This is a genomic window from Vagococcus hydrophili, assembly GCF_011304195.1.
Lineage (GTDB): Bacteria > Bacillota > Bacilli > Lactobacillales > Vagococcaceae > Vagococcus > Vagococcus hydrophili.
The window spans coordinates 230,686-288,356 of sequence record NZ_CP049887.1; the positions used below are offsets into that span (position 1 = coordinate 230,686).

Consider the following 57,671-nt stretch of genomic DNA (forward strand, 5'->3'; position numbering starts at 1 on the left):
ACAGCAGTTAAAACACCTTTACCTAAATAACGAGCGCTATCGCCATCACGTAATTCAACGGCTTCGTATTCACCAGTTGAAGCTCCAGAAGGAACCATACCGCGACCAAAAGCACCACTTTCAGTATAAACTTCTACCTCGATTGTTGGGTTTCCACGTGAGTCTAGGACTTCGCGAGCATAAACATCAGTAATAATTGACATTGTTTTTTTTCTCTCCTTTAGGTTGTATTGTTTTATTAGCTAAGGGACACATAATCCCATACTATCATTCTAACTAGTTTTAACCATTTCTGCAATGGTAAAACAATTATTTAATTAATGACTCTCCTGTCATTTCAGCTGGTTTTTCTACTCCTAATAAATCTAACATAGTAGGAGCGATATCAGCTAGGCGTCCACCGTCTCTTAACTCAGCGCCAGCAACAGTTACAATAACTGGAACTGGAACAGTTGTATGAGCAGTATGTGGGTTACCTTCAGGTGTTGTCATTGTTTCAGAGTTACCGTGATCGGCAAATATGATGGCATGACCACCTTTAGCATGAACAGCATCAACAACTCTACCTAAACACTCATCTACTGCTTCGATTGCTTTAATCGCAGCTTCTAAGATACCTGAGTGTCCAACCATATCTGGATTGGCAAAGTTTAAAAGAATCGCGTCATTGTTTCCAGCTTCGATGTCTGCTACTAAAGCGTCTGTCACTTCGTAAGCACTCATTTCTGGCTGTAAATCATACGTTTCAACTTTTGGAGAATTAATTAAAATTCTGCTTTCACCTGGAAATTCCTCATTACGTCCACCATTCATAAAGAAAGTAACGTGTGGGTATTTTTCAGTTTCAGCAATACGTAATTGTTTCAGTCCTTTATCAGAAAGAACTTCACCAATTACATTTTTCATTTCAATTGGTGGGTAAGCCACTTCAGCGACGATACTTGGATTGTATAAAGTCATCGTTACAAACTTAACGTTATCTGGATGAGTTGTACGATCAAAGTTTTCCCACTCAACATCAGTGAAAGCATTTGATAATTGGATAGCACGGTCAGGACGGAAATTGAAGAAAATAACAGCGTCATTATCTTTAACAGTTCCAACTGGTTTACCATCTTTTTCAATCGCGATTGGTAAAACGAACTCGTCATTTTTACCATCTGCATATGAAGCTTCAATTGCTTCAACTGGATTAGTTGCTGTGTTGCCTTTACCTTCTGTTAATACAGAATAAGCTTTTTCAACACGTTCCCAGCGTTTGTCACGATCCATTGCATAGAAACGACCAGAGACAGTTGCTACTTCACCGTAACCAAGTTTTTCCATGAAAGAAACAAGTTCCTCCATGTACCCTTTACCAGAAGTTGGTGCAACGTCACGACCATCTAAGAATGCGTGAACGTAAGTATTTTTAACGCCTTTAGCTTTAGCCATTTCTAGTAAAGCGTAAAGGTGGTTTTGATGACTGTGAACCCCACCATCAGATAATAAACCAAATAAGTGTAAGTCTGAGTTGTTTTCTAAAGCATGATTAATAGCATTGTTTAAAGCATCATTTGTTTGGAATTCTCCATCTTGAATGGCTTTATCAATACGAGTTAAACTTTGATAAACAATACGGCCAGCACCAATATTAGTGTGTCCAACTTCAGAGTTACCCATTTGACCTTCTGGAAGACCTACGTCTAAACCAGAAGCTTTTAATTGGTTATGTGGAAATTCATTCCAATAACGATCAAAATTAGGTGTATTTGCTTGAAGTACAGCGTTCCCTGTTACTTCATCACGTTTTCCATATCCATCAAGGATAATCATAGCGATAGGCGTTTTACTCATACTATTTTACAGCCTCCAATAATGCTAAGAAAGAGTCAGCTTCAAGAGAAGCGCCACCTACTAAAGCACCATCAACGTTTTCTTTTGCCATATATTCAGCGATGTTTTCAGGTTTAACTGAACCACCGTATTGAATACGAACTTTGCTAGCTACAGTATCGTTGTAAAGTTTTGCAACAGTCCCACGAACTACGCCACAGATTTCATCAGCGATGTTAGCATCAGCAGATTTACCAGTTCCGATTGCCCAGATTGGTTCATAAGCGATAACTAAGTTAGATACTTGATCTTCAGTTAAATCAGCTAAACCGCCTTTGATTTGTCCTTCGATCCATGATGCTGTTTGACCAGCTTCGTAAGTTTCTAAAGATTCACCACAACATAAGATTGGTGTCATGTTGTTAGCAATGATAGCTTTAGCTTTTTTGTTCACATCAGCATCAGTTTCGCCAAAATATTCACGACGTTCTGAATGTCCGATGATCACATAGTCAACACCTAAGTCAGCTAATGCTGCTGGAGAAGTTTCACCAGTGAAAGCACCACTGTTTTCGAAGTAACAGTTTTGAGCTGAAATTTTTAAGTCAGTTCCTTTAGAAGCACTAACTAAGTCTGTTAAGAATAAAGCTGGTGAGCCGATAACAGCATCCACTTTATCATTTGATGGGACATTATTTTTTACTGCTTCAGCAAAAGCGTTCGCTTCAGAAACAGTTTTATTCATTTTCCAGTTACCTGCAATAATTGGTTTACGCATATTTTGGTCTCCTTATTGGTTGGTTTTATTTATCAGAAATTGATTCCACACCTGGTAATTTTTTACCTTCTAAGTATTCTAGAGAAGCGCCACCACCAGTTGAAATGTGAGTGAATTTGTCAGCATAGCCTAATTGGATTGCTGCTGCAGCAGAATCTCCACCACCGATGATTGTTGTTGCATCACTTAAATCAGCGATTGCTTCACAAACACCTACAGTTCCTTTAGCAAATGTTGATAATTCGAATACACCCATTGGTCCGTTCCATACAACTGTTTTAGCACCTTGTAATTCTTTAGTGAATAATTCAATTGATTTAGGTCCAATATCTAATCCTTCAAGATCGTCAGGGATATCTTCGTTTCCAGCAACAATTGTTGTTACAGCGTCATTAGAGAATTCGCCAGCACAAACAGTGTCGATTGGTAAGATGATTTTGTCGCCAGCTTTTTCTAATAAGCTTTTAGCTAAATCAACTTTGTCTAATTCAACAAGTGATTGACCAATTTTACGACCTTTAGCAACGCCGAAAGTATAAGTCATTCCACCACCGATAAGAATTTTATCAGCTTTGTCGATTAGGTTTTCGATAACACCAATCTTATCTGAAACTTTCGCTCCACCTAAGATAGCTACGAATGGACGTTTAGGCTCGTCAACAGCACCACCGATAAATTTAATTTCTTTTTCCATTAAATAACCAGCAGCTGAAGGTAAGTTAGAAGCAATCCCAACGTTTGAAGCGTGAGCACGGTGAGCAGTACCAAAGGCATCATTCACGAATACATCACCTAAAGAAGCCCAATATTTACCTAATTCAGGATCATTTTTGCTTTCTTTTTTACCGTCGATGTCTTCAAAACGAGTGTTTTCAACAACCAAAACATCACCATTGTTCATGTTAGCAATCGCTTGTTCTAATTCTTCACCTCTTGTTTGAGGAACAAAAGTTACTTCTTTTTCTAATAATTCAGATAAACGAGTAGCAACTGGTGCTAATGATTTACCTTCTTTATCTTCTTCAGTTTTAACACGGCCTAAATGTGAGAAAAGGATTGCTTTTCCGCCATTTTCAACAATGTATTTAACTGTTGGTAAAGCAGCAACGATACGGTTATCGTTAGTGATTACACCATCTTTTAATGGAACGTTAAAGTCAACACGGACTAAAACTTTTTTATCTTTTAATTCTAAATCTTCTACTGTTTTCTTCGCCATAATGAGTAATTCCTCCCTGGAATGGTTAATAAAAAAAGCGAGGAAGCGCGTCGGCTCCCCCGCTTCTAATGAAACACTTGAAACTCGCTTAAAAATTAAGCTAAGTTTGCAAAGTATTCTAAAGTACGAACTAATTGTGCAGTGTATGACATTTCGTTATCATACCAAGCAACAGTTTTAACTAATTGTTGGTCTCCAACTGTCATTACTTTAGTTTGAGTTGCATCAAATAATGATCCAAAAGTCATACCAACGATATCTGAAGATACGATTTGGTCAGTTGTGTAACCGTAAGATTCGTTAGCAACTTTTTCCATTGCAGCGTTAACTTCTTCAACAGTAACTTTTTTGTCTAAAACAGTTACTAATTCAGTTAAAGAACCAGTTGCAACAGGAACACGTTGAGCAGCTCCGTCTAATTTACCGTTTAATTCTGGAATTACTAAGCCGATAGCTTTAGCAGCACCAGTAGTGTTAGGAATAATGTTTTCTGCAGCAGCACGTGCACGACGGAAGTCTCCACCAGGATGAGGACCGTCTAATGTCATTTGGTCACCAGTGTATGCATGGATAGTTGTCATTAAACCTTCAACGATTCCAAAGTTAGTGTGTAATGCATCAGCCATAGGTGCAAGACAGTTAGTAGTACATGAAGCACCAGAGATAACTGTTTCTTTACCTGTTAAGATATCGTGGTTAGTGTTATAAACAACTGTTGGTACGTCATTTCCACCAGGAGCAGAGATAACAACACGTTTAGCTCCACCTTTTAAGTGTAATTCAGCTTTTTCTTTAGAAGTAAAGAAGCCAGTACATTCTAAAACGATGTCTACGCCTAATTCTCCCCATGGTAATTCTTCAGGGTTACGGTTAGCTAAAACTTTAACTTCTTTTCCGTTAACTTTAAAGAAACCATCATGAACTTCAACGTCACCATTGAAACGTCCTTGTGTAGTGTCATATTTTAATAAATGAGCTAACATTTTTGCGTCTGTTAAATCATTGATTGCTACTACTTCTAATCCTGCTACTTCTTGGATGCGACGGAATGCTAAACGACCAATACGTCCAAAACCATTAATACCTACTTTTACTGTCATGCGGGATTTCCTCCTTTAGAAAATCAAAAAATTATTTTATTTTAAAGAGTTACCTCTTTTAAAATCTGATTAGCCACACCTTCATCGGTTATCAACCAAGTTTGTTTCGGTGCGTTTTTAATGTATGCCTCAACTGCCTTGGCTTTTGATCTACCACCAGCCACAGCTAGTACATACGGAATATGTTTCAGGTCTTTTAGTTGCAGACCAATGCGTGGAATCTTATAAACGACTTCCCCGTCTTCATCAAAGAAATAGCCAAAACTCTCAGCAACTGCTCCTTCGTTAGTTAGCATTGCTAACTCTTTTGAACCCATGCCTCGTCTTTTTGCCATGTGAAGGGCGCGTCCAATACTATGAATCACACAATTCGAATTGGAAATTAGATTAAGCACGCGTTGTACAGTTGGTTCATGAAGTAGTATCTCATAGGTTTCAGGGCTAACTTGCTCTGGCACATATAAAACTCTAAAATCGCCACCTGATTTTTCTGCCATCATGCCACTAATTGAATTAGCTTGAATATTAATCGTCTCACCCACACCGCCCCTTGCTGGAACGAATAAGTTATGACGTTTATCTGTTTCTAATTCTTGCATATTTAGTGCCACAGTTTCCATCGTGGTTCCACCCATTACTGCAATGGTGTTTTCCCCGTCTGGTAATTGAGTTGCTAAAACGTCTGATACAATCGTACCAAAACTTTCTAAAACTTTTTCTTCAAGATCACTGTCTCCAGGTACTATGATACAACGAGCAATACCTAATTGTTTAGATAATTCTCTTTCCTTAACACGTGTACCTGAATACTCAGCCATGAATTTTTCAAGGCCTTCGTAAACCTGCAATCCGTTTTTTGTTAAAGTCATACCACTCTTAGAAGCATCTATTAAGTTAAGTTGCTTTAGAAGGTCCGTTTCAGTTCGTAGTATACGCTCTGTGACATTTATTTTTTGCGCCAAGGTTCTTCGACCTACCGGCTGCATCCAATAAATATTACGCAAAATACGAAATCTCTTTTCAACTGTTTGCATCATATCCGGAGCAATTCTCTCGATCATCTCTAAATCATGAAGCATCGAGTTGACTCCTTCCGTAGGTCTTTTTTTGTCCAACGTAGACTTATTCCGACCCAACTATGGTAAAAAAATAGGTTGAATCCAAATCAAAAAACTTTTGTTTGTTTCAACCTTACGAACATATTCTAACAGTTATTAAAATAAATTTCAAGTAAAATGACGAACATTTCTCATTCTTAACGATCATAGCGCTTTCTCTTTGTTGAGGACGGGATATCTAATTCCTCACGATACTTAGCCACAGTTCTTCTTGAAATCTGAATCGTTTCTTCTAATAATAGTTCCACAATTTTTTGATCAGAAAGTGGTTTCTGCTTATTCTCTTTTGCCACAATTTGTTCAATTTTTTTCTTGATCATGTTAGTAGACAGTTCTTCCTCAGACAACTCTTGAGCTAAACCGACTGTAAAGAAAGAACGTAGCTCAAACATACCAAAGTCAGTTTCCAAGTACTTACCGTTTATACTACGACTAATAGTAGATTCATGAACCGATAAACTTGCCGCAAGTTCTTTTAACTGCATTGGCACTAAGGGACGGTTTGTGTCCAAGAAGAACCCACTCTGTCTTTTGACGATTTCCTCTGCCACTCTTAAAATAGTATTTCCTCTTTGGACAACACCTTTTTTAATCCAATCAAATTCAGCTTTTCTTTCCTTCAAGTACTGAATCACTTCCGCGTCTTCTGAGCGTTTCATTTTTTCAAAATAAGCTTGTTGGAACACAACACTTGGTGTTCCTTGCTTCGTACTCAAAACTTCCAAATTCCCTTCATGCTCTTTAACAATCACGTCTGGAATAATATAACTTTCAGGTCCTGGGTTAAATCCAGCACCAGGATACGGGCTTAATTTTTTTATGTAATCAAAAATTTCTTGAATTTCAAATAGTTCTATTTTATAAGCTTTTTGAATCAGTTGCCACTTGCGATTAGCTAACTCCTCAAAATATTCTTCTACAATAATGTAAGCCATATTAGGAGCTGTTTGATCTTTTTCAATTTGTAACATTAAGCACTCTCTTAAATCTCTCGCACCAACACCAACTGGTTCTAGCATTTGAAGCAAGGTTAACGCATCAATCATTTGAATGGTCGTTGCTTGAGTTTTTGCCACAGCTTCTTCAATGGAAATCGTCAAATAACCATTCACATCGATGTACTCAACTAAAAATAGGACTAACTGTCTTAGATAGGTATCACGATAATTTAGATGAACTTGTTGAATTAGGTGATCAAATAAAGAAACCGTCGTATCAGGCACTTCATTCAACCATTCTTTATTATCACCATCATAGTTACTTTTAACTCGGTGACTTTTAATCCCTGAATCGTACTCATCTACTTCTACCTTCACTTCCATTAATGGGTTTTCTAAGGTTTTTGTTTCTAAAAAGGCCAACAAATCTTCTGTATTATATTGAAGCATTTGAATCGATTGTCTTAATTCTTGTGTCATCGCTAGTTTTGTTGTTTGTTTCTGGCTTTGACTTTGACCGAAGTGCTGTTCAAATCTCATAAAAATCTCCTTTCCAATAACCATTTATTCTTGCTATTTTTTTATATTTTGATAAAATTGATACTATCTGCGCCCTTAGTGTAGTGGATATCACGTAAGATTCCGGTTCTTGAGACAGGGGTTCGATTCCCTTAGGGCGCGTTTTCATGATTGATTGTATCATACAAACAGTAACTTAAAAAGTACGCTGTTAGTGAGTTAAAAATAAAAAATAAAGGTGATTATGTGACTGACAAACAAAAAGAAATTTTCAAATTCATTGGTAAAACTGTAATGTACACTGGTATTCTTTTAGCGATGATTTATCTTTATGGCTATTTAAAATCAAGTGGCGGCGGCTTTATTTATAACGAATTTTAATCATTTTGACTGCTACTTTTGTGTAGCAGTTTTTTAATTCAATCGAATGGTTAATCAAAGGAAAACAGATTCTTTGACCTTTGTTGACCTAACCATTACACTTTTACTAGGTAGTTAATTTAAATTATGTTAAAATACCATTAATCAGCGTTTTAGTTTAGGAGGAATTTTTTTATGAATTTAATACCAACAGTTATCGAGCAATCTTCTCGTGGAGAGCGCGCTTACGATATTTATTCAAGACTTTTAAAAGACCGCATTATCATGTTAAGCGGACCAATCGATGATAATGTTTCAAACTCAGTGATTGCGCAACTTTTATTTTTAGATGCTCAAGACCCTGAAAAAGATATCTTTATCTACATCAACTCACCAGGTGGTAGTGTGTCAGCAGGACTTGCTATTTACGACACAATGAACTTCATTAAAGCAGATGTTCAAACCATCGTTTTAGGAATGGCAGCTTCTATGGGCTCATTCTTATTAACAGCAGGAACTAAAGGGAAACGATTTGCTTTACCAAATGCTGAAATCATGATTCACCAACCCTTAGGCGGCGCACAAGGTCAAGCAACTGAAATCGAAATTGCTGCTCGCCACATTTTAAACACTCGCGAAAGATTAAACACTATCTTAGCTGAGAACACAGGTCAACCAATTGAGGTCATCGAAAAAGACACAGACCGTGATAACTTTATGTCAGCTGAAGAAGCTAAAGCTTACGGCTTAATCGATGATGTGATGGTAAACAGTTCAAAATTAAAATAGGAGTGATCTTATGGGAATGACAGATGTTGATGTAACAAAAATTAATACAGAAACAGGCATCAAAATTGGTGATGACAACGCACCAAAAAAAATCGTAGAATTCGTTAACTTAAGATGTCCCTACTGTCGTCAGTGGTCTGATGAAAAAGAAGATTTACTACAAGAATTAGTTAATGAAGGTAAAATCCAAAGAATCATTAAATTATTTAATAAAGAAAAACCTTCACTCGCTAAAGGCAACGTGATGCACGATTTTGTTCCAAATGATGCATCAGCGATTAGTGCCATTCGATCAATCTATGAAACGCAAGATACTTGGGGCGATTTAGAAGATCACACTGAGATTGCAAATTTTGCCGAATCAACATTAAGCTTAACTCGTCAAAATAATGATGAAATCAGCCAAGAAATCGTTAAAGAGGCTGAAGAAGCTAACGTCTTCTTTATCCCAACTGTTATTGTAGACGATCAAGTCTTTGATCAAAAAATCAGTAATGAAGAATTACTTGAATTATTAAAATAGCATGATGAAAAAGGTGTTTAGCTCCAAGCAACTGGAGTGAATACTAAACAATTCACGCTTTTCGAATTGATTAGTATTTGCGAAGTTGCCGTAGGAGCTGCCTTTTGAATCTGAACTAAAATAGCATGATGAAAAAGGTGTTTAGCTCCAAGCAACTGAAGGAACTTCCTTTTGAATCTAGTCTAAAACAACATACTAAAAGCTAGAAAATCATATCATCTGATTTTCTAGCTTTTTTCGTATTTTAAATTAAGATAATACTCCTTTCGACTGATTGTCTCTTTAAACTTATCTATGGTAAAATTAACACATTCTATAACTACTAAGGAGCGATATTATGGGTTTAATTAAAGCAGCAGCAAGTTCAATCGGCGGTGGATTTGCCGACCAATGGTTAGAGGTTATCGAACCAGCAGATTTAAGCGATTCAACAGTCATGACGACTGGTGTTCTTGTTCGTAAAAACGAAAAACGTCAAGGCAATAAAAAAGGAACCTCTGATGTGATTACTGATGGTTCTGTTGTTCATGTCTATCCTAATACCATGATGCTTCTTGTTGATGGCGGAAAAATTATTGATTATACAGCTGAAGAAGGATACTACACTGTTAACAACCAATCAGCACCATCAATGTTTAATGGTGATTTGAAAAACGCCATTGCAGAATCTTTTGATCGTTTCAAATTTGGTGGTATGACACCCCAAAAACAAAAAGTTATTTATATTAATTTACAAGAAATCAGAGGCATTAAATTCGGCACTCCTAGCCCAATTAACTACTTTGATAATTTTTATAATGCTGAATTGTTCTTGAGAACTCACGGAACTTACTCAGTTAAAGTCGTTGATCCAATTCTTTTCTACTCTAATGTTTTACCTAAAAACCAAGACCATGTAGAAATTAACGAAATCAACGATCAATTCTTATCTGAATTTTTAACAGCCTTACAAACATCGATCAACCAAATGTCTGTAGCTGGTGAAAGAATTAGTTTTATTCCATCAAAAAGTATGGAATTAAGTAAGTACATGTCTTCTGTTTTAGATGAACAATGGCAAACTTTACGCGGTATGGAAGTTGTTTCTGTGGGGGTTTCTAGTATCTCTTATACAGACGACTCTAAAGAATTAATCAACATGCGTAACAAAGGTGCCATGCTTGGTGATGCTGGTATTCGTGAAGGTTTTGTTCAAGGATCAATCGCTGAAGGAATGAAAGATGCTGGTTCTAATGCTAATGGCAGTATGGCTGGATTCATGGGCATGCAAGCTGGTATGGGAGCAACCGGAAATTACTTCTCTCAAGCATCTCAAACAAACCAACAACAAATGGAGCAACAACAAGCCGCTCAACAAACACAAAACTCTGCTGATACTTGGACTTGTCCAAGTGATCAAACAGAAAATACCGGTAAATTCTGTTCTGAATGTGGTGGTTCTAAACCAGTTGCTTCAAGTGGTGGTATTCAAATGAAGTGTTCAAACTGTCATGAAGTCATTACTGTTTCAGGTCAAATGCCAAAATTCTGTCCTGAGTGTGGGCAACCTTTCCAAGGAATGCCTTTATAAATCAATGAAAGTAGGCTAACAAAATGAGTGATGTTGTTTCACATAAGTGTCCAAATTGTGATGGACCTCTACTCTTTGATCCAGAGTCACAGTCTTTTCATTGCGAGTACTGTCTAAGTGTTTTTAAAGACACAGATATTAAAGAAAATACTGAACCATCTCATATTGAAGAAGTAGCTAAAGAAACCTTTAATTTATATGCATGTCCAAGCTGCGGAGCCGAAGTCGTCACAGATGAAACCACCGCTGCAACGTATTGTTATTACTGCCATAACCCTGTTGTCTTAAAAGACAGGGTTTCTGGTGAATTTTTACCCAACGCTATTTTACCTTTTAAAGTTTCTGAAAAAGAAGCTAAGGAAAAATTCTTGCAATGGGCGAATAAAAAGAAATTCATCCCTCGTGATTTTTTCAGTAAAAAACAAATTGAAAAAATGACAGGTGTTTACTTCCCTTATTGGAATGTGGATGCTGAACTTTTTGGCGATGTCAAAGCCAAAGGAACTAAAATTGACGTTTGGCGAATTGATGAAACAGAATACACTAGAACCAGACGTTATGACATTAGAAGAAAAGGAAATGTTACCTTTAAGTCGTTATTAAAAACGGCTCTTTCTAAAAACGTTAAGCAAAACATGATTGAATCCGTGCAACCATTTAATGTGGATGATTGCCAAGCCTTTGATTCTCGTTTCTTATCTGGTTTCCAAGCAGAAAAACGAGATTTGGAATTCAATGATATTAAAGAATCTGTTAATCAAGAACTAGATCAGTACACAGAGAGTTTACTCGTCAATGATATCTCTGGTTACGGCATGATTGATAGTTCTCGTTGTCAAACACAATTATTAAATCAGTCCAATCAATATTACTTACTACCACTTTGGATTGTGACATACAAAGGTCACGATAGTGAGGAACCTTACTACTTTGCGATGAATGGTGTCTCTGGTAAAACAAGTGGTATCTTACCAGTTAACAAAACAAAATTAATTGGGACGTCTGCTATCATCGGTGCGGTTGTTAGTGGAATCGTCTTATTAGGGGGGTATTTATTATTTTGAACATAAAAAAAAGTAGCTACCTACTCTCATTTATTATGTTAGGTTTATTCTTTATCTTACCCATTTTTGGAATACAGGCTAACGCAGCTGAAAAAAATGTCTACGATGAAGCAAAACTATTCACTAACGAAGATGTTCAACAATTTGAAAAACAAATTAAAGACATCAAAGAAACGTATAAGTCAGAAATCGTCATTGTAACAACTAACTCAACAAATGGTAAAACACCAGAAGCTTTTGCGGATGATTTTTATAGAGAAGGCGGATTTGGTGTGGGTGAGACTCATGACGGGATGCTTTTTCTAATTGATATGGGAAATCGTAAATACCATGTCTCAACGATGGGAAATACGATCGCTGTGGTTAATAATAAACGAATAGAACGACTCAAAATAGCCATTGAGGAAGATTTAAAAGATGGCGATAACGTTGGGGCAGTTAACACCTTCTTTAAGAAAACAACTTCTTATCTAAAAGAAGGTCCTGCCAAAGGCTATGTTTACAATGAAAAAACAGGCAAAGTAGACAAGCAAAAATACATGTCTCCCTTAAAAATTGTGATTGCTTTAGTCAGCGGAATCGCTGCAAGTGTTGCCTTTTACATTAGCGTTTATTCTAAGTACAAATTAAAACGTTCAAGCTATAGTTATCCATACAGTGCTATGAGTACAGTGGATATTACCCATGCTGATGCTGTTAAAACTGCGGATTTTGTCACAACTAGACACATTCCAAAACCATCTAACAATAATGGCGGCGGCGGTGGTTCTGATACTCATTTTGACAGTGGTGGATCAAGTCACGGTGGCGGTGGCGGAAGCTTCTAAAAAGAAATAAAGCAGATGACTCTTCTAACTTAACAGTTAGGATTGTCATCTGTTTTTTTATTTTCTAAAATTAAGATTCTTGGTATCCATCCTCATCTAATAGTTATCTGATAAGTGTATGGTGATAGATAATAACGATTTTGATAGCTAATCACTGCTAATAATAAAAAGTAAATAATTAGTATGATACTATCAAAACTAATCGCAAAATATGCTATCGCAATAAACATAAGATAACTAGCTACCAAACGCCCTATCGCTTGTTTTCTATAGTTACTTGAAAGTTCTGTTAAGCTTAAGTATTGATTTTGATTAGTTAGTTTAAGATGCTGATTTAACTTATTGAATTGTTGAGAGCTTTGAAGTAATCTAAAAAAAATAAAACCGATTGTTCCTATAATTAGAAAAAGAAAAGTTAACTGATTATCTAGAACAGAATTTTTGAACACTTCATAAATGACTTTACCTAAAATCATTCCTAAAAAACCGAGTAAATATGTTGATTTAGTTTGTCTTATATTAACCAGGTGATGATACTCTTTCTCTGAAATTTTGTACACTTTGAGCGGATACATCCAAACTAAATAAGGCAAAAGATAAGACTTAGTACTTGTCTCCATATCAACTAAATAATACTGACTATCGTACTCCATCAATTTATACCGTCTCATTTTTGTTTCTGAAAGATTCATCGACTCTTTTTCCTTTTCAATATCAGTAAAGAAATCAAATCAGTCGTCATAATCGCAACAATTAATAAGATAATCAATAGTTTTAAATTTCCATTAATAAAGTAAATCAAGCCCGAAATAAATAAGTATAAACCAAAAATTTGATTGGTAATTTTCCACGACTCCTGTTTTTTCATATAATATAAAGCCCCACGGTAACCAATCATTGGATAATATCTAGGCGCTAATAATAAACAATATAACCCTAACAACATAATAACGATTGATAAAATCATAGTAAACCTCTTTCTATCCACTTGTGAATATTTTCTTTATTTGATTATACCATACTACACACCTTTGATATCTCACATAAAAAAAGAACTTCTCACTAAGTATAATCTTAGCAAGAAATCCTTTTTCATGGAAATTATAACAGCAACGCCGTTTTCATCACCTTTTTTATGATTTAAAAGTATATTATTTTTATTTTTTAACGATAAACTAATCCACCATCGGTTAAGATAGCTTGACCTGTTATATAATCAGAGTCGCTTGATGCCAAGAATGACACAAGGTTACCCACATCTTCTGGTAATTGGTAGCGACCTAAAGCAATACCTGCTGAATATTGCTCAAAAGCCTCACCTGGTTGTAATTTGCCGTGACTGTGTCGAACCATCTCTGCATCAATATGATCCCACATTTTTGTCTTCGCAATTCCTGGACAATAAGCATTCACCGTAATTTGATGTTGTGCCAATTCTTTTGCTGCTGAGTGAGTAAATGATTTAACAGCATGTTTTGAAGCTGAATATGAGCCAAGCATTTCAAATGATTCATGCCCTGCAATACTACACGCATTAATCACTTTACCTTTTGTCCCTTGTTTAATAAATTGTTTGGCTGCTGCTTGGGTACCAAACACAACGCCATTGACATTAATTTGGAACACTCGGTTTAACTCTTGTTCTGTAATTTCCAGAATAGGTGTCACGGCATCAATGCCTGCATTGTTGATTAAGACATCCAAATGACCATATTTTTCAACAGCCTTTTCAACTAAGCTTTCTTGATCTGCCTGATTTGATACATCTCCCACAACTCCAAAAACATCCATTCCTTGATTTTGTAAAGTTGTAACTGTTTGATTCAAGTTTTCCTCATTAATATCGTGTAAAACAACTTTGAATCCATCTCTTACTAAGCGCTCGGCAATTCCTAAACCTAAACCACCTGCTGATCCTGTAACAATTGCGACTTTTGACATGTTAGCATCTCCAATATATAAAATTTATTTAAACAACAAGCAGATAAGGATTTTCTAGATAATAAACAATTCTTCCTAAAAATTCTGCTGCTGGTGATCCGTCTACAACTTGATGATCGAAAGTTAAACTCAACGGTAACTCTTCGATTTCTTGAATTTCTTTCTCTTCATTGAAAACAAGTTTTGATGTGGTATTTCCAACACCTAAAATCCCAATTTCTGGGGTATTTAAAATCGGTGTGAAATACTCAATTCCTGCACTCCCTAAGTTTGTAATAGTAAATGTTGAACCACTATATAAATCTCCTGGTAACGTGCCATCAATCGCTTGTGACGTAACTTCTACAAATTTTTCGCCAATTTGACTAAGAGATTTTGTATCGACTTGCTTAATAACTGGAACCACTAACCCATCATCCACAGCCACAGCAATTCCCATATGAACCTCATCATGTCTCAAGTATTCAGAACCATCATATGACGCATTCATTTCTGGTAAATCTTTAAGTGCCAAACTAACTGCTTTAATTAATAGAGTATTAATACTTAAGGCACTGCGGCTTAAATTAGGACCTGCTTTAACTTTCAATTCTTTTCTAAAAGCAAGTAAGTTAGTAATATTAGCTTTTCGATGTAGAGTTAGTTGGGCTGTTTGATGTAAGCTATTGTGCATTCTTTGAGCAATGACTTTACGCATACCTTCTAACCCTTCACCAATGTTTTGAGAGACTGGACTACCTTGAGTTTGCGGAATATGTCTTTCTACATCTCTCTTAGTAATTCGGTTATTACCACCAGTTCCGACGATATCTTCTAGTGCGTACCCTTTTTCTTCTGTCATTTTTCTAGCTAAAGGCGTTACAAATATTCTTTCACCAGCATTTCTTTTTGCTACTGGTGCCTCTTGTTTCACTGGTGCTGTTTCGACTGTTTCAGAAACTTCCACTTCTTCAACAACAGACTTCTCACCACTTGGAACTTCTTCACCTTCGTTTCCAACATAGCCAATCACACCTTGGCAAATCATCTCACCACCGTTATCCACAGTAATTGCTAGTAATACACCATCTGTCGGTGCTTCTACATCATGAGTTAATTTTTCTGAACTAATTGATACAACTGGTTCACCTTTTGTGATTGTATCTCCCACTTGTTTGTACCATTGATCCACAGTTCCTTCTGTCATTGTTAAGCCTAATGTAGGCATTAATAATGCTTCTGCCATTTTTCTCACCTACCCTTTTATTTTAAATCCTCAATCAATTCTTTCGCTTGTTCTAAAACTTTGTCTTTATTTGGTAAATAAAGTGCCTCTAAATTACTTGCAAATGGAACTGGCGTATTTGGTGCACAGATACATTTCACAGGACCATCTAAATAATCAAATGCTTTATCCCCAACCACAGATGCGATATCTGTCGCTGTATTATTGTGAGGATTGGCTTCATCGATCACGATTAAGCGACCAGTTTTCTTCACTGAATTAAGAACTGTTTCTTGATCCCAGGGTGCTACTGTAATTAAATCAATCACTTCCACTGAAACCCCTGATTTTTCTAATTCTTCTGCAACTTCTAACGCCACATAAAGCATTTTTCCGATTGTTACAATCGTTAAATCTTTACCCTCACGTTTAACTTTTGCTTTACCTATTTCAACTTTATAATATTCTTCTGGCACTTCGTCTTTCAATCCATAAAGTGTTTTATCTTCTGAAAAAATGACAATATTATCATCTTCAATTGCTGAAAGTAGTAATCCCTTAGCGTCATAAGGATTAGAAGGTACAACTACTTTTAAACCAGGAATAGAGCCAAACATCCCGTAATAAGAACCTGAATGTTGCGCTGCCGCTGAAGCACCTGCACCGTGACATGTTCTTACAGTCATTGGAATGGTCGCTTTTCCACCAAACATGTAACGCATTTTAGATCCTTGCGCTAATAAGGTATCAAAACAGAAACCTAAAAAGTCATTAAACATTAATTCTGGCACTGGACGTAAACCAGTTGCAGCCGCACCAACTGCCGCTCCCATATAACCCATTTCAGAAATTGGTGTATCAATCACGCGCTCATAACCATGTTTTTCCACTAAGCCTTTAGTCACACCAAACACGCCACCAAAAGCGCCTTCTCCGTTCAAATGCTCGATCCCAGTTCCTCCTGCTAAGTCTTCACCTAACAAAATGACACGATCATCTTTATCCATTGCCATATCTAAACCTTCATTAACTGCTTGCATAAATGTTATTCTTCTACTCATTTTTGTCACTCCTCATCTTGATTTTCAATTAAATCGATACATCTTCATATAGACATTCTGGATTTGGTAACTCACTTTCTCTAGCAAAAAGAATAGCGGCTGCCACATCTTTTTCAGATTGTCCTTCAATATCATCTGCCACTTTAGCTGATAACCATTTATTTTTAATCGCTACTTCTCTAAAGACTGGAATATTATCAATATCAGCAAATTCTTTTTCTTTGCCTTCTTTTGATTTATATTTTTGTTCGTCCCCTTCAAAGTGACCGTAATTACGATACGTCACACATTCTAAAATAGTTGGACCTTTTCCGCTTCTAGCACGGTCAATCGCTTCACCTGCTGCATCATAAACGGCAACTAAATCTTTTCCGTCTACACGTACGCCAGGAATACCATAAGCCGCACTTCTTTCAGCAATCGTTTTTGAACCTGATGCATATTCCACAGCTGAAGCTTCACCAAAGGCATTGTTCTCACAAACAAACACCACTGGTAAATCCCAAATAGCAGCCATATTAATACTTTCATGGAATGTTCCTTCATTTGAGGCACCATCACCAAAGAAACAAATCGCTACGTCATCAGTTTTTAAATATTTATTACGTAAAGCAGCTCCAACAGCGATTGGGAAACCACCACCAACCATACCGTTTGCCCCTAGCATTCCTTTATCGATATCAGCAATATGCATTGAGCCGCCTTTACCTTTACAAAGTCCTGTTGCTTTACCAAAAATTTCTGCCATCATTCCGTTTAAATCACAGCCCTTAGCGATACAGTGACCGTGACCACGGTGAGTACTTGTGATGTAATCTTTATCTGTTAAGTGAGCACAAACCCCTGTTGCGACTGCTTCTTCCCCTGCATATAAATGGACGAATCCTGGAATTTCTCCTTTAGTAAAAATCCCGTGAACCTCATCTTCAAAATTTCGGATATCATTCATTGTTTTATAAATCCACTCTGCTTGTTGCTTTGTCATTTTTTCCATTATGTATTCCTCCTTAGAAAATCATTTGGCTACCCAGTTCACCAATCATTTCTGAAAGGGTTGGATGAGCAAATGTCATTTTTTCAATTTCTTCTAAACGTCCCTCTGATTCTTTAACGGCTAGAATGGTGTGAATCATCTCTGTTGCATTACTTCCAACAATGACAGCACCTAATATTTCATGGTATTTTTTGTCAGCTATCACCTTAATAAAGCCTGTGGTTTCATTTCCTGCAATCGCTCGACCATTAGCTGAATAAGGCGTTTTTGAAACTAATACATCAAAACCTTTTTCTTTGGCTTCCACTTCACTTAAACCAAAACTAGCAATTTCTGGATGAGTATAGACACACCTTGGAACTTGCTCATTTTTAAGTGGGGCTTCTTTTTCACCAAACATATGTCGGACAGCTTTTGTCCCTTCTTTACTAGCTGCATGAGCCAACATATACCCATCGATAATATCCCCAACAGCGTAAACATTAGGTACTGATGTTTGATACTGACGATTGGTTTTTATAAATTTTTTATTTTCTGATTTTTCAAGATTCAAGTTTTCTGCCAAGTCTAAGTTTCCCTTACGACCAGTCACAACAAGTAACTCATCAAAAGAAATCTCTTGATCTGCTAAAATAACTTTCTTAGCTTCAACATCTTTTATCGTTGCTCCTTCAATCACTTGAACCTTCATTTTATTTAATTGATTTTTGATGATTTGCGTTGCTTCTAAATCTTCTGTCATTAAAATACTTGGGGCGACTTCGATAATCGTAACTTTTGTCCCAAGAGGTGCCATGGCAAAGGCTAACTCTACCCCAATCACACCACCACCAATAATCACTAATTCTTTTGGTAACTCCTTTAAATCAAAGAAGGTGTCCGTTGTTAGATACTTGCTATTTTCAATCCCATTAATTGGTGGAACAAAAGGATGACTTCCTGTTGCAAGCAGTAGATAATCACTCTCTAATAACTCATTGTTAACACGTATTTCATGTGATGATTGAATACTCGCTTCCCCTTCATAGTAATCAATGTTGTTTTGCTTAAATAAATAGTGGATTCCTTGTTGAAGTTGACTCACAACCCCATTTTTTCGCTCCACTAATTTGGTGTAATCAATGTCCCCTAATTCATTGGAAATTCCAAAACGGTTTGCTTCCTTTAACTCTTCCACCCAACTTGCATGTTTCAAGTAGGCTTTTGAGGGAATACAACCAACATTTAAACAAGTACCTCCGATTTTTTCTTTTTCAATGACTGCCACTTTTTGACCCAACTTCGCCGCTTCAACCGCCGCAACATAGCCACCGGGACCTGCACCAATCACAATCAGATTGTACTTCTTCATAACATCACCTTCCTTATTTTCTACTACACCTTACTAATAGCAAATTCCGTGCCAACTTAGAAAACGCTTTAAATAAAACTTTATTGTTCTCTAAAACGTCCCATGAGACAAAACAACTAGGACGATGTTGCAACAAAAAAGCCATCAAACACTTTTTAGGTGCTTGATGACTTCTCTATTGCTAGTTTCATTTCTTAGTTATATCAATTTGATACTTATCTATTTTTCGGTAAAGGGTGCTACGTGCCATGTTTAGTAATTCAGCAGTTTTCGTTAAATGATAATCAGTCTCCTGTAAGGTATGAATAATCTCTGATCGCTCATCCAACGCATTATCTAATTTAGGGATTATCTTGATTGACCCAATGGAAATAAGATTTACTAATTCCTCATGTGTGGGTTCTTTTTTAGGAAAATAAAGATACAACCTCTCTAGAAAATTTTGAAATTCTCGAATATTTCCTTGCCACTCATATTCTTTTCCTATTTGGCTGATTTTATTTTGCCAAGAAGGTTGCCATTTCTTATTCTGACAAAAGACATCCACAAGGGTTGAGAAATCTTCTTGTCTCTCTCTTAAAGAAGGTAAATTTAGTGGAATCACATACAAACGATAAAATAAATCCTCTCGAAACTCTCCTTGTTTAACAAGTTCTTTCAAGTCCTTGTTACTCGCTGTGACTAGTCTAAAATCAACACTGAGTTCTTTACCGCTGCCAATCGGTGTAATTTTTTTCTCTTCTAACGCACGAAGTAAAGCAACTTGCATTCGTTTTGACATACTATCGATTTCATCTAAAAATAAAGTTCCTTGATTCGCTTGTTCTATTTTCCCTTTATATCCTGACTGATTGGCACCTGTAAAGGAACCCGCCACATAACCAAATAACTCACTCTCAAGTAAACTTTCACTTAGCGCCCCACAGTTAACAGAAACCAGTTTGCCGAATTGGCGACTGCTATTGTAGTGAATCGTCTTAGCGGAAACTTCTTTACCACTTCCCGTTTCTCCGTAAACATGAATCGGCAACTCTGATTTAGCAGCCTGTGACAATTGGTTTAAAAATTTTTGATATTCTTTATTTTTAGAAGTAATACCAAAACTTACAAAAGAAGGCTCGACTTGACCTTTCTCTAATTTGTAACGGAAACCAATTAGCTCCTTATTTTGATACAGCTTTTCCTTTTTAAACGGAGTCGCTTCAACTTTCATCAATTCAGTAATTAACTCGCCTTGATTTTCCTGATATTGCTCTTGATAATCCTCAGATACCGACAATATTTTCCCATCAAGGCCCACAAGTAAAGACTGCTTAAAAGGAGAATCCAATACCTCTAATAGCTGCTCTTTTTTTACTTTAATTTCTTGTTCAATCACTCGTTGTTGAACATTTTTGGCAATCATTTTTAAGGCAAACAACGTATAATTCACTTCACTAGCTGTTTCCATAGTTGAGACATTTAAGCAAGCAATGACTTCATTGTTTCCATTAAATATGGGGGTTGAACTACAGGTAAAAGGGTGTGAGGCTTCTGAAAAATGTTGAAATCTCTCTACAGTCACACTTTGTAGCGTTCTTAAAGCAATCCCAATCGCATTGGTTCCCACTGCTTTTTCTGTCCAAACGCTCCCTTCAGAAAATTGGATGTTATTGGCTAAATCTCTCGTTTCTGAATGACCCTCTCGCCAAAGAATGGTTCCCTTACTATCAGTTAAAATAAATAATGGTTTCTTAATATAAAAAAATTCACTTAGACGTTTAATTTCCTTTTTGACCGTTTGGATTAAAAATGATAACTCTTTCATTTGGATGGCTAGTTCCACATCAGGTATTCTTTCAATCCCTTGTCTAGAAAAAGGATTAACCGAATTATCTGAACAGTATTTCCAGGACTCAATAATATATTCTGGTAACAGCGTTTGATTGACTTCATTTGATTGAACATAGCTTTGCCACAAATCTTTGGTATTCAATAGCGCCACTCACCCTTCCTTAGTTAAAGTAAGTATATCACTATTTCACAAATTTGAATAACAATGGGCACAAAAAAGCGTGAGAAAAGGGATTCTACCAACTCTCTACGCTTTTTTAATAACTATTATAACTTATCTGCAAATTCGTTTATTTTTCTAATTCGATGATTAATTCCTGATTTAGTGATCGGGCCAGAAGGTAACATCTCGCCTAGTTCTTTCAAACTAATTTCCGGATTTTCTAAGCGCATTTCTGCCACTTCTTTTAATTTTTCAGGTAAACTATCTAAACCGACTCTGTCAGCAATCAAACGAATATTTTCAATTTGACGTTTGGCTGCATCGGCTGTTTTATTCATATTGGCATTTTCACAGTTCATCAAACGATTTACTGAGTTTCTTAGATCGCGTACTATTCTGACATCTTCAAATTTCAACATGGCATTCGTTGCCCCTACTAAAATGAGAAAATCAGCAATCTCTTCTGCCCCTTTTAAATAAACGATAAAGCCATTACGACGATCTAAAACACGACCATTAAAATCATAAAATTTCAACATCTCACACAAATCATTGCACTGATCTTCGTACATGGAATAAATCTCTAAATGGTAACGACTAGTTTCAGGATTATTGACCGAGCCACCAGCTAAAAAGGCGCCACGTAAATACGAACGCATTTTTTGCTCATTTCCCATGATAGACTCCGAAACACGAGTTCTAAACATAAACCCGTCCATAATTTCAAGATCATTTAGAACCGTCTGAGTCCCTTGTTTCAATCTCACAATATAAACATTGTTTTTCTTTAGTTTCATTTTACGTCGAACTAACAGCTCACTATTCACTTGATAATGATCTTTTAGTAAGGTATAAATTCTTCTAGCGATCGCTGCATTCTCCGTTTGAACATTTAAAACAAACTGGCGATTCACTAGTGTAACTGCACCGTTCATTCTAATTAAAGCGGCTAACTCCGCCTTTGCGTGTTCCTTATGAACTTCCAATGTGGTCAGTTCTTTTTTTACATCTGCTGCAAAAGACATCCTGACTCACTCCCTTACTTTTTAATATTTTGTCCCAAAGACTAAACGGAATAACTCTTCCACTACTTTGTTGCCATCATGGAAAACTCCGCCATCTTTAAGTTCTAAGAAGTCCGCAGAAATCACGCGACACTCTTCATCTCTTAACCCTTGGAAATTGTGGCGAACTTGTACCAAATACTCATCATAAACATCAAAATCCATATATCCTTCTGGAATAGGTTCGGTATTTACTAACACAGTATCCACAAATTTTGCGCCTAAATGTTTGTGTAACACGCGAATGTGATCGGCATCAGAAAAATGCTCTGTCTCACCTTTTTGCGTCATGATGTTACAAATATAAACCACTTCAGCTTCTGATTCTTTAATCGCTTGACCTAAATCCTCAATCATTAGGTTAGGTAAAATACTAGTATATAAACTACCAGGACCAAGCACAATCATATCCGCTTCTTTAATGGCAGTCACGACTTTACGTGCCGCTTTTGGTTTCTCATCATCTCCAGTATTTTTTACATAAACATACTCGATTTTTTTACGGTCTTCGGCAATTTTAGATTCACCTGCTACATCTGTTCCATCTTCAAATCTTGCATGAAGCGTTAAAGATTTTTCTGATGCTGGATAAATATGACCATCCACATGCATAAATTTCGTTAGCAATTGAATAGCGTCATAGGTACTTTCTTTCATTTCAGAAAGAGCCGCAATAATCAAATTACCAATCGTGTGATTCGCTAAAAAATCATCTTCTTGTTTAAAACGATATTGGAAGATCTTTTCATACATTTGAGGCATATCCGATAAAGAAACTAGCACATTACGTAAATCCCCAGGAGGACTCATGTTGACACTTTCTCTTAAAGCACCACTACTGCCACCATCATCAGCCACTGTTACGACTGCTGTGATATCTGCACTTTGATAACGAAGACCTTTTAAGATAACTGGTAAACCAGTTCCGCCACCGATAACGACGATCTTAGGTCTTCTTATGCGGTAAGTTTTCATGAACGATTAACTGTTTCTTTTCTTTTTGAAATATCTCGGTGGGTGATATTTGTCTTATAATCTTGTTCAATACGGTGACCCAAACGCTCAGTTAAAGCAACCGAACGATGTTGACCACCTGTACAGCCAATCGCAATCGTTAAACTCATTTTACCTTCTTTTTTATAACCTGGTAGAATGCTTAAAATTAATTCTTCGTATTTTTGATAGAAATCTTCTGTCATTTCTGACGCCATCACGTAATCATAAACTGGTTTATCTTTACCACACATTGGACGTAATTCATCCACATAGTGAGGATTCGGTAAAAATCTGACATCCATCACGATATCTGCGTCAATTGGTAGTCCGTATTTAAACCCAAAAGAAACCATCTCAACTCTAAAAGTTGAGGTATCTTGAGACTTGAAGTTAGACATGATGCGTTCTCTTAACTCACGAGGCGCCAATTTTGTCGTATCGATCACTAATTGTGCTTCGGCTTTTAATTCACTTAATAATGAACGTTCTTTAGCAATACCTTCTGTCACTAATCCGTCCATCGCTAAAGGATGGGTTCTTCTTGTTTCTTTATAGCGAGAAACTAATTCTTTGTCTGAAGCATCTAAGAACATAATGCTTGTATCAACTAATTTTGTATTTTCAATTTCAATTAACATACTTTGGATTTCTTGGAAAAAAGCACGTGATCTTAAATCAATCACTAAGGCTATTTTTGTAATTTTGCCAGATTCTTTAATTAATTCCCAAAATTTAGGAATTAAACTTGGAGGTAAGTTATCAATACAGAAAAAGCCCATATCCTCGAAACTTTGGATAGCCACTGTTTTACCAGCACCACTCATTCCTGTAATAACAACTAATTGAAGACTTTCTATTTGTTTTTCTTCCATTTATCTCACTCCCTATTTTCAATTCTTCAATTATAACATACCTGGCGTGTCATAAGATAGCTAAAAAAATTATTTGACAATTTCACTACTCGGATATATAGTTAGTTACATAACCAACTAACCAAATAAGTAGTGAGGTGATTTCATGAAGTTTAATTACACAGGTGACAAACCTTTATTCCAACAAGTAGCTGATCAAATCAATGAAGGTATCTTAAATGGTGCTTACTCAGAAGGGGCTCAAATCCCTTCAACGACAGAGATTTCAAAAGTTTATCAAATCAATCCAGCGACCGTATTAAAAGGGATGAATATTTTAGTCGATTTAGAGTTAATCGAAAAGAAACGTGGTATTGGCATGTTTGTTCTATCAGGAGCGAAGGAGAAAGTGATTAAAATGAAAAAAGAAGAGTTCTTAAATCAAGATGTGCATCAAATTATTGAAGAAGCTAAAAAATTAAATATTAGCTTGGAAGAATTAAAAGCTATTTTAGAAAGAGGGTATCAATCATGAGTTTAGAAATCAAAAATATCGATAAAAATTATAAAGATAAAAAAGCGTTAGATAATATCACCATTACGATTGAACCAAATAAAATTTATGGATTACTCGGTAGAAACGGTGCTGGTAAAAGTACTCTTTTAAATGTTATAAACAATCGCAGCGTACCAAGTAGTGGAGACGTTCTCTTAGATGGAAACACTTTACTTGATAATGAAGTCACTCTTAATCAAGTTTATCTAATGAGTGAAGACAATCTTTTTCCTTCAACGATGAAAGTGAAAGACATGTTTAAAATTTCGGAACAATTCTACGGTTCTTTTGATTGGGATTTAGCTGAAAAGATGTTGGAAGAGTTTGAACTTACTAAAAAAACAACTTTCAAAAAATTATCCACAGGTTATCGTAGTATTGCCAAGTTAATCATTGCCTTATGTGTTCCCTGTGATTACATCTTTCTAGATGAACCTGTTTTAGGATTGGACGCAGCCCACAGAGAATTATTTTATGAGTTTCTAATTGAAACCTATGAAACAAGCCCACGAACTTTTATTATCTCAACTCACTTAATTGAAGAGATTACTAATTTATTAGAAAGTGTCATCATTATCGACAAAGGAAAAGTTAGTGTCGCTGAAGACGTTTCAACTATTTTAGAAACATCTTTCACCTTGTCTGGTCCTAAGACAAGTGTTTTAGCTGCGGTTAAAGACTCAGAGATTCTTGGTCAGGAAGAACTGGGTGATTTCATTAGCGTTCATATCACAGGTCAACTGCCAGATAATTTTTCAAATGATATTTCCGTTTCACCACTTAATCTACAAAATTACTTCGTTCAATTAACTAAAAGAAAGTAGGTTTTATTTATGAAATTATCCACAGCAATCTCTTATCGTTTTAAGTATCAAATGAAGTCAGCCATCATTTTCTTTGCATACTTTATCTTTTTTGCCGTTATATTGCCTTTAGTTGGGATCTTTATGGCAGGTGGCGTTGATCAGGTCGTAAAATCTGACGCCATTATTCCTGGTATTGTCTTCATGATAATACTTGCTTTCATTGGGATTAGCACTGATTTTAAATTATTTATTCAAAATGGCATGTCACGACTTAACATTTACTTAGCTTCTTTAATTTCAAATGCCATTTTATCAGCTGTTTTCGCTTTGGCTTTGATGCTGTTTCCATTTTTATTAAATAAAGTTTTACCGACAAACTTTAAATTCACACTTTTTCTAACTGAATTTTACACCGATAATAACGTGTTCCTTAGTTTCTTACTCTTGTTTGTTTTACTTCTAGCTGCAAGTTCGTTTGGAACAATTGCTGGAACATTTAATGACCGTGTGACGGGTGTAAAAAAACTAATTGTCATTGGTTTACTGATTGTCATTCCTATTTTAGTTAGCATGCTCATTCAAATTATTAGCCCTAGTTTAAGAGCTGATTTATTTCTATTCTTCCAAAAAATATTAGGTCTTGGCAGTGGAAAAGTTGAAGTATTACCGTTTATGATCACTTTAATTACCCTCTTTATCATTCTTTCAATTGTCACTTATTTAATGAATATCAATCGTGAAATTAAACGAGTTAATGGATAAAAATATTCTAAAAAAGCGTTTAGCTCCAGTTGCTCGGGGCTAAACGCTTTTGAATCTACCATTTCTATTCAGAGATTTAAAAGCAACTCCTTCGGCAACTTCACAACTCATAAGCAATCCCAAAACCTCGGATTGTTTATGAGTTCCTCCAGTTGCTCGGAGTTAAACGCTTTTGAATCTACCATTTATTTAAATCTTTCCATTACTTCTTTTAGATAATAACCTGTGAAGCTTTCTTCGACCATCATGACTTCTTCTGGTGTTCCTGTCGTTACAATTGTACCGCCACCATCGCCGCCTTCTGGTCCTAAGTCGATAATGTAATCTGCTGTTTTAATCACATCTAAATTATGTTCAATCACAAGAACTGTATTACCTGCATCCACTAAACGGGTTAACACACCAATCAATCGACTGATATCATCTGCATGAAGTCCCGTTGTTGGTTCATCTAAAATATAGAAGTTCTTGCCAGAGGAACGTTTATGTAGTTCACTAGCAAGTTTCATCCGTTGAGCTTCCCCACCAGATAATGTGGTTGCTGATTGCCCTAATTTAACATAACCTAAACCAACATCAACAATGGTCTGCATTTTACGATGAATTTTAGGTATTGCTTTAAAGAAATCAACCGCATCTTCCACCGTCATCTCTAAAATTTCTGCTATATTTTTACCTTTGTATTTAACCTCTAAAGTTTCCGAATTGTAACGCTGACCATGACAAACTTCACAAGGAACATACACATCTGGTAAAAAGTGCATTTCAATCTTAATAATACCGTCCCCACGACAAGATTCACAACGTCCACCTTTAACATTAAAGCTGAAACGTCCTTTTTTATAACCACGAATCTTCGCTTCATTTGTTTTTGAGAACAAATCTCGAATATCATCAAAGACACTCGTGTAAGTTGCCGGATTACTTCGAGGTGTTCGACCAATCGGACTTTGGTCAATATCAATAATTTTTTCAATGTCTTCGTAACCTGTTATTGATTTATATTTGCCAGGTTTTTCCGAATTACGATTGATTTTTTGAGCCAACGCTTTTTTCAAGATTCCATTAACTAAAGTACTTTTACCTGAACCTGAAACGCCTGTCACCGCCACAAATTTACCTAGTGGGAATGACACATTTAAGTTCTTCAAATTATTTTCAGCTGCACCTTTAACAACGATTGATTTTCCGTTGCCAGTTCTTCTTTCTGTTGGTACTGGAATTTGTTTCTTACCAGATAAATATTGTCCTGTTAACGAATTTTCATCTTGCTCAACTTCACTCGGTGTTCCTGCTGCAATAATTTGACCACCTAATTCACCAGCACCAGGACCAATATCAATCAAATAATCTGCTGAACGCATGGTATCTTCATCATGTTCCACAACGATTAAGGTATTTCCTAAATCACGCATCTTCTTCAAGGAATCAATTAAGCGATTGTTATCACGTTGATGTAACCCAATCGACGGCTCATCTAAAATATAAAGAACCCCTGAAAGATTAGAACCAATTTGTGTCGCTAATCGAATCCGTTGCGCTTCTCCTCCTGATAACGTACCAGCTGCACGACTTAAAGTTAAATAAGTCAGTCCTACATTTTTTAAGAAACTTAAACGATCTTTGATTTCTTTTAAAATCGGATTGGCTATCATTTGTTCCTGTTCACCAAATGATAACTCATCAAAGTAAGCTAAACTATCTCCGACAGCTAAGTTACTAATTTGACCAATATGTTTCCCATCAACTTTTACAGAAAGAGCTTCTTCATTTAAACGATACCCATGACAAGTTTCACACGTTAATTCGGTCATATATAACTTCATTTGTTCTCTCGTGTAATCACTATTTGTTTCATGATAGCGACGTTTGATGTTTATCAAGATACCTTCAAACGGAATATCCACATCTCTGACGCCACCAAATTCATTTTCATAATGAAAGTGAAACTCTTCTCCTTTTGAGCCTTTTAGTAAAATGTCTTGTTGCTCACTTTCTAATTGCTCAAAAGGTGTGTCAAAATCAATTCCAAATTGTTCACAAGCTTGTTCCAACATTTGTGGATAATAGTTTGAACTAATTGGGTTCCACGGTGCAATGGCTCCTTCTCTTAATGTTTTACTGCCATCAGGAACCACTAAATCCTTATCCACTTCTAACTTAACGCTTAATCCGTCACACTCAGGACAAGCCCCAAAAGGTGTATTGAATGAGAATAATCTTGGTTCAATTTCACCTACTGTAAAGCCGCAATAAGGACAAGCGTAGTGTTCACTAAACAGCATTTCTTCCTGTCCCATGACATCGACTAAGGCGTAACCTTCTGATAAGCGTAAAGCCATCTCAAAAGAATCAAACAGTCGTGAGCGGACACCTTCCTTAACCACAATTCGGTCCACAATAATCTCAATTGAGTGTTTCTTGTTTTTTTCAAGTTCTGGAACTTCTTCAATATCATAGCTCTCTCCGTCAATTCGAACGCGGACAAAACCTTCTTTTTTGATTTTCTCAAAAACTTTTTTGTGTTGTCCTTTTTTACTACGAACAATCGGTGCTAAAATTTGAACTTTGGTTCTCTCTTCTAATTCCAAAATTCGGTCCGTCATCTGTTCAGGAGATTGACTGCTGATTTCTGTGCCGTCATTCGGACAAATCGGATGACCTACACGAGCATACAATAATCTCAAATAGTCATTAATTTCTGTCACCGTTCCAACAGTTGAACGAGGGTTTTTACTTGTTGTTTTTTGGTCAATCGAGATAGCAGGACTAAGCCCATCAATACTATCCACATCTGGTTTATCCATTTGACCTAAAAATTGTCTTGCATAAGCCGATAGACTTTCCACATATCTTCTTTGCCCTTCAGCATATAATGTATCAAAAGCTAAAGAACTTTTCCCAGAACCTGAAAGTCCAGTAATAACTACTAACTCATCTCGTGGAATGGTCACATCAATATTTTTTAAGTTATGCGCACGTGCTCCGCGGATAACTATTTTATCGTTAGCCATGAGTATCCTCCTTATTTAAGTGCCTTTAATTCTAAAATCGTATCTCTTAAGGTTGCTGCTTTTTCAAAGTCTAATGATTTCGCTGCATCTTTCATTTGTGCTTCTAACTCTACTAATAATTCAGATTTTTCAGCTTTATTTAAGTGTTCAAATTGCTCTGTTAAGCTGATATCTTCTTCATCTTCACTTGTCTTAGAAATACGAATTAAGTCACGAATTTCTTTAATGATTGTTTTCGGCGTAATACCATGTTCTATGTTGTATGCTTCTTGAATGGCACGTCTTCTTGCTGTTTCCTCAATTGCATAGGTCATAGAATCTGTCATTTTATCGGCATACATAATAACTTTTCCGTTTTCATTACGAGCCGCACGACCAATTGTTTGAACAAGAGAACGCTGACTTCTTAAGAACCCTTCTTTATCGGCATCAAGTATCGCCACAAGTGATACTTCTGGAACGTCAATTCCTTCTCTTAAAAGGTTAATTCCAATTAGAACATCAAATTCACCTAAACGTAAATCACGGATAATCTCTGTTCTCTCTAATGTTTTGATATCACTATGAAGGTATTTTACTTTAATCCCTAACTCTTTAAAGTAGTCTGTTAAATCTTCAGACATTTTCTTCGTTAACGTCGTGATAAAGACCCGTTCATTTTTCTCAACTCGATCATTAATCTCTCCAACCAAGTCATCGATTTGTCCCATGATTGGTCGAACCTCAATTTCAGGATCCAGTAAACCAGTTGGACGAATAATTTGCTCTGCCACAATATCTGTTTGCTCTGCTTCGTAAGGACCAGGTGTTGCTGAAACATAAACAATTTGATCCACATGATCTTCAAATTCACCTAACTGCAGAGGACGATTATCTAAGGCGCTAGGTAATCTGAAACCATAATCCACTAACATTTGCTTTCTCGCTCTATCCCCATTATACATTCCGCGTACTTGAGGCATGGTCACGTGAGACTCATCTACCATAATCAAGGAATCTTCTGGGAAGAAGTCGATTAATGTATAAGGAGGTTCTCCCTCTTTTCTACCTTCCATTTGACGGGAATAGTTTTCAATTCCTGAACAATAGCCCATTTCACGCATCATTTCGATATCATAATTCGTTCGTTGTTCTAGTCGCTGAGCTTCTATCAGTTTTTCATCTTCGCGGAGTTCTTTTAATCTGACATCCAGTTCTTCTTGAATTCTTCCAATGGCTTCTTCCATTTGTTCTTCATTGGTTACAAAGTGAGTTGCAGGGAAAATCGCTACATGCTCTGTGTCTTTCATGATTTCTCCTGTTAAGGCATTCACTTCACGAATCCGGTCAATTTCGTCTCCAAAAAATTCAACTCGTAAAGCATGCTCATCTCTTGAAGCTAAGAAAATCTCTACAACGTCACCACGAACTCTAAACCGCCCACGCTGAAAATCGATATCGTTACGATCAAATTGAATATCTACTAAAGCTCGCAACAACTCGTCTCGCTCCATCTCCATACCCACACGAAGGGAAAGAACTTGATCTTGATATTCTTTTGGATCTCCTAACCCGTAAATACAAGAAACAGAAGCAACGACAATCACATCATTACGCTCTAACAAAGAACTTGTGGCTGAATGTCGCAGTTTATCAATCTCATCATTGACACTTGAATCTTTTTCAATGTAAGTATCACTTGAGGGAACGTACGCTTCTGGTTGATAGTAATCATAGTAACTCACAAAATATTCCACTGCATTATTTGGGAAAAATTCTTTAAACTCACTATATAATTGCCCAGCTAAGGTTTTATTATGAGCAATGATTAGGGTTGGCTTATTGACTTCTTTAATCACATTAGACATGGTAAATGTCTTACCAGAACCTGTGACCCCTAATAAAATTTGCGCTTTTTCTTTTTTATTTATATTATCTACTAACATTTTTATTGCCTCTGGTTGGTCACCAGAAGGTTCATATTTAGACACCAAATCGAAAGTGTAATCCGTTCGTCTTTCTATCATTTTAAAGGACTCCTTTGGCTGTTTATTGACTTTTTCATTTTACCATACCGAACACACTTTCGCCAATTGGAACTTTTAAAAACAAAAAAATACTCATATCATTTTCCTTTTTTGAACTAAAGTAGTATAATATATGAGTAGATATACATATGTATTTTAAAAGAGAGGATGTTCAATTTATGTCTAAAGAAATTTCACTGAATCAAATTAAAGCGTTTAATGAAGAATACTACGCTAAACCAACTCACTTAATCAGCCAAAGAGCGGTTAAAAAGAATGGGATTTTAGCATCATCAGAGAATCAATCATCAATTGTCAAAAATAATCCTGTCTTTTCAATCGATATCGACACAGGAAAAGTTGCCAATCAAAAACAAAGTGGTCGCTGTTGGATGTTTGCAGCCCTTAACACTTTCCGTCACCAAATTACAGATACTTTTAATATTAAAGATTTTGAGTTATCTCAAAACTATACTTTCTTCTGGGATAAATTTGAAAAAGCTAACTATTTCTATGAAAATATTTTAGCCACATCAAATGAAGAGTTAAGCAGTCGAAAAGTTGCATTCTTACTTCAAACTCCTCAACAAGATGGCGGTCAATGGGATATGCTTGTGGCGATTATTCAAAAATACGGCATCGTACCAAAAGCAATCATGCCTGAAACATTTAGCAGCTCTCAAAGTCGTGATCTAAATGGCTTTTTAGATAAAAAATTACGTAAAGATGCATTAACTTTAAGAACTTTAGTCGCTGAAAATAAATCAGCTGAAGAAATTACTATTGAAAAAAATAAAATGCTCCAAGAAATTTACAACTTATTAGCAACAACTCTTGGAACACCACCAGAAACATTTGACTATTCTTATGTCGACACATATGGAAACTATCATTTAAAACAAGATTTAACGCCACAATCATTTTACGATGAATTTATCGGACGCGATTTAAATGACTATGTAAGTATTATCAATGCCCCAACAACAGATAAACCTTACAATCAAGTTTACACCGTTGAAATGTTAGGGAACGTGGTTGGTGGAAAAGAAGTTCGCCACTTAAACGTAGACATGCCAACCTTTAAAGGTTTAGCCATTGGTCAATTAAAAGCAGGCGAAGCTGTCTGGTATGGTTGTGATGTGGGTCAATCATCAACACGTGACTCAGGTCTTATGGCAACTGACGTTTACAGTGTAGAAGAAACGTTAGACATTGATTATACAATGACAAAAGCAGACCGCCTTGATTACGGGGAAAGTTTAATGACTCACGCTATGGTTATAACCGGCGTGGATTTAGTCGATGAAAAACCAACTAAATGGAAAGTAGAAAACAGCTGGGGAGATAAAGTCGGCACCAAAGGATATTTCGTAATGAGTGACGAATGGTTAGAAGAATACACATACCAAATCGTCATTAACAAAAAATACTTACCAAAAGAATTACTAGAAGTCATCGAAAAAGATGATGTAACTACACTACTACCATGGGATCCAATGGGCGCATTAGCGTGATAAAAAAGGCGGTTAACTCCAAGCAACTGGAAGAAATGAAAAATAATTCGTGCTTTTTGAATTAATTTTCATTTCTGAAGTTGCCGCAGGAGTTGCCTTTTGAATCCAGACTACATAGCGTGATAAAAAAGGCGGTTAACTCCAAGCAACTGGAAGAAATGAAAAATAATTCGTGCTTTTTGAATTAATTTTCATTTCTGAAGTTGCAGCAGGAGTTGCCTTTTGAATCCGGACTACATAGCGTGATGAAAAAGGCGGTTAACTTCAAGCAACTGGAAGAAATGAAAAATAATTCGTGCTTTTTGAATTAATTTTCATTTCTGAAGTTGCCGCAGGAGTTGCCTTTTGAATCCAGACTACATAGCGTGATAAAAAAGGCGGTTAACTCCAAGCAACTGGAAGAAATGAAAAATAATTCGTGCTTTTTGAATTAATTTTCATTTCTGAAGTTGCAGCAGGAGTTGCCTTTTGAATCCGGACTACATAGCGTGATGAAAAAGGCGGTTAACTTCAAGCAACTGGAAGAAATGAAAAATAATTCGTGCTTTTTGAATTAATTTTCATTTCTGAAGTTGCCGCAGGAGTTGCCTTTTGAATCCGGACTACATAGCGTGATGAAAAAGGCGCTTAACTCCAAGCAACTGGAGGAACTACTAAACAATCCACGTTTTTCGGATTATTTTTTATTCCTGAAGTTACCGAAGGAGCAGATTTTTTATTCCCGACTATAAACCTGATAAAAAAGGCGTCTAGCTTCAATTAACTAAAAAAATACCGCGTTGTAAGGTCATACTTACATCACGGTATTTTTACTTTTTATTTAGGTAATTGTTGTTTCAATAATGTTTGAATACGTACTAATTCTTCATCTGGAATGACTTGATATGATAAACCATCAATCATTTCACCATTTCCGTGAAGAGTTTCATTATCAATTGTTGTGAAACAGTTACGGTAATCTTTGGCGATTTTAAACATTTCATCTGGTTCTAAATCAGTCTTCATGTTCTCTTCAATCGCTTTTAAGATTTGTTTATAGCGAGTCACACCGTTAAATGTTAACGCACGATCAGCAATGGCACCAATAACTTCTTGTTGTCTTGCTTGGCGACCGTAATCTCCATTTGGATCTTCATATCTCATACGAGTATAGGCTAATGCTTGTTCCCCGTTTAATTTATTTTTACCTTTAGGGAATTTATGACCATCTTGTTCAAATTCAAATTTATTATTCACTTCGACGCCATCAACGGCATCTACTAAAGCTTCAAAACCTTCCATGTTAATCCATACATAATGATCAAGTGGAATATCTAAGAATTTCTCCATTGAATCTAGAGCCATTTTTTCTTGTCCATAAGCATAGGCATGGGCAGCTTTTTCAACTGTTCCTTGTCCAACCATTTCCATACGTGTATCACGAGGAACGCTGACTAAGGTTGTTTTATTTTCTTTTGGATTGACTGTCGCAACTAAAATAGTATCTGAACGGCCAACATCTGTTCTTCCAAATTCTCCTGTATCAAGACCTAATAGTAAAACCGAAAAAGGCTCGCCATCTTTAATATTTGTTGTATCCACTCTTCCCTTTACAGGTTGACTTACCTTATTAGCAGTATTTTTTACATCGAAATAAGTTTTACCTAAAAATGCTGTTGCTCCTACTAAAAGGACGACTAAAATTCCTAATAAAACGAAAAGGGTTTTCTTTAATGGTCCACTTTTTTTCTTGTTCTGTCTCTTACGAGTTTCCATAATTCATCTCCTATAAATAACAATTTAAAATAATTCTATCATAAAATTTTAATAAAAACTATTTTTAATAAAAGAGGTTTAAATAAATTTAAACAATTAAGATAACATCTTCTATTTTTAATTCACTAATGCTTCGATAATTTTACGTGTTGCCGTGACAACATTTTCTGTTTTTGTCGCTAAATTCATTCGAATAAATGACTGATGATCTTTATCAAACCATTCTCCGTAATCAATCGCAATACCAGCTTTCTTTTCCATAACCTCTACGATATTTTGATCTTTTAAATAATACGATAGATCTATCCAGGCTAAATATGTGGCTTCTTTAGGCGAAACTAAAACATGAGGTAATTCTTTTTCGAACATTGCCTTCATCACTGAATAGTTATATTCAATGACTTGAATCAACTCATCTAGCCACGTTTCTCCGTGAGTATAAGCTGCCTCTGTTGCAATCGTCCCCATCAAACTAATGGTATTATTAACCGCTTTTTCAGCAAAAATATCATATTGATTTCTTAATCCTTCGTTTGGAATCAAGACGTGTGAATGTAATAAACTAGCAATATTAAATGTTTTAGATGGAGCGCTTAAAACAAATACGCTATCTAAATAGCTTTCTTTTAATGACAAGGCACTTACAAATTCTTTTCCTGGTTGAATAAAATCTTGATGAATTTCATCTGAAATCACTTTTACTTGATGCTTTTCACAAATGGAAAATAATTGTTCTAATTCCTCTTTTGACCACACTCGTCCTACGGGATTTTGAGGTGAACAATGAAGAAATAATTTAACGTCCATTTTTATAATGTCAGCTTCAAACTGGTTAAAATCAATTGAGTAACTTCCTTTATCATTAACTAGTTGTGAGACAACTAAATGACGATTGTTATTATTAACCGCATCGTAAAACGGATAATAAACCGGCGCTAAAATAAGAACACTCTCTTCTTCTTCCGTAAACGCTTGAATCAAGTAGTTAAATGAATTCACAACACCTGTTGTAAATCTGATCCACTCTTCCTTTATCTCAATATTATGACGCTTTTTTTGCCACTGGATAAAAGACTCATAGTAAGTATCACTAACGAGTGAATAACCAAATACACCATGTTCAATTCGTTCTAGCATTTTTTCTTGAATTTCTTTAGGAACTTTGAAATCCATATCTGCTACCCACAGTGGTAGTAAATTAGTTGTTGAAAAACGATCTTTTAACCCATCCCATTTAACTGAATTAGTTCCAGATCTCTCTACATAATACTGTTCAATAAACTCTTCCCTAGACATTTTCCCCACTCCTTTTTTCCTAGTTATCTAATTATAACCAATTTCGACTCATTTAACATCATAAATAAATTTTGTCTTATTACGTGTATTGCTAAAAGGTTCACTTAGGGTTATAATAAAAAAAGATTAGGTTAACCTAAAAATAGAAAGAGGCATATTTATGAATTTACTAAAAATTCACTCTCAAGAAGAGGCAATTATTGAAGATATCCTTCATCCTGATGAAGAGATGAAACGACGTTTATTTGATTTAGGCTTCTACAAAGGTACTATTGTGAAAAAAGTTCTTGTAAGTCCTAAGGGAGACCCCATTGCTTACCGAGTTCGCGGGACAACAATTGCCCTTAGAAATAGTGACGCCCAATACATTGAGGTGAAAAAAAATAATGGAAACTAATACTGAAACATTTACAATCAAAAAAAAATCGCCAACTGATCATGTCATCTCTTTAGCTGGAAATCCAAATGTTGGTAAAAGTTCAATTTTTAACGAACTCACAGGGATGAGACAGCATACAGGGAATTGGCCTGGAAAAACCGTCGATTTAGCGCAAGGTTACGCTAGTCATAATGATAAAGGGTATGTTCTTGTGGATTTACCTGGAACCTATTCACTCATGGCCCACTCTCAAGAAGAAGAAGTTGCTAGAGATTTTATTCAGTCAACAGATTCAGAAGCAACAATCGTTGTTTGTGATGCGACTAGTTTGGAAAGAAATTTAAATTTGGTTTTACAGATTATGCAAATCACACCTAAAGTTGTCGTCTGTGTGAATCTTTTGGATGAAGCAAAAAAGAAAAAAATTGATGTTAACTTATTAAAACTACAAGAATTACTAGGTGTTCCTGTTGTTGGAACATCTGCTGTAAAAAAACAAGGCTTAGATGAGTTGATGACTCAAGTTGAAAAAGTTACCCTAGGTGAAATCAAAGCTAATCCTTATATGTTAGATGCCTTAGAACAAATTCATCAAGATTCCGAAACAGAAATTTTAGCGATTCTTGACCGAGCATCTGTTATCGCTAGTGAGGTGCTTACTTTTGGTGATAAGGATTTTGATAAAAAAGATCGTGTGCTTGATAAAATTTTAACTCAAAAAAGCACGGGTATTCCGATTATGATTTTGCTGTTACTCTTAATTTTCTGGTTTACCATTGTCGGAGCTGACGGACCCTCTGACTTTTTAGCGGATCAATTCAACCAATTTGGAAACTGGCTCACTCACTTAGCTAATCAAGCCAAGATTCCGACTATCATTCAAAGTGTTTTAATTGACGGGATTTATAAAGTTCTGTCCACCGTTGTTGCGGTGATGTTACCACCTATGGCAATCTTCTTTCCAATCTTTACTTTGCTAGAAGATTTCGGTTACTTGCCTCGTGTCGCTTTCAACTTGGATAAATATTTCCAAAAAGCAGGCGCCTGTGGTAAACAAGCCTTAACTATGTGTATGGGATTTGGTTGTAACGCGGCTGGCGTGGTCGGGACACGAATCATTGATTCACCAAGAGAGCGACTCATTGCTATTATTACTAACAATTTTGTACCTTGTAATGGACGCTTTCCAATTCTAATTGCTGTAATTACCATGTTTTTTGCAGGAACAAGTACAGGTTTACTTGGTTCCTTAAAATCAGCTAGCTTTTTAACAGCTATCATTTTGCTAGGTGTTGCCACAACGATTTGGGTTTCCAATCTTTTATCTAAAACCATATTAAAAGGAATGCCTTCATCATTTACGTTAGAATTACCACCTTACAGAAAACCACAAATTGGACAAGTGATTGTGCGCTCAATTTTCGATAGAACCTTATTTGTTTTATGGCGTGCGATTATTGTTGCGGCTCCTGCTGGTTTAGTGATATGGTTACTAGCTAATATCCACATGGGGGATCAATCTGTTTTACAAGCTATCACAGGTTTTATCGATCCATTTGCTCAACTTATGGGACTTGATGGGACTATTCTAATGGCCTTTATTTTAGGTTTACCAGCCAATGAGATTGTTATTCCTATTATGGTAATGGGCTACATGGCTACAAGTACAATTACCGATTACAGTTCACTCACTGAGTTTCACCAATTACTCGTTAATAATGGGTGGACATGGCTAACAGCTGCTAACGTGCTATTATTTACACTCTACCACTGGCCATGCTCCACAACGCTAATGACAATTTACAAAGAAACTAAAAGCAAAAAATGGACATTCATTTCCTTTATCACACCAACTATTATCGGTGTAGGAATCACCATGCTAACAACACTAATTGCCCATTTATTTGGCTTGGTATAAGGTGAATAAAAAATTGGTTTGCTCTGAGTAACTGGAAGGAATCTAAAACAATCCACGCTTTTCGGATTGATTTAAATTCCTGAAGTTACCGAAGGAGCAGATTTTTTATTCCCGATTAACAGCGTGATGAAAAAGGCGTTTAACTCCAAGCAACTGGAGGAAATAAAAAATAATCGGTGCACTTTCGATTAATTTTTATTTTTGAAGTTGCCGCAGGAGTTGCCTTTTGAATCCAGACTAAAATAAGGTGAATAAAAAATCGATTTGCTCTGAGTAACTGGAAGGAGCAGATTTTTTATTCCTGACTATAAGTGTGATCGTAATTTGAGTATTAAATAGTAAGCGTAAATCAAATAAAGAGGCAGACATTTAAAGTCCGCCTCTTATTTCTTTCTTTGTTTCAAATTAAATACTACTTGCTTCATACCCTAACTCAGTAATAACTTCCATCACCTTATCAAGAGGGATTTTAGTTTCATCAAACTTAATTTTAGCTTCTGCCTCTTTTAATTTTACTTTGATTTTTTCAACGCCCTCAAGCTCGTTCACAGCTTTTTCAATTTTACCAACACAATGCCCACAACTCATACCGTCTATTTTAATTTTTTGTTTTGTCATAATATATCACCTTTCTTTTTAAAAAGATTTACATCTGTAGTTCATACTTTTATAATACTCCCATCAAACATCTTTGTCAAAGATTTAAACATACAAAAAAAGGACTGTGACATAAGACGTCACAGTCTCTAAAACTTCTCTCTATGGGTAAATACGGTGTAACAAACGAGGGAATGGACTTGCTTCACGAACATGCTCAACGCCGCAGACCCAAGTAACAGTACGCTCTAAACCTAAACCGAAGCCAGAGTGAGGAACCGCACCATATTTTTGTAAATCTAAATACCATTCATAATCTTTACGATCTAAACCATCTTTTTCGATTTGCTCTAATAAGTAGTCAAATCCGATAGCACGTTCACTACCACCAATGATTTCTCCGTAACCTTCTGGAGCAATCATGTCGGCACGAATAACAACATCATCTCTTGTTGGATGTGGTTTCATGTAGAATGGACTCATTGATTTTGGATAATTTAAAATGAAGACTGGTTTTTCATAGTGGTTCGCGATAAACGTTTCATGTGGAGAACCAAAGTCATCTCCCCATTTAATATCTTCAAAACCATTTTGTTGTAATAATTCAACAGCTTCATCGTAAGAAATACGTGGGAAAGGTAATACTGTATATTTCTTAAGTAATTCTCTATCACGACCTAAAACGTCTAATGCATAATCACAATTTTCTAACACTTTTTCAATCATGAATGATACATATTGTTCTTGGATTTCTAAACTTTCTTCTTGATTAACAAAAGCCATTTCAGGTTCCATCATCCAGAATTCAGTTAAGTGACGACGTGTTTTAGATTTTTCAGCTCTAAAGGTTGGTCCAAATGAGAATACTTTACCAAATGCCATTGCAGCAGCTTCTAAGTATAATTGACCTGTTTGAGAAAGATAAGCAGGATCTCCAAAGTAATCTGTTTCAAATAATTCTGTTGTGCCTTCTGGTGCACTTGCTGTTAAAATCGGTGGATCAATTTTAATAAAGTTACGTTCGTTAAAGAATTCGTAAGTCGCACGGATTAATTCGTTACGAACTTGCATAATCGCATGTTGTTTTGAAGAACGTAACCATAAGTGACGATGATCCATTAAGAAGTCTGTTCCGTGCTCTTTAGGTGTAATTGGATAATCTTTACTTTCTCCAATAATTTCAATTCCTGTAATACCAATTTCATAACCAAATTTTGAACGTGTATCTTCACGAATCTCACCTGTAATCATCACAGATGTTTCTTGGTTTAAGTTTTTAGCAACATCAAATAGTTCTTCTCCAACTTCACTCTTCACAAGAATTCCTTGGAAGTATGCTGAACCATCTCTTAATTGCAAGAAAGCTATCTTACCACTTGAACGTTTATTAGCGATCCAAGCCCCAATCTTGACTGTTTCTCCTACATGATTTTTTGAATCAATAATCTGTATAGTTTTCATTTCAACGCTCCATCCCTAATCTATTATTTGATTTGCTTTTGATCAACAAAAGCAATTATCTGATCAATTGCTTGATTTAAAGTCTCTAAATCTGTTGCATAACTTAAACGAATGTGGTGCTTAGTACCAAACCCGGCACCAGTAACGACTGCCACATGAGCTTCTTCAAGTAAATCACTTACCCACTCATCCACATCAGTATACCCACAATTAGCCATACATTCTGAGATATCAGGATATAAATAAAACGCTCCATGAGGTTTATCTATTTTGAATCCTGATATTTGTGATAAACGATGATGAACGTGATTTAAACGCTCCTCAAACACTTGTCTCATCACTTCAACTTGAGATTGATCCCCCGTTAAAGCTTCAACTGCCGCATATTGGCTAACAGTTGATGGATTACTTGTTGCTTGTGAAGCAATCTTAATCATCTGTGAAATAATCTGACTATTTCCCAAAGCATAACCAATTCGCCAACCTGTCATTGCATAGCTTTTAGATACTCCATTGATCACGATTGTCTGTTCTTTAATTTTTTCAGACAACGTCGCAATTGGCGTAAAGACATTCCCATTATAAACTAATTTACCATAAATATCATCGGCAACTATTAAAATATTGTGTTTAATCGCCCATTTACCGATTTTTTTTAATTCTTCCTTAGAATAAATGGCTCCAGTTGGGTTACATGGTGAATTTAAAATGAAGGCTTTTGTTTTACTCGTCACACTTTTTTCTAAATCTTCCACTGTTACTTTGAAGTCATTACTTTGATGCCCTTCTACAAAAACAGGGACACCCTCTGCTAGTTCCACTTGGGCGGCGTAACTTACCCAATATGGCACTGGAATGATGACTTCATCCCCTTGATCAAGAATCGTTTGAAATAAGGTATAGAGAATAAACTTAGCACCTGTTCCAACCATCACTTCATTTGTTTGATATTCAATTTCGTAATCACTTTTAGTTCGTGTAATCACTGCGTCAATTAATTCACTAATTCCTTGGACAGGTGTGTAAAAACTCGCTTTTCCGGTCTTAATTGAATCTATTGCGGCTTCTTGAATATTTTCAGGTGTTGAAAAATCTGGTTCACCTAAAGTTAAACTCAGAACATCCACACCTTGTTCTTTTAAATTTTTAGCTTTTGCTGCGGCTGCTAAAGTTGCTGAAGGTTTTAACTTGGTCATTCTTTTGGCTAATTCCATAACTAGTTCCTCCTTTTATAAATCGGTCATTTTATTGGTAATTTTACCTTCTTTAAAGTCCACTAAATAATAAGTTAAACTATTATCTTTAGCTGTTGCAACAACTTCCCAAACCGGCTTTTTGTCGTACATCCCTAAAGATACTTTTTTAATTTTTTTAGTTTCTTTTGTATCTAACACTACTTGAATAGCATCATCCGCATTAATCCCGTCTTTTTCATTCATGACTAATGCTTCTGAACCATCTTGTGGTAATAGGACGATTTTTGCTTCGTTCTTGTCATTAAGTCCAACAACCGTGAAATACGTTTTATCTCGTGTAAACCAATAAAAATCTTTCACTTCAGTAATGTTCGCCACTTCTTCCGAAATTTTGATAGCTTGTCCTTTAGCCTTTCTCATCGGGCTACTTGATTGAAAGAGGATAATCCCAATCAATACTAAAAATAGAATCAAAGATACAGTTATAATCTTTAACTGACGATTGCGTTTTCTGCTCACTCACTATCCCTCTTTTCGTTTGAATTATTATACCAATTTTTTGATTTATTTTCAGTCATTTACTTCAAAAAATTCTGAGACTTCTTTTATTAAATTTGATTTTGTCACTTCAAGAACTGGCAATTCTTTAGGCAAGTAGGCTAGTAAATTGGCACTGTATGTGGCTTGAAGCAAACGATCATCTAGTAAAATGATAATGCCTTTATCCTTTTCAGACCTTAATAGACGACCTAATCCTTGTCGTAATCTCATACCTGCTTGAGGAATAGCTTCCCCGTAAAAGGCATTGCCACCTTGTCTTTCAATATATTGATATTTAGCTTCAATGAGAGCTCTTTTAGGTGGATCAAAAGGTAACTTAGTCATGATGATGACATCTAGTTCAGGAAAAGCTAAATCCACACCTTCCCAAAAACTATTAGCTCCCAGAATAATTCCCCCATTATTTTTAGAAAATCGTTTAATGATCTTTTCTTTTGTTCCAGAAATGCCTTGAGCCAAAAGTTCAACTTCTTGATGATTAAAGAAACCTGATAAGCGTTGATAAACTTTTTTTAATAATTGATGAGAGGTAAATAACACCAACATTGATTTTTTACCGATTTTATAATTCTCCATAATGACTTGAGCAATATGTTCAGCGTATTTATCGGCTTTCGTTATATCTACATCAGCTTTTCCAACAACTAATAATTTAGCTTGTTTCTGATAATCAAAGGTATCCACCGTTTTTAATTTTTTTGAATCCTTTAATCCTAATTGATTTTCAAAATAATTAGAATCCAAATCAAGTTGTAACGTACTACTTGTATAAATAATTTTGTTGAATTTTTGATACCAATTAGTGGTTTCAATGGATAGCTTTGAAAAATCGATTTTTTTCAAAATCAAATGATTTCTAGAAAAAGTTAGCCATCTGGTTGTATCGTCTTCAAAGAATTTAAAATACTCGATAAATCCGTTGCACCATTCCTCAAATTTATCTAATAAAATAAGGTAGTCTAAGATATAGAAATAGTTATCACTAGAAATGTCATTTAAATGATTAGATATTTTTTCTTTGAAATGACTCTTTATTTGCGTTATTTCTGTCAGAATAGTTAATAATTCTTTTAGGTTCTTACGCATAGCAAGAGGCCAGTCAGCTACCTCATCTAGTTCACTCCATAAAATCTCAACCTTATTTTCTGATAATCGCCCCTGATTAATGACGAACTCTTCAAACCACTGTAAATCTTCTCTCGCATCCAAAGAAAAAGATCCAATTAAATCAACTGATTGCTTAAGCTCTTTTTCATTAAGAGGCGCGAGACCCTTATAAATATCTTCATGTTCACGTAATCTTTTTAATAAAGAGAAACCAAAATTAAGCGATAATTCATTTGTCTCTTGATGTTCTAAATTGTAAATTAATTTGTGAGCTTCATCTATAATTAAAATAGCTGCTTCTGGAATTAAAGCTATCTCTCGTTGATTTTCTTCACATAAAAAGGCATGATTTACTGCAATAATATCTGCATGATTTTTCTTATCCTCAAGATATAGCATAAAATCTTCTTTATAAAAAATAGATTGATGATTTAATGACTGTAGACCGCGATGCTTGATGTGATCAAAGAAAACATGTTTTTTATTTAAATTCATTTCATCCAAGTCACCTGTCTGAGTTTCCCTTAACCAAGTTAATGTTGCCATTTGATTAAGTGCATACTGTTTCTGCGGTTCACTCTGATGATAAAGTGTTTTATAAAATTTATCTAAATCGATGTAATGCTGACTACTTTTCAAAATCATTCCGAATAAATTGATACCCGTCACTTCTTTTAAATGACTTAGAGATTTTTCTATCAATTGTTCTTGAAGTAAGATAGTACTGGTTGAAATAACAAAAGGGCGTTTCTTTTGATTGACATAACTTAATGGAAGTAGATAACCTAAAGATTTACCGCTCCCCGTACTTGCTTCGATCATAAGGTTCTTACCTGACTCATTATTTACAAATTGATACACTTCATCCATCATTTGCTCTTGGGATTCACGGTAAACATAGTTGTCACTAAAATCAGCTATCTTTTCTTCCTTACCAAAAGGATATTCCCTCTTATCAACTACTTCTTTTTCTCGAAAATGATATTTCTTTTCCTTCAAAGCAATACATTCAATTGTTTTTAAATCATCGAAATTCTGATTTAGAGCGTCTTCTTCTTTGTTCGATAAAGCTTGTATAAAAACACTAGAATTATCCACACCTAACGCGTACGATAAATCAACCATTTTGCTAAGAGTAATATATGGCAATGTTGCTAATTTTTTTATTGTTTGAATAAAAATTTCCGCTGTCACATAGGCATCACTTAACGCTTGATGTGGATTATCATGAGTTAAATCTAAATAATCCGCTAAATCCTTCACTCTAAACCCAGAAGCGCTTGGAAACATAATTTGTGACAACTCAACTGTATCGAGACACATTAAATCAAGCTCTCTCTCTCCAGCACGACGTAATTCACTATTTAAAAAGGAATAATCAAAATAAACATTATGAGCCACAAAATAACAATCTGAAAGACTTTGAATGATTGTCGGTGCTATATCCTCAAAATAAGGTGCTGAAGCTACCTGTTCGTTATTGATTCCTGTTAGAAGTTCTATATTCTTTGGAATTGTTTTTAGGGGATTTACGTCTGTCGAAAAATAATTAATGATTTTCCAGTCTTGAATAAAGACACAAGCAAATTGTATGATTTTGTCAGTTTCTGGATTGGTTCCAGTCGTTTCAAGATCTACCACTGCATACATGCGTTTATCTTTCAATTTGTCTCCCCCTCTTTTTTCATATCACTTCCCTCTATTATACAGATTTTTAGATGAGTTTTCACTAAATAACTTATTAATTTTGCTGATCATATTCTTTACGTTACATTGTTTTAATGAACAAGATATGGTTAAATAGATATATATAAAAAGTTTGATTAGGTGGGCTATTGAAATTATGAAGAATTTAAAAATTATTGGAGGGATTGTATTCGTTTTTTGGTTAGTTGCCCTATATTTAACCTATACGGATTCTATTTTTTGGTATTTATATTTACTTATTTCCAGTATTGCACTATTTTTAGCAGCAATTTTATTATATCGAGCAGAGTTTAAAAAAATGTACCGTCAGGCTGATCAAAAAATTAATCGTTTAAAATCGCGAACCACACAAACGATTAGTTATGATGAGGATGAAGAGTATTACGAAGTCTTAGATAATAAAAGAAAACGAAAGAAAAAGCGTAAGAAAAAAGATCATTATCATTTAGAAACAACCATGAGAGAAAGAAAGAAAACTAGCGAATTTCATGGTTCTTCTGATGAAATTCACAGAGTGTCTTCAATTAGAAATAAAGAATATCTCCATACAAAGATTAACATGCTCTACAGTGGTGAAAAACAGCAACTTCTATTTGAAACTATTCAGCAGCTTAAAGATAATAACTTATTTACTACTTATTATGCAGGCGTTTCAAATGATGATTTAGTCAATCACTTTGAAGAGTACGAAGAAAGAAACATCTTCGAGTTGTATGATAATCTTATTCCAAATACCTATGCTAAACTTCTATATGATCCTAACTCTGATCATAATAGAATTGGTATTTTTCTAGGTAGTACAAGGGATGCTCAAGAAGAAATGATGCTTGGTTTTATCGCCTTAGAAGATAGCTATAAAGCCGATTTGTTACTAAAAAAATACGATAATATTCAAGTCTTCCCTACCATTTTAGGCGGGACTTACAAACGTGTTTATCGCAATAAAGAAGGCAGTATCAAAATCATCAAAGATTTTATCAATTATGATTTAACAATCTCTCTAGCGTTTTATAACAATTAAAAAGGTTCATCAAGAAACGAATTAAACTGTTTCTTGATGAACCTTTTAGCTACTATTTCTTGAAAACGGCTTTTTTTGAAATAATATAGTTAATAACAATTGCTAACACTTGAACGATTAATGCAAATATAAATTCATTTAATAATTCAGGACTTCCAATTAATTTATTGAATAGAGGGTTACTAAATAATACAAAATCATAGTTAATTTTATCTAAAAATAAAATACTAATAAAAAAATCCGAAAATTTTTCAACAGCAATAAATGTAATTCCAATATCTAAAGCAAAAACAAACAGACGTCCCACAACAAATCCCATCAGTTGCTTCAAAACAGCCATAGGAGCCCACTCTTTATCTTTAAAAACAAAGACCTTATTAGTTATATAGGCAAATAAAATAGCTGTTACTTGACCAAATATAACGCCAAGCATCGAATTATTCGTTATATTTAGAACTGTAAATCGCGTAATAAAATAAACTGCTGTGGTTAATACACCAAAAATTAAATATAATAATGTTTCTTGAGTTAAAAATTTTTTCATTTACTAATCCTCACTATTCCTTTATCCATAATCCTGATAACACTCCTGCAATCGGAAAAACAATCCATGATATCGACCAAATATTAAAAATAAAACTAACTAAAAGATACATTGCTACAACAATCAGCCAGAATTTCTCATTGAAATTTCTCCAGAATAACCTAGAGTTTAACTCTTCATTAGACATGGAATTTTCTAATCCATTCTCTTTTAAGAAGCTGTAAGCCCCTTTTAAATTACCAGCAAAAATTAAGAAAAAACAACCAATTGTAGCAATAACAACCGTGGTGCTCGTATATAGAAAAAAATACTCAGTATACTGAAACCCAATAATAACTGGTACACTTGATAAAATACATAACACAATCCCTATCACTAAAGAAGCATTAAATGACCTTGTAACTTCTATCTTTTCAGCTTCAATATTTTTTTTATCTTCTATCGTTAACATAAAACCTTTTTCCAAGTGATTAAATCGATTAAATTTTAATCCGTTAACAACAAACATTCCAACACTACAAGAAACAATCAAAAGACATGCTGCAAGACCTATGAACATCAGATTAAAATGTATACCTATTAGTAGTGATGCTATCGCTAAACCACACCCTAGCACCCCTAAACCAATTCCTACACCAACTTCCCGTCTCATCTTTAAGTAGTCTTGAATCTCACTCGTTGAAATAGTTGGGCGCTTGTTTGAAAAGAACTTTGGCTGCTCGTCTTTTTTATTTTCTTCGATATTCAATTCACTCAATAATTCATCAATACTTCCAAACTCAGAAATAACCAAACCAATTGCTTCATTTTCAGAAGCACCATTTCCAATAAGCTCTTCGTATTTTTCTTCCATATTCGATAAAATATCATTCTTTAGATTCATTAGCTCTTGAGTTTCTGCTAAATTCATAAACATTGTATCCACATAATTTTTAATCGTTATCATTTTTATCTCCTCCTAAAAAATTATCCACAACTTCCTTAGTTATTTTCCATTCTCTTTCTTTTTCTAAATAAAAAGCTAATCCCTCAGATGTAATTTTATAGTAAGTCCTTTTTTTTCCAAAGGTTTCCTCACCAGGATAGGATACAATAAAGCCTTTCTTAGCTAACCTTGTAAATGCAGAATAAAGAGTAGTTTCTTTGATAACATATTTCTCTTCAGTTATACTTCTTATTTTTTTAGAAATCTCATAACCATATGAATCCCCATCAATTAATATCGATAAAATAATTGAATCATTATATCCTCGAATAATATCACTACTTATCATACCCTTCACCTCTTTTACTCTATCAATCGTAGTAATATAATAGCATTATTACTACGTCTAATCAAGTAATTTTAATGCCAATTGTTGGAAGGATAAGATGTTTAATGTTATTATGTATAAATAAGTAGAAAGGATGATTAACCTTATGAAAATGGCACACACTTGTGTCCGCGTAAAGGACTTAGAAGCTTCATTGAAGTTTTATAAAGAAGCATTTGATTTTGTAGAAAGTAGACGTCGAGATTTTCCAGAAAATAAATTTACATTAGTTTATTTAACATTACCTGGAGATGATTACGAATTCGAATTAACATATAATTACGATTCTGAAGGATATGATTTAGGAAATGGTTATGGTCACATTGCTATAGCTACTGACGATTTAGAAGGTTTACATAAAAAACATAAAGAGGCTGGGTTCAACATTACAGATTTAAAAAATCTTCCTGGAGTTCCTCCTTCTTACTACTTTATTATCGATCCAGATGGTTATAAAGTCGAAATTATTCGTCAAAAATAATAAAAAGATTCCAAATCAATTAACTCTTGATTTGGAATCTTTTTTTGTATTTAAACGAAAAAAAATAAACCAATAATGGTTTATTTTCAACTCCGGCAGTAGGACTCGAACCTACGACATCATGATTAACAGTCATGCGCTACTACCAACTGAGCTATGCCGGATAATTTATAATAAGCATGGCAACGTCCTACTCTCACAAGGGGAAACCCCTCACTACCCTCGGCGCTAAGAAACTTAACTTCTGTGTTCGGCATGGGAACAGGTGTATCCTTCTTGCCATCATCGCCACACTTATTATTAGAGTGATTGTTCACTCAAAACTGAATGTTTTAGTTAGACATCTTTTTTACTTCACCGTTTTTCTTTGGTTAAGTCCTCGATCGATTAGTACTAGTCCGCTCCGTACATCACTGCACTTCCACTCCTAGCCTATCTACCTGATCATCTTTCAGGGATCTTACTTTCTTAAAGAAATGGGAAATCTCATCTTGAGGGGGGCTTCACGCTTAGATGCTTTCAGCGTTTATCCCTTCCACACATAGCTACCCAGCAATGCCCTTGGCAGAACAACTGGTACACCAGAGGTGTGTCCATCCCGGTCCTCTCGTACTAAGGACAGCTCCTCTCAAATTTCCAACGCCCGCGACGGATAGGGACCGAACTGTCTCACGACGTTCTGAACCCAGCTCGCGTGCCGCTTTAATGGGCGAACAGCCCAACCCTTGGGACCGACTACAGCCCCAGGATGCGACGAGCCGACATCGAGGTGCCAAACCTCCCCGTCGATGTGAACTCTTGGGGGAGATAAGCCTGTTATCCCCAGGGTAGCTTTTATCCGTTGAGCGATGGCCCTTCCATGCGGAACCACCGGATCACTAAGCCCGACTTTCGTCCCTGCTCGAGTTGTAGCTCTCGCAGTCAAGCTCCCTTATGCCTTTGCACTCTACGAATGATTTCCAACCATTCTGAGGGAACCTTTGGGCGCCTCCGTTACTTTTTAGGAGGCGACCGCCCCAGTCAAACTGTCCATCTGACACTGTCTCCCGCCACGATAAGTGGCGCGGGTTAGAATGGTCATAACACAAGGGTAGTATCCCACCAATGCCTCCCTCGAGACTAGCGTCCCGAGCTCTACGGCTCCTACCTATCCTGTACATGTGTTACAAACATTCAATATCAAACTACAGTAAAGCTCCATGGGGTCTTTCCGTCCTGTCGCGGGTAACCTGCATCTTCACAGGTACTAAAATTTCACCGAGTCTCTCGTTGAGACAGTGCCCAAATCGTTACGCCTTTCGTGCGGGTCGGAACTTACCCGACAAGGAATTTCGCTACCTTAGGACCGTTATAGTTACGGCCGCCGTTTACTGGGGCTTCAATTCTGAGCTTCGCTATTAGCTAACCCATCCTCTTAACCTTCCAGCACCGGGCAGGCGTCAGCCCCTATACGTCATCTTTCGATTTTGCAGAGACCTGTGTTTTTGATAAACAGTCGCTTGGGCCTATTCACTGCGGCTGAACTTGCGTTCAGCACCCCTTCTCCCTAAGTTACGGGGTCATTTTGCCGAGTTCCTTAACGAGAGTTCTCTCGCTCACCTTAGGATTCTCTCCTCGACTACCTGTGTCGGTTTGCGGTACGGGCCGTTTGTTTCTAACTAGAAGCTTTTCTTGGCAGTGTGATATTAAGACTTCGGTACTTAATTTCCCTCCTCATCACAACTTGTCCTTAAAGGTAAAAGCATTTGACTCTTACCAAGATTTGTTGCTTGAACGCACATATCCAACAGTGCGATCTTGTAACCTACTGCGTCCCTCCATTGTTCAAACAAAACAAACGGGTACAGGAATCTCAACCTGTTATCCATCGCCTACGCCTATCGGCCTCAGCTTAGGTCCCGACTAACCCTGGGAGGACGAGCCTTCCCCAGGAAACCTTAGTCATTCGGTGGACAGGATTCTCACCTGTCTTTCGCTACTCATACCGGCATTCTCACTTCTAAGCGCTCCACCAGTCCTTACGATCTAGCTTCAACGCCCTTAGAACGCTCTCCTACCATAGAACCTAAGTTCTATCCACAGCTTCGGTAATATGTTTAGCCCCGGTACATTTTCGGCGCAAGGGCACTCGACTAGTGAGCTATTACGCACTCTTTAAATGGTGGCTGCTTCTGAGCCAACATCCTAGTTGTTTGTGCACCCTCACATCCTTTTCCACTTAACATATATTTGGGGACCTTAGCTGGTGGTCTGGGCTGTTTCCCTTTCGACAATGGATCTTATCACTCACTGTCTGACTCCCGGACATAAATGAATGGCATTCGGAGTTTATCTGAATTCGGTAACCCGAGACGGGCCCCTAGTCCAAACAGTGCTCTACCTCCATCATTCTAATTCCGAGGCTAGCCCTAAAGCTATTTCGGAGAGAACCAGCTATCTCCAAGTTCGTTTGGAATTTCTCCGCTACCCACACCTCATCCCCGCACTTTTCAACGTACGTGGGTTCGGTCCTCCAGTGCGTTTTACCGCACCTTCAACCTGGACATGGGTAGGTCACTTGGTTTCGGGTCTACGACTACATACTCACTCGCCCTATTCAGACTCGCTTTCGCTACGGCTCCGCTTCTTCAGCTTAACCTCGCATGCAATCGTAACTCGCCGGTTCATTCTGCAAAAGGCACGCCATCACCCATTAACGGGCTCTGACTTTTTGTAGGCACACGGTTTCAGGTTCTATTTCACTCCCCTTCCGGGGTGCTTTTCACCTTTCCCTCACGGTACTGGTACACTATCGGTCACTAGAGAGTATTTAGCCTTGGGAGATGGTCCTCCCGGATTCCGACGGAATTTCTCGTGTTCCGCCGTACTCAGGATACTCATAGGTGTGTTGTCAATTTCGTCTACGGGGCTTTTACCCGCTCCGGCTGACCTTTCCAGGTCGATTCGACTATCCACAACAGCTACCACAGCTGAGTCCTACAACCCCAACAAGCAAGCTTGTTGGTTTGGGCTGTTTCCGTTTCGCTCGCCGCTACTAAGGAAATCGATTTTTCTTTCTCTTCCTGCAGGTACTTAGATGTTTCAGTTCTCTGCGTCTACCTCTAACAAGCTATGTATTCACTTGAAAGTAACATCCTATAAAAGATGCTGGGTTCCCCCATTCGGAAATCTCTGGATCATAGCTTACTTACAGCTCCCCAAAGCATATCGGAGTTAGTCCCGTCCTTCATCGGCTTCTAGTGCCAAGGCATCCACCGTGCGCCCTTATTCACTTAACCTTTTTCTAACCTAATGGTTAGACTTTGTTTATTTAAATCAACTAGCGATAGCTAATTTAAATAGTATTTTATGTATCACAATTTTAATAATAAAACTGATCAACTCGGTGTGTTAAAAAAAATGTTGATGTCTAACTTCAACTATCCAGTTTTCAATGAACAATATGTTTTAGTATTATAACAATACTAATGGAGCCTAGCGGGATCGAACCGCTGACCTCCTGCGTGCAAGGCAGGCGCTCTCCCAGCTGAGCTAAGGCCCCTTGTTTAAGGATTTATTTCAAAAAATAGATCTCTCAAAACTAAACAAAGTAAGTACAACCATGTGATTTCCGTAATATTCCTTAGAAAGGAGGTGATCCAGCCGCACCTTCCGATACGGCTACCTTGTTACGACTTCACCCCAATCATCTATCCCACCTTAGGCGGCTGGCTCCTAAAAGGTTACCTCACCGACTTTGGGTGTTACAAACTCTCGTGGTGTGACGGGCGGTGTGTACAAGGCCCGGGAACGTATTCACCGTGGCATGCTGATCCACGATTACTAGCGATTCCGGCTTCATGTAGGCGAGTTGCAGCCTACAATCCGAACTGAGAACGGCTTTAAGAGATTAGCTAAACCTCGCGGTCTCGCAACTCATTGTACCGTCCATTGTAGCACGTGTGTAGCCCAGGTCATAAGGGGCATGATGATTTGACGTCATCCCCACCTTCCTCCGGTTTGTCACCGGCAGTCTTGCTAGAGTGCCCAACTAAATGATGGCAACTAACAATAAGGGTTGCGCTCGTTGCGGGACTTAACCCAACATCTCACGACACGAGCTGACGACAACCATGCACCACCTGTCACTTTGTCCCCGAAGGGAAAGCTCTATCTCTAGAGTGGTCAAAGGATGTCAAGACCTGGTAAGGTTCTTCGCGTTGCTTCGAATTAAACCACATGCTCCACCGCTTGTGCGGGCCCCCGTCAATTCCTTTGAGTTTCAACCTTGCGGTCGTACTCCCCAGGCGGAGTGCTTAATGCGTTAACTGCAGCACTGAAGGGCGGAAACCCTCCAACACTTAGCACTCATCGTTTACGGCGTGGACTACCAGGGTATCTAATCCTGTTTGCTCCCCACGCTTTCGAGCCTCAGCGTCAGTTACAGACCAGAGAGTCGCCTTCGCCACTGGTGTTCCTCCATATATCTACGCATTTCACCGCTACACATGGAATTCCACTCTCCTCTTCTGCACTCAAGTCCTCCAGTTTCCAATGACCTTCCTCGGTTGAGCCGAGGGCTTTCACATCAGACTTAAAAGACCGCCTGCGCTCGCTTTACGCCCAATAAATCCGGACAACGCTTGCCACCTACGTATTACCGCGGCTGCTGGCACGTAGTTAGCCGTGGCTTTCTGGTTAGATACCGTCAAGGTGGGAGCAGTTACTCTCCCACTTGTTCTTCTCTAACAACAGAGTTTTACGATCCGAAAACCTTCTTCACTCACGCGGCGTTGCTCGGTCAGACTTCCGTCCATTGCCGAAGATTCCCTACTGCTGCCTCCCGTAGGAGTCTGGGCCGTGTCTCAGTCCCAGTGTGGCCGATCACCCTCTCAGGTCGGCTATGCATCACGGTCTTGGTAGGCCATTACCCCACCAACTAACTAATGCAGCGCGGGCCCATCCAACAGTGACACCCGAAAGCGTCTTTTATTATTCTCCCATGCGGGAAAACAAATTATGCGGTATTAGCACCTGTTTCCAAGTGTTATCCCCCTCTGTTGGGCAGGTTGCCCACGTGTTACTCACCCGTCCGCCACTCTCTGATTTCCGGTGGAGCAAGCTCCGGTGAAAATCAAAGCGTTCGACTTGCATGTATTAGGCACGCCGCCAGCGTTCGTCCTGAGCCAGGATCAAACTCTCAATAAAAGTTGATTAACATCTTGCGATGTTTAGCTCATTAATTTTAAAACTTGCTAGCGAATGTTATTTCACTAAATATGGTTTGTTTCTATAAATAGAAACGCCCTATCACATTTGGTTTGTCTTACTTTGTTTAGTTTTCAAAGATCTATTTCGTTGCCGTAACAACTTTTATATAATATCATGTATTTTTGATTATGTCAACAACATTTTAAAAAATTATTTTTTATAACTTTTATTACATTGCTGTTTCAATCAACTTTTATATAATATCAGATAAAAAATACTAAGTCAATAAAAACTTAGTATTTTTTTAGGTTAAATATGGAACACCGCTTATTTGAAAATTTTGGAGTACTTCTCTCAAAATAGCTGGCTCTTCCCAAAAGAAAATATCTGTATCTAAATTCAGGTTATCCTTCTCTTCCTCTAAACTAAAAACGAAAAGAGGCATTTTATCCTTACCAATATTAACATTAGTAAGTTCCACTAAATCCATATCCTTAGTATTTAAATGGACTTCATCTCTAAACTCATTTAAGATACACGCTAAACTTGTATACTCTGAGTCGATATCAGCCATGACTAATTCAACTTGATTACTAATTTTCTTAACAAGAAATTTTTTATGACCATCCTCTTGATTCAGAATAACTGTTCCAGCTACTTTTGCTTGTTCCAACATATTCCACCTCTTAAGTCTTTATTATTTAACTTTTTTAACGACAAAAAGAAGTATAGCATATTTTCAGAAATAAATCAGTTATTTTCCAATGTTTCTTCAAGTGCTTCTTCTATCCACCCATCAAGTTTTTCTTCTATAGAAATAAAACCAATTTTTTTGTTTTTATTAGTAAAATATTTCTTCTTACGATAAACAACGGGAGGATTTTCTTGTAATACTCTTAGTGACAAACTTATTTTTTTAGTATATTCGTCAATATCAATAATTTTCACTTTCACTTTTTGACCGATTTCTAATTCTTCGGTAATATTTTTAATAAAGCCATGTTTTACTTCTGATACATGGATCAACCCTTGATGGTTATCTTTTAACGAGACAAAAGCGCCATATGGTTGAATCCCAGTAATTTCACCTGTAATAGTCATTCCTATTTTATATTTCATCACGTTTCTCCTATTTGTTTTCTCTTCTAAGCTATTTTAACATAAAAAAAGACTAAGAGTACAATCCTCTTAGTCATTCGCTTTATTCTGTTATTTCAATTCCATCAATTGTAATATCGTATTGTGGACGGTCTTGTGAGTCTCTTTTTACTGAGCTCATTTCATCAACAACATCCATTCCCTCTATTACATGTCCGAAAACTGTATGTCTAAAATCTAACCATGGTGTTCCACCATTTTTATAAGCTTCGATAACTTCTTCTGGGAATCCTGCGCCTTCTAATTGGCCCAACATATTAGCAGGAACATTTTGATTTTGAACGATGAAGAATTGACTGCCATTAGTATTTGGTCCAGCATTGGCCATAGATAACGCGCCTCTTAAATTAAATAAATCTTTTGAGAACTCATCTTCAAATTTAGCGCCGTAAATACTTTCTCCGCCCATACCTGTTCCTGTAGGGTCGCCACCTTGTACCATGAAATCTGGAATAACACGGTGGAAGATTACACCATCGTAATAACCTTTTTTGCTTAATTCGATAAAGTTTTTAACTGTTTTAGGTGCTTTTTCTGGGAATAAAGCAACTGTGATATTTCCTCTATTTGTTTTAATTAGTGCTGTTACTTTGCTTTCTTCTAAATTCAATTGTGGATACTGGCTCATTTGAATTCCTCCTATTTATTAATTTCTTTTATTTTTCTAAAATACTTCTTACCTTAGTCGTCAAAAGATCAATAGCAACTTGATTTTCGCCACCTTCTGGCACGATAATGTTGGCATACTTTTTAGTTGGCTCGATAAATTGATGATGCATTGGCTTAACAACGCCTAGATATTGATCAATCACTGAATCTAAAGATCTGCCGCGATCTTCCATATCTCGTTTGATACGACGGATAATTCTGATATCATCTTCTGTATCTACGTAGACTTTGATATCCATCAAATCACGTAATCTTTCATCTTCTAAAATAAGTATTCCTTCAACTATAATCACTTCTTTTGGTTCTTGATGAACTACTTTTTCACTTCTTGTGTGTGCCTCGTAATCATAGACCGGTTTATCTATTGATTGATAAGCCATTAAATCTTTCAAATGCTCAATCAACAAATCCGTATCAAATGCTAACGGATGGTCATAATTGGTATTCAACCTTTCTTCAAATGATAAATGACTTTGATCCTTGTAATACGAATCTTGTTCAAATAACAAAATCGAATGATTAGGCAACGCTTCGAGTATCGCTCGACTTACACTTGTCTTTCCACTTCCAGAACCACCAGTCACACCAATTACAATGGGGCGCTCATTTCTTGTTTGCATGCGTATCCCTCACTTAATTCTTTTTAATCCTTCTTTGATATCCTACTCTATCACAGCATGACTTTCAAGATTTTAACGGTTAATTTATAAATTTTATTCATTTTTTAGTCTTTTTTACATTTTTATCAATCTATTTATTTGAAAATCACTATCATTTAAGCTCTTTTCTTCCTCAAAATAACAAGGAGCATGATAAAATACAAGTTATACATAAATTGGAGGTTTTTACTATCATCCCCTTATTAGAATTAAAAAATCTTTATTTCAAAGCTAATGATAAATCTATTTTAACTGATATTTCTCTGACTATTGATTCGGGAGATTTCATAACAATCAGTGGTCCTTCTGGCAGCGGAAAAAGCACTTTATTAAAACTCATTGCTAACATGATTCCAATATCATCTGGAGACATCCTCTTTAATCATCAACCTATTAATCAGTATCTTCCTACTGATTATAGAAAAGAGGTTTCTTATTTCTTTCAATCACCTGTCTTATTTGGAAAAACTGTTCGAGATAACCTAGTATTTCCCTATGACATTAGACAACTGCCTTTTAATGAAGAAAGAGCTCTTTTTTTATTAAAATCTGTCAATTTAAAGAGCGCAGATCTCACCAGAGCGATTGATTCCTTATCCGGTGGGGAAAAACAACGAGTGGCCTTTGTCAGAAACCTTTTGTTTTTACCTAAAATTCTCTTATTAGATGAAGTAACTAGCGCACTAGATCAAGAAAATAAAGATATTCTTCATAAAATTATTAAAGATCTAAACGAAGAACAGAATATAACTATTTTATGGGTGACCCACAATCAAGATGAATTCAATTTATCTTCAAAACACATCACCTTAGTAAACGGAGAATTGGCAGGTGACTCTCATGAATAGTCTTAACATTTCAAATACCTCTTTACTTTTAGCCAGTACCTTGGTCATCATCGCCTTATCTGTTGACTACAAAGAAAAATTAGGTCTAGGTAAAGATATTTTCATTGCTGCAATTAGAGCTGTTGTTCAACTATTTTTAATTGGTTATATTCTTAGCTCAATTTTCAAATTAGATAATCTAATTGTCACAAGTGCCATGGTTCTATTTATTATTTTCAATGCTTCTTATCATGCTGGAAAAAGAGCCTCTCATTTAAAAAATGGCTTCTTGATTTCCTTAGCGGCTATTGGTATAGGAACGAGCGTTTCATTGCTAGTTTTATTTTTATCAGGCACCTTAAAATGGACCCCATCACAACTTGTACCAATCACAGGGATGATTGCCAGTAATGCCATGACCGCGGTGGGTGTTGGTTATCGAAGCATGAACTCGAAATTCACAGATCAGAAACAACAAGTTCAAGAAAAACTTGCGCTTGGAGCAACTAAAAAGCAAGCCTCACTCCCTATCATTAGAGACAGTATAAAAACTGCCATGTCACCTAGTATTGATAGTACTAAAACGGTTGGCTTAGTTAGTTTACCTGGGATGATGAGCGGTTTAATGTTTGCCGGAATTGATCCAAGTACCGCTATTAGATACCAAATTGTGGTTATGTTTATGCTTATATCCACAACTGGATTTGCGACAATGATTGCGATGTATCTAAGCTATTTAGAATACTTTAATGAATCTGAACAATTAAAATAAACCTATGTGGGTTAGAATTTCTAATCCACATAGGTTTCTATTTTTATCTTTCTTGAACGTATTTATACGCTGTTCCAAGTGAGATATTACATTCTTCAGCAATTTGACGCAAAGTGTAGCGATTGTTGTTGTATAAGAATCTAATTTGTTCAATGGTTTCTTCAGAGATTTTTGGACGTCCACCTACACGACCTTTACGACGCGCTTCTTGTAATCCTTTAGTTGTTCTTTCTCTGATAATTAATTTTTCCATTTCTGCAATTTTTAAAATCATTTCAACATAAGGTCCATCATTAATATCACTATAAGCTGCACCTTTTTTCA

General features: G+C 36.3%; 51 protein-coding genes, 3 tRNA genes and 3 rRNA genes (2 of these 57 only partly in view). 17 read left to right on the forward strand and 40 right to left on the reverse strand.

Translation table 11 applies throughout. From position 1 onward, the window contains the following. The 7 genes from eno to rpoN form a co-directional block, all read right to left on the reverse strand. A protein-coding gene (gene eno / locus G7082_RS01210) for a phosphopyruvate hydratase (RefSeq protein WP_166033357.1) crosses the window boundary here: on the reverse strand, positions 1–203 show its 5' portion. 1,093 nt of this gene lie to the left of the window's left edge; 203 of the gene's 1,296 nt are visible here — the first part of the coding sequence; the start codon lies at positions 201–203; the stop codon falls past the left edge of the window. Between the two features lie 106 nt (positions 204–309). After that, complete coding sequence (gene gpmI, locus G7082_RS01215; RefSeq protein WP_166033358.1) at positions 310–1,836, reverse strand: 2,3-bisphosphoglycerate-independent phosphoglycerate mutase; 1,527 nt, start codon at positions 1,834–1,836, stop codon at positions 310–312. Between the two features lies 1 nt (position 1,837). Continuing rightward, the gene (gene tpiA / locus G7082_RS01220; protein ID WP_166033359.1) at positions 1,838–2,593 is read right to left on the reverse strand and encodes a triose-phosphate isomerase; all 756 of its coding nucleotides are present in this window, start codon (positions 2,591–2,593) and stop codon (positions 1,838–1,840) included. 25 nt (positions 2,594–2,618) lie between these two features. Next, positions 2,619–3,812 (reverse strand): phosphoglycerate kinase, encoded by a 1,194-nt coding sequence (locus G7082_RS01225; protein ID WP_166033360.1) that lies wholly within the window; start codon positions 3,810–3,812, stop codon positions 2,619–2,621. A 95-nt stretch (positions 3,813–3,907) separates the two neighbouring features. Next, on the reverse strand, positions 3,908–4,912 hold the full coding sequence (gene gap / locus G7082_RS01230; RefSeq protein ID WP_166033361.1) for a type I glyceraldehyde-3-phosphate dehydrogenase: 1,005 nt from the start codon (positions 4,910–4,912) through the stop codon (positions 3,908–3,910). Between the two features lie 41 nt (positions 4,913–4,953). Further along, complete coding sequence (locus G7082_RS01235; RefSeq protein ID WP_166033362.1) at positions 4,954–5,991, reverse strand: sugar-binding transcriptional regulator; 1,038 nt, start codon at positions 5,989–5,991, stop codon at positions 4,954–4,956. 176 nt (positions 5,992–6,167) lie between these two features. After that, complete coding sequence (rpoN, locus tag G7082_RS01240) at positions 6,168–7,508, reverse strand: RNA polymerase factor sigma-54 (protein ID WP_166033363.1); 1,341 nt, start codon at positions 7,506–7,508, stop codon at positions 6,168–6,170. 69 nt (positions 7,509–7,577) lie between these two features. On the opposite strand from rpoN, the gene G7082_RS01245 reads away from it, so the two are divergent. From G7082_RS01245 to G7082_RS01275, 7 genes are all read left to right on the forward strand, one after another. Beyond that, positions 7,578–7,649 (forward strand) — tRNA-Arg (locus G7082_RS01245). A gap of 84 nt (positions 7,650–7,733) precedes the next feature. Next, complete coding sequence (locus tag G7082_RS01250; RefSeq protein WP_166033364.1) at positions 7,734–7,868, forward strand: teichoic acid D-Ala incorporation-associated protein DltX; 135 nt, start codon at positions 7,734–7,736, stop codon at positions 7,866–7,868. A 174-nt stretch (positions 7,869–8,042) separates the two neighbouring features. Next, positions 8,043–8,636 carry an ATP-dependent Clp endopeptidase proteolytic subunit ClpP gene (gene clpP / locus G7082_RS01255; RefSeq protein WP_086951975.1) on the forward strand — a complete coding sequence of 198 codons (594 nt, stop codon included), beginning with the start codon at positions 8,043–8,045 and terminating at the stop codon, positions 8,634–8,636. A 10-nt stretch (positions 8,637–8,646) separates the two neighbouring features. Beyond that, entirely contained in the window at positions 8,647–9,159 is a 513-nt protein-coding gene (locus tag G7082_RS01260) for a thioredoxin domain-containing protein (protein WP_166033365.1), read from the forward strand. A gap of 337 nt (positions 9,160–9,496) precedes the next feature. Then, positions 9,497–10,729, forward strand: a complete 1,233-nt coding sequence (locus G7082_RS01265) for an SPFH domain-containing protein (RefSeq protein ID WP_166033366.1) — start codon at positions 9,497–9,499, stop codon at positions 10,727–10,729. Between the two features lie 23 nt (positions 10,730–10,752). After that, positions 10,753–11,793, forward strand: a complete 1,041-nt coding sequence (locus G7082_RS01270; protein WP_166033367.1) for a TFIIB-type zinc ribbon-containing protein — start codon at positions 10,753–10,755, stop codon at positions 11,791–11,793. After that, on the forward strand, positions 11,790–12,620 hold the full coding sequence (locus G7082_RS01275; RefSeq protein WP_166033368.1) for a TPM domain-containing protein: 831 nt from the start codon (positions 11,790–11,792) through the stop codon (positions 12,618–12,620). The genes G7082_RS01270 and G7082_RS01275 overlap by 4 nt, the downstream gene beginning before the upstream one ends. Positions 12,621–12,712: 92 nt before the next feature. Here the strand turns inward: G7082_RS01275 and G7082_RS01280 are convergent, their stop codons facing one another. The 11 genes from G7082_RS01280 to rapZ form a co-directional block, all read right to left on the reverse strand. Further along, positions 12,713–13,312 carry a DUF443 family protein gene (locus G7082_RS01280; RefSeq protein ID WP_166033369.1) on the reverse strand — a complete coding sequence of 200 codons (600 nt, stop codon included), beginning with the start codon at positions 13,310–13,312 and terminating at the stop codon, positions 12,713–12,715. Then, the gene (locus G7082_RS01285; protein ID WP_166033370.1) at positions 13,309–13,587 is read right to left on the reverse strand and encodes an SdpI family protein; all 279 of its coding nucleotides are present in this window, start codon (positions 13,585–13,587) and stop codon (positions 13,309–13,311) included. Before G7082_RS01285 ends, G7082_RS01280 begins: the two co-directional genes overlap by 4 nt. A gap of 197 nt (positions 13,588–13,784) precedes the next feature. Then, positions 13,785–14,561: an acetoin reductase gene (locus G7082_RS01290; RefSeq protein WP_166033371.1), complete on the reverse strand. Its 777-nt coding sequence runs from the start codon at positions 14,559–14,561 to the stop codon at positions 13,785–13,787. A 28-nt stretch (positions 14,562–14,589) separates the two neighbouring features. Continuing rightward, positions 14,590–15,786 (reverse strand): dihydrolipoamide acetyltransferase family protein, encoded by a 1,197-nt coding sequence (locus G7082_RS01295; RefSeq protein WP_166033372.1) that lies wholly within the window; start codon positions 15,784–15,786, stop codon positions 14,590–14,592. A 17-nt stretch (positions 15,787–15,803) separates the two neighbouring features. Continuing rightward, a complete protein-coding gene (locus G7082_RS01300; protein WP_166033373.1) occupies positions 15,804–16,826 on the reverse strand; it encodes an alpha-ketoacid dehydrogenase subunit beta in 1,023 nt (340 codons plus the stop codon). 28 nt (positions 16,827–16,854) lie between these two features. Beyond that, entirely contained in the window at positions 16,855–17,820 is a 966-nt protein-coding gene (locus tag G7082_RS01305) for a thiamine pyrophosphate-dependent dehydrogenase E1 component subunit alpha (RefSeq protein WP_166033374.1), read from the reverse strand. Positions 17,821–17,833: 13 nt separating this feature from the next. Further along, positions 17,834–19,171 carry a dihydrolipoyl dehydrogenase gene (lpdA, locus tag G7082_RS01310; RefSeq protein ID WP_166033375.1) on the reverse strand — a complete coding sequence of 446 codons (1,338 nt, stop codon included), beginning with the start codon at positions 19,169–19,171 and terminating at the stop codon, positions 17,834–17,836. Between the two features lie 187 nt (positions 19,172–19,358). Beyond that, positions 19,359–21,146, reverse strand: coding sequence for a sigma-54-dependent Fis family transcriptional regulator (locus G7082_RS01315; protein ID WP_166033376.1), 1,788 nt, complete (start codon positions 21,144–21,146; stop codon positions 19,359–19,361). Positions 21,147–21,271: 125 nt separating this feature from the next. Continuing rightward, entirely contained in the window at positions 21,272–22,192 is a 921-nt protein-coding gene (whiA, locus tag G7082_RS01320; protein WP_166033377.1) for a DNA-binding protein WhiA, read from the reverse strand. A gap of 21 nt (positions 22,193–22,213) precedes the next feature. Beyond that, positions 22,214–23,206: a gluconeogenesis factor YvcK family protein gene (locus G7082_RS01325; RefSeq protein ID WP_166033378.1), complete on the reverse strand. Its 993-nt coding sequence runs from the start codon at positions 23,204–23,206 to the stop codon at positions 22,214–22,216. Further along, positions 23,203–24,099 (reverse strand): RNase adapter RapZ, encoded by an 897-nt coding sequence (gene rapZ / locus G7082_RS01330; RefSeq protein ID WP_166033379.1) that lies wholly within the window; start codon positions 24,097–24,099, stop codon positions 23,203–23,205. The genes G7082_RS01325 and rapZ overlap by 4 nt, the downstream gene beginning before the upstream one ends. A 145-nt stretch (positions 24,100–24,244) precedes the next feature. On the opposite strand from rapZ, the gene G7082_RS01335 reads away from it, so the two are divergent. From G7082_RS01335 to G7082_RS01345, 3 genes are read left to right on the forward strand one after another with little or no spacing between them, the layout of a single operon-like run. Then, on the forward strand, positions 24,245–24,613 hold the full coding sequence (locus G7082_RS01335; protein WP_166033380.1) for a GntR family transcriptional regulator: 369 nt from the start codon (positions 24,245–24,247) through the stop codon (positions 24,611–24,613). Next, positions 24,610–25,458 carry an ATP-binding cassette domain-containing protein gene (locus G7082_RS01340; protein WP_166033381.1) on the forward strand — a complete coding sequence of 283 codons (849 nt, stop codon included), beginning with the start codon at positions 24,610–24,612 and terminating at the stop codon, positions 25,456–25,458. The genes G7082_RS01335 and G7082_RS01340 overlap by 4 nt, the downstream gene beginning before the upstream one ends. 9 nt (positions 25,459–25,467) lie before the next feature. After that, positions 25,468–26,202, forward strand: coding sequence for a hypothetical protein (locus G7082_RS01345; RefSeq protein ID WP_166033382.1), 735 nt, complete (start codon positions 25,468–25,470; stop codon positions 26,200–26,202). A gap of 185 nt (positions 26,203–26,387) precedes the next feature. On the opposite strand, the gene uvrA is transcribed toward G7082_RS01345, so the two are convergent. Further along, positions 26,388–29,216: an excinuclease ABC subunit UvrA gene (gene uvrA / locus G7082_RS01350; protein WP_166033383.1), complete on the reverse strand. Its 2,829-nt coding sequence runs from the start codon at positions 29,214–29,216 to the stop codon at positions 26,388–26,390. 11 nt (positions 29,217–29,227) lie between these two features. Beyond that, positions 29,228–31,222, reverse strand: a complete 1,995-nt coding sequence (uvrB, locus tag G7082_RS01355; RefSeq protein WP_166033384.1) for an excinuclease ABC subunit UvrB — start codon at positions 31,220–31,222, stop codon at positions 29,228–29,230. 179 nt (positions 31,223–31,401) lie between these two features. Between uvrB and G7082_RS01360 the strand changes: the two genes are divergently transcribed. Continuing rightward, positions 31,402–32,736, forward strand: a complete 1,335-nt coding sequence (locus G7082_RS01360) for a C1 family peptidase (RefSeq protein ID WP_166033385.1) — start codon at positions 31,402–31,404, stop codon at positions 32,734–32,736. An 816-nt stretch (positions 32,737–33,552) separates the two neighbouring features. Here the strand turns inward: G7082_RS01360 and G7082_RS01365 are convergent. Then, entirely contained in the window at positions 33,553–34,491 is a 939-nt protein-coding gene (locus G7082_RS01365; RefSeq protein ID WP_166033386.1) for an LCP family glycopolymer transferase, read from the reverse strand. A gap of 117 nt (positions 34,492–34,608) precedes the next feature. Further along, the gene (locus G7082_RS01370; protein ID WP_166033387.1) at positions 34,609–35,787 is read right to left on the reverse strand and encodes a MalY/PatB family protein; all 1,179 of its coding nucleotides are present in this window, start codon (positions 35,785–35,787) and stop codon (positions 34,609–34,611) included. 160 nt (positions 35,788–35,947) lie between these two features. Here G7082_RS01370 and G7082_RS01375 point away from each other — a divergent pair, with 160 nt between their 5' ends. Continuing rightward, a complete protein-coding gene (locus tag G7082_RS01375) occupies positions 35,948–36,184 on the forward strand; it encodes a FeoA family protein (RefSeq protein ID WP_166033388.1) in 237 nt (78 codons plus the stop codon). After that, the gene (feoB, locus tag G7082_RS01380; RefSeq protein WP_166033389.1) at positions 36,174–38,084 is read left to right on the forward strand and encodes a ferrous iron transporter B; all 1,911 of its coding nucleotides are present in this window, start codon (positions 36,174–36,176) and stop codon (positions 38,082–38,084) included. Before G7082_RS01375 ends, feoB begins: the two co-directional genes overlap by 11 nt. A gap of 405 nt (positions 38,085–38,489) precedes the next feature. Here feoB and copZ read toward each other — a convergent pair whose 3' ends face one another. The 5 genes from copZ to G7082_RS01405 form a co-directional block, all read right to left on the reverse strand. After that, positions 38,490–38,702 (reverse strand): copper chaperone CopZ, encoded by a 213-nt coding sequence (gene copZ, locus G7082_RS01385; RefSeq protein WP_166033390.1) that lies wholly within the window; start codon positions 38,700–38,702, stop codon positions 38,490–38,492. A 141-nt stretch (positions 38,703–38,843) separates the two neighbouring features. Then, on the reverse strand, positions 38,844–40,142 hold the full coding sequence (asnS, locus tag G7082_RS01390) for an asparagine--tRNA ligase (protein ID WP_166033391.1): 1,299 nt from the start codon (positions 40,140–40,142) through the stop codon (positions 38,844–38,846). A 23-nt stretch (positions 40,143–40,165) separates the two neighbouring features. Then, complete coding sequence (locus G7082_RS01395; RefSeq protein ID WP_166033392.1) at positions 40,166–41,356, reverse strand: pyridoxal phosphate-dependent aminotransferase; 1,191 nt, start codon at positions 41,354–41,356, stop codon at positions 40,166–40,168. A gap of 15 nt (positions 41,357–41,371) precedes the next feature. Then, entirely contained in the window at positions 41,372–41,857 is a 486-nt protein-coding gene (locus G7082_RS01400) for a cell wall elongation regulator TseB-like domain-containing protein (RefSeq protein ID WP_166033393.1), read from the reverse strand. Between the two features lie 51 nt (positions 41,858–41,908). Continuing rightward, positions 41,909–44,656 (reverse strand): helicase C-terminal domain-containing protein, encoded by a 2,748-nt coding sequence (locus tag G7082_RS01405; RefSeq protein ID WP_420825022.1) that lies wholly within the window; start codon positions 44,654–44,656, stop codon positions 41,909–41,911. Positions 44,657–44,849: 193 nt separating this feature from the next. Here G7082_RS01405 and G7082_RS01410 point away from each other — a divergent pair, with 193 nt between their 5' ends. Beyond that, positions 44,850–45,734 carry a DUF4282 domain-containing protein gene (locus G7082_RS01410; protein WP_166033395.1) on the forward strand — a complete coding sequence of 295 codons (885 nt, stop codon included), beginning with the start codon at positions 44,850–44,852 and terminating at the stop codon, positions 45,732–45,734. Between the two features lie 52 nt (positions 45,735–45,786). On the opposite strand, the gene G7082_RS01415 is transcribed toward G7082_RS01410, so the two are convergent. Genes G7082_RS01415 through G7082_RS01425 form a run of 3 tightly spaced genes read right to left on the reverse strand, consistent with a single transcriptional unit; the run spans position 45,787 to position 47,552 of the window. After that, the gene (locus tag G7082_RS01415) at positions 45,787–46,278 is read right to left on the reverse strand and encodes a GtrA family protein (RefSeq protein ID WP_166033396.1); all 492 of its coding nucleotides are present in this window, start codon (positions 46,276–46,278) and stop codon (positions 45,787–45,789) included. A gap of 13 nt (positions 46,279–46,291) precedes the next feature. Beyond that, positions 46,292–47,224 carry a permease prefix domain 1-containing protein gene (locus G7082_RS01420; RefSeq protein ID WP_166033397.1) on the reverse strand — a complete coding sequence of 311 codons (933 nt, stop codon included), beginning with the start codon at positions 47,222–47,224 and terminating at the stop codon, positions 46,292–46,294. Then, a complete protein-coding gene (locus tag G7082_RS01425) occupies positions 47,211–47,552 on the reverse strand; it encodes a PadR family transcriptional regulator (RefSeq protein WP_166033398.1) in 342 nt (113 codons plus the stop codon). The genes G7082_RS01420 and G7082_RS01425 overlap by 14 nt, the downstream gene beginning before the upstream one ends. A gap of 145 nt (positions 47,553–47,697) precedes the next feature. Here G7082_RS01425 and gloA point away from each other — a divergent pair, with 145 nt between their 5' ends. Then, a complete protein-coding gene (gloA, locus tag G7082_RS01430) occupies positions 47,698–48,072 on the forward strand; it encodes a lactoylglutathione lyase (RefSeq protein WP_166033399.1) in 375 nt (124 codons plus the stop codon). 90 nt (positions 48,073–48,162) lie between these two features. Here gloA and G7082_RS01435 read toward each other — a convergent pair. The 9 genes from G7082_RS01435 to udk form a co-directional block, all read right to left on the reverse strand. Beyond that, positions 48,163–48,236, reverse strand: a tRNA-Asn gene (locus tag G7082_RS01435). 13 nt (positions 48,237–48,249) lie between these two features. Continuing rightward, positions 48,250–48,365: ribosomal RNA gene (gene rrf / locus G7082_RS01440) — 5S ribosomal RNA — on the reverse strand. Positions 48,366–48,439: 74 nt separating this feature from the next. After that, positions 48,440–51,350 (reverse strand): 23S ribosomal RNA (locus G7082_RS01445). A 190-nt stretch (positions 51,351–51,540) separates the two neighbouring features. Continuing rightward, positions 51,541–51,613: transfer RNA gene (locus G7082_RS01450), tRNA-Ala, on the reverse strand. Between the two features lie 85 nt (positions 51,614–51,698). Next, a 16S ribosomal RNA gene (locus tag G7082_RS01455) occupies positions 51,699–53,259 on the reverse strand. The 16S, 23S and 5S rRNA genes sit together here with 2 tRNA genes alongside, the layout of an rRNA operon. A gap of 307 nt (positions 53,260–53,566) precedes the next feature. Then, entirely contained in the window at positions 53,567–53,938 is a 372-nt protein-coding gene (locus G7082_RS01460; protein ID WP_166033400.1) for a hypothetical protein, read from the reverse strand. Positions 53,939–54,012: 74 nt separating this feature from the next. Further along, positions 54,013–54,381 (reverse strand): CvfD/Ygs/GSP13 family RNA-binding post-transcriptional regulator, encoded by a 369-nt coding sequence (locus G7082_RS01465; protein ID WP_166033401.1) that lies wholly within the window; start codon positions 54,379–54,381, stop codon positions 54,013–54,015. 82 nt (positions 54,382–54,463) lie between these two features. Then, the gene (locus tag G7082_RS01470; protein ID WP_166033402.1) at positions 54,464–55,048 is read right to left on the reverse strand and encodes a peptidylprolyl isomerase; all 585 of its coding nucleotides are present in this window, start codon (positions 55,046–55,048) and stop codon (positions 54,464–54,466) included. A gap of 28 nt (positions 55,049–55,076) precedes the next feature. Further along, positions 55,077–55,709 (reverse strand): uridine kinase, encoded by a 633-nt coding sequence (gene udk, locus G7082_RS01475; RefSeq protein WP_166033403.1) that lies wholly within the window; start codon positions 55,707–55,709, stop codon positions 55,077–55,079. 215 nt (positions 55,710–55,924) lie between these two features. Between udk and G7082_RS01480 the strand changes: the two genes are divergently transcribed. Together G7082_RS01480 and G7082_RS01485 are read left to right on the forward strand one after the other, a co-directional pair. Beyond that, positions 55,925–56,596 carry an ABC transporter ATP-binding protein gene (locus G7082_RS01480; RefSeq protein ID WP_420825018.1) on the forward strand — a complete coding sequence of 224 codons (672 nt, stop codon included), beginning with the start codon at positions 55,925–55,927 and terminating at the stop codon, positions 56,594–56,596. Continuing rightward, the gene (locus G7082_RS01485) at positions 56,589–57,347 is read left to right on the forward strand and encodes an ABC transporter permease (RefSeq protein ID WP_166033404.1); all 759 of its coding nucleotides are present in this window, start codon (positions 56,589–56,591) and stop codon (positions 57,345–57,347) included. The genes G7082_RS01480 and G7082_RS01485 overlap by 8 nt, the downstream gene beginning before the upstream one ends. A 43-nt stretch (positions 57,348–57,390) precedes the next feature. On the opposite strand, the gene G7082_RS01490 is transcribed toward G7082_RS01485, so the two are convergent. Beyond that, positions 57,391–57,671, reverse strand: the 3' portion of a protein-coding gene (locus G7082_RS01490) for a recombinase family protein (RefSeq protein WP_166033405.1). Its footprint extends 277 nt past the window's final position; the window shows 281 of its 558 coding nt (coding positions 278–558); its start codon lies off the right edge, out of view; its stop codon occupies positions 57,391–57,393.

Coding starts and splice junctions, on each gene's coding strand:
- G7082_RS01225 (WP_166033360.1), bottom strand. CDS start 3,812: ATGGCGAAGAAAACAGTAGAAGATTTAGAATTAAAAGATAAAAAAGTT.
- G7082_RS01295 (WP_166033372.1), bottom strand. CDS start 15,786: ATGGCAGAAGCATTATTAATGCCTACATTAGGCTTAACAATGACAGAA.
- udk (WP_166033403.1), bottom strand. CDS start 55,709: ATGCAAACAAGAAATGAGCGCCCCATTGTAATTGGTGTGACTGGTGGT.
- G7082_RS01285 (WP_166033370.1), bottom strand. CDS start 13,587: ATGATTTTATCAATCGTTATTATGTTGTTAGGGTTATATTGTTTATTA.
- G7082_RS01305 (WP_166033374.1), bottom strand. CDS start 17,820: ATGGAAAAAATGACAAAGCAACAAGCAGAGTGGATTTATAAAACAATG.
- gpmI (WP_166033358.1), bottom strand. CDS start 1,836: ATGAGTAAAACGCCTATCGCTATGATTATCCTTGATGGATATGGAAAA.
- G7082_RS01415 (WP_166033396.1), bottom strand. CDS start 46,278: ATGAAAAAATTTTTAACTCAAGAAACATTATTATATTTAATTTTTGGT.
- whiA (WP_166033377.1), bottom strand. CDS start 22,192: ATGTCTTTTGCAGCAGATGTAAAAAAAGAACTGACCACATTGGAAGTT.
- G7082_RS01345 (WP_166033382.1), top strand. CDS start 25,468: ATGAAATTATCCACAGCAATCTCTTATCGTTTTAAGTATCAAATGAAG.
- copZ (WP_166033390.1), bottom strand. CDS start 38,702: ATGACAAAACAAAAAATTAAAATAGACGGTATGAGTTGTGGGCATTGT.
- lpdA (WP_166033375.1), bottom strand. CDS start 19,171: ATGAAGAAGTACAATCTGATTGTGATTGGTGCAGGTCCCGGTGGCTAT.
- G7082_RS01340 (WP_166033381.1), top strand. CDS start 24,610: ATGAGTTTAGAAATCAAAAATATCGATAAAAATTATAAAGATAAAAAA.
- G7082_RS01395 (WP_166033392.1), bottom strand. CDS start 41,356: ATGGAATTAGCCAAAAGAATGACCAAGTTAAAACCTTCAGCAACTTTA.
- gap (WP_166033361.1), bottom strand. CDS start 4,912: ATGACAGTAAAAGTAGGTATTAATGGTTTTGGACGTATTGGTCGTTTA.
- G7082_RS01270 (WP_166033367.1), top strand. CDS start 10,753: ATGAGTGATGTTGTTTCACATAAGTGTCCAAATTGTGATGGACCTCTA.
- uvrB (WP_166033384.1), bottom strand. CDS start 31,222: ATGATAGAAAGACGAACGGATTACACTTTCGATTTGGTGTCTAAATAT.
- G7082_RS01260 (WP_166033365.1), top strand. CDS start 8,647: ATGGGAATGACAGATGTTGATGTAACAAAAATTAATACAGAAACAGGC.
- G7082_RS01235 (WP_166033362.1), bottom strand. CDS start 5,991: ATGCTTCATGATTTAGAGATGATCGAGAGAATTGCTCCGGATATGATG.
- rapZ (WP_166033379.1), bottom strand. CDS start 24,099: ATGGAAGAAAAACAAATAGAAAGTCTTCAATTAGTTGTTATTACAGGA.
- tpiA (WP_166033359.1), bottom strand. CDS start 2,593: ATGCGTAAACCAATTATTGCAGGTAACTGGAAAATGAATAAAACTGTT.
- G7082_RS01460 (WP_166033400.1), bottom strand. CDS start 53,938: ATGTTGGAACAAGCAAAAGTAGCTGGAACAGTTATTCTGAATCAAGAG.
- G7082_RS01470 (WP_166033402.1), bottom strand. CDS start 55,048: ATGAGCCAGTATCCACAATTGAATTTAGAAGAAAGCAAAGTAACAGCA.
- asnS (WP_166033391.1), bottom strand. CDS start 40,142: ATGAAAACTATACAGATTATTGATTCAAAAAATCATGTAGGAGAAACA.
- G7082_RS01335 (WP_166033380.1), top strand. CDS start 24,245: ATGAAGTTTAATTACACAGGTGACAAACCTTTATTCCAACAAGTAGCT.
- feoB (WP_166033389.1), top strand. CDS start 36,174: ATGGAAACTAATACTGAAACATTTACAATCAAAAAAAAATCGCCAACT.
- uvrA (WP_166033383.1), bottom strand. CDS start 29,216: ATGGCTAACGATAAAATAGTTATCCGCGGAGCACGTGCGCATAACTTA.
- clpP (WP_086951975.1), top strand. CDS start 8,043: ATGAATTTAATACCAACAGTTATCGAGCAATCTTCTCGTGGAGAGCGC.
- G7082_RS01425 (WP_166033398.1), bottom strand. CDS start 47,552: ATGATAAGTAGTGATATTATTCGAGGATATAATGATTCAATTATTTTA.
- rpoN (WP_166033363.1), bottom strand. CDS start 7,508: ATGAGATTTGAACAGCACTTCGGTCAAAGTCAAAGCCAGAAACAAACA.
- G7082_RS01410 (WP_166033395.1), top strand. CDS start 44,850: ATGAAGAATTTAAAAATTATTGGAGGGATTGTATTCGTTTTTTGGTTA.
- G7082_RS01360 (WP_166033385.1), top strand. CDS start 31,402: ATGTCTAAAGAAATTTCACTGAATCAAATTAAAGCGTTTAATGAAGAA.
- G7082_RS01465 (WP_166033401.1), bottom strand. CDS start 54,381: ATGAAATATAAAATAGGAATGACTATTACAGGTGAAATTACTGGGATT.
- G7082_RS01375 (WP_166033388.1), top strand. CDS start 35,948: ATGAATTTACTAAAAATTCACTCTCAAGAAGAGGCAATTATTGAAGAT.
- G7082_RS01370 (WP_166033387.1), bottom strand. CDS start 35,787: ATGTCTAGGGAAGAGTTTATTGAACAGTATTATGTAGAGAGATCTGGA.
- G7082_RS01280 (WP_166033369.1), bottom strand. CDS start 13,312: ATGAATCTTTCAGAAACAAAAATGAGACGGTATAAATTGATGGAGTAC.
- G7082_RS01485 (WP_166033404.1), top strand. CDS start 56,589: ATGAATAGTCTTAACATTTCAAATACCTCTTTACTTTTAGCCAGTACC.
- G7082_RS01290 (WP_166033371.1), bottom strand. CDS start 14,561: ATGTCAAAAGTCGCAATTGTTACAGGATCAGCAGGTGGTTTAGGTTTA.
- G7082_RS01405 (WP_420825022.1), bottom strand. CDS start 44,656: ATGTATGCAGTGGTAGATCTTGAAACGACTGGAACCAATCCAGAAACT.
- gloA (WP_166033399.1), top strand. CDS start 47,698: ATGAAAATGGCACACACTTGTGTCCGCGTAAAGGACTTAGAAGCTTCA.
- G7082_RS01365 (WP_166033386.1), bottom strand. CDS start 34,491: ATGGAAACTCGTAAGAGACAGAACAAGAAAAAAAGTGGACCATTAAAG.
- G7082_RS01300 (WP_166033373.1), bottom strand. CDS start 16,826: ATGAGTAGAAGAATAACATTTATGCAAGCAGTTAATGAAGGTTTAGAT.
- G7082_RS01325 (WP_166033378.1), bottom strand. CDS start 23,206: ATGAAAACTTACCGCATAAGAAGACCTAAGATCGTCGTTATCGGTGGC.
- G7082_RS01420 (WP_166033397.1), bottom strand. CDS start 47,224: ATGATAACGATTAAAAATTATGTGGATACAATGTTTATGAATTTAGCA.
- G7082_RS01265 (WP_166033366.1), top strand. CDS start 9,497: ATGGGTTTAATTAAAGCAGCAGCAAGTTCAATCGGCGGTGGATTTGCC.